The sequence below is a fragment of the Streptomyces tibetensis genome (assembly GCF_007655005.1).
GTDB lineage: Bacteria > Actinomycetota > Actinomycetes > Streptomycetales > Streptomycetaceae > Streptomyces > Streptomyces tibetensis.
Genome location: NZ_SZVW01000011.1, coordinates 229276 through 285190, shown reverse-complemented (window position 1 = coordinate 285190; position 55915 = coordinate 229276). Strand labels below are relative to the sequence as shown.

General features: G+C 70.2%; 56 protein-coding genes and 1 pseudogene (2 of these 57 running past the window's edge). 29 read left to right on the top strand and 28 right to left on the bottom strand.

Translation table 11 applies throughout. The features are described from left to right. Together FDO69_RS20575 and FDO69_RS20570 are read left to right on the top strand one after the other, a co-directional pair. On the top strand, positions 1–143 hold the end of the coding sequence (locus FDO69_RS20575; RefSeq protein WP_104781348.1) for an AzlC family ABC transporter permease. 580 nt of this gene lie to the left of the window's left edge; only the last 143 of its 723 coding nucleotides appear in the window; its start codon lies beyond the left edge, outside the window; it ends in the stop codon at positions 141–143. Next, positions 140–451 carry an AzlD domain-containing protein gene (locus tag FDO69_RS20570; protein WP_104781314.1) on the top strand — a complete coding sequence of 104 codons (312 nt, stop codon included), beginning with the start codon at positions 140–142 and terminating at the stop codon, positions 449–451. The genes FDO69_RS20575 and FDO69_RS20570 overlap by 4 nt, the downstream gene beginning before the upstream one ends. On the opposite strand, the gene FDO69_RS20565 is transcribed toward FDO69_RS20570, so the two are convergent. Continuing rightward, positions 452–1396, bottom strand: a complete 945-nt coding sequence (locus tag FDO69_RS20565; RefSeq protein ID WP_104781313.1) for a hypothetical protein — start codon at positions 1394–1396, stop codon at positions 452–454. An 80-nt stretch (positions 1397–1476) separates the two neighbouring features. Between FDO69_RS20565 and FDO69_RS20560 the strand changes: the two genes are divergently transcribed. The 4 genes from FDO69_RS20560 to recX all read left to right on the top strand — a co-directional run bounded on the left by FDO69_RS20560 (position 1477) and on the right by recX (position 5462). After that, positions 1477–1671, top strand: a complete 195-nt coding sequence (locus FDO69_RS20560) for a DUF3046 domain-containing protein (protein WP_104781312.1) — start codon at positions 1477–1479, stop codon at positions 1669–1671. 235 nt (positions 1672–1906) lie between these two features. Then, positions 1907–3172: an AI-2E family transporter gene (locus FDO69_RS20555; protein WP_104781347.1), complete on the top strand. Its 1266-nt coding sequence runs from the start codon at positions 1907–1909 to the stop codon at positions 3170–3172. A 340-nt stretch (positions 3173–3512) separates the two neighbouring features. After that, the gene (gene recA, locus FDO69_RS20550) at positions 3513–4637 is read left to right on the top strand and encodes a recombinase RecA (protein ID WP_104781311.1); all 1125 of its coding nucleotides are present in this window, start codon (positions 3513–3515) and stop codon (positions 4635–4637) included. A 3-nt stretch (positions 4638–4640) separates the two neighbouring features. Beyond that, on the top strand, positions 4641–5462 hold the full coding sequence (recX, locus tag FDO69_RS20545; protein ID WP_104781310.1) for a recombination regulator RecX: 822 nt from the start codon (positions 4641–4643) through the stop codon (positions 5460–5462). A 92-nt stretch (positions 5463–5554) separates the two neighbouring features. Here recX and FDO69_RS20540 read toward each other — a convergent pair whose 3' ends face one another. From FDO69_RS20540 to FDO69_RS20510, 8 genes are all read right to left on the bottom strand, one after another. Further along, on the bottom strand, positions 5555–5974 hold the full coding sequence (locus FDO69_RS20540) for a rhodanese-like domain-containing protein (RefSeq protein WP_104781309.1): 420 nt from the start codon (positions 5972–5974) through the stop codon (positions 5555–5557). After that, positions 5971–6507: a cupin domain-containing protein gene (locus tag FDO69_RS20535; protein WP_104781308.1), complete on the bottom strand. Its 537-nt coding sequence runs from the start codon at positions 6505–6507 to the stop codon at positions 5971–5973. The genes FDO69_RS20540 and FDO69_RS20535 overlap by 4 nt, the downstream gene beginning before the upstream one ends. A gap of 96 nt (positions 6508–6603) precedes the next feature. Continuing rightward, positions 6604–6675 carry a putative leader peptide gene (locus FDO69_RS42895; RefSeq protein ID WP_310851512.1) on the bottom strand — a complete coding sequence of 24 codons (72 nt, stop codon included), beginning with the start codon at positions 6673–6675 and terminating at the stop codon, positions 6604–6606. Between the two features lie 158 nt (positions 6676–6833). Continuing rightward, complete coding sequence (locus tag FDO69_RS20530) at positions 6834–8441, bottom strand: FAD-dependent monooxygenase (RefSeq protein WP_104781307.1); 1608 nt, start codon at positions 8439–8441, stop codon at positions 6834–6836. Positions 8442–8617: 176 nt separating this feature from the next. Beyond that, positions 8618–9511 carry an amino acid ABC transporter permease gene (locus FDO69_RS20525; RefSeq protein ID WP_104781306.1) on the bottom strand — a complete coding sequence of 298 codons (894 nt, stop codon included), beginning with the start codon at positions 9509–9511 and terminating at the stop codon, positions 8618–8620. After that, positions 9508–10173, bottom strand: a complete 666-nt coding sequence (locus FDO69_RS20520) for an amino acid ABC transporter permease (RefSeq protein ID WP_104781305.1) — start codon at positions 10171–10173, stop codon at positions 9508–9510. Before FDO69_RS20520 ends, FDO69_RS20525 begins: the two co-directional genes overlap by 4 nt. 84 nt (positions 10174–10257) lie before the next feature. Further along, positions 10258–11097: a glutamate ABC transporter substrate-binding protein gene (locus FDO69_RS20515; protein WP_104781346.1), complete on the bottom strand. Its 840-nt coding sequence runs from the start codon at positions 11095–11097 to the stop codon at positions 10258–10260. A gap of 84 nt (positions 11098–11181) precedes the next feature. Then, positions 11182–11958, bottom strand: coding sequence for an amino acid ABC transporter ATP-binding protein (locus FDO69_RS20510; RefSeq protein WP_097221293.1), 777 nt, complete (start codon positions 11956–11958; stop codon positions 11182–11184). A gap of 289 nt (positions 11959–12247) precedes the next feature. Here FDO69_RS20510 and FDO69_RS20505 point away from each other — a divergent pair, with 289 nt between their 5' ends. Both FDO69_RS20505 and FDO69_RS20500 read left to right on the top strand, forming a co-directional pair. Further along, positions 12248–12934, top strand: coding sequence for a response regulator transcription factor (locus FDO69_RS20505; protein ID WP_053671050.1), 687 nt, complete (start codon positions 12248–12250; stop codon positions 12932–12934). A 9-nt stretch (positions 12935–12943) separates the two neighbouring features. Further along, entirely contained in the window at positions 12944–14350 is a 1407-nt protein-coding gene (locus tag FDO69_RS20500; RefSeq protein WP_104781304.1) for a sensor histidine kinase, read from the top strand. Between the two features lie 73 nt (positions 14351–14423). Here FDO69_RS20500 and FDO69_RS20495 read toward each other — a convergent pair whose 3' ends face one another. Beyond that, a complete protein-coding gene (locus FDO69_RS20495; RefSeq protein WP_104781303.1) occupies positions 14424–15425 on the bottom strand; it encodes a TAXI family TRAP transporter solute-binding subunit in 1002 nt (333 codons plus the stop codon). A 144-nt stretch (positions 15426–15569) separates the two neighbouring features. On the opposite strand from FDO69_RS20495, the gene FDO69_RS20490 reads away from it, so the two are divergent. Beyond that, positions 15570–15977, top strand: a complete 408-nt coding sequence (locus FDO69_RS20490; RefSeq protein WP_104781302.1) for a pyrophosphohydrolase domain-containing protein — start codon at positions 15570–15572, stop codon at positions 15975–15977. 113 nt (positions 15978–16090) lie between these two features. Here FDO69_RS20490 and FDO69_RS20485 read toward each other — a convergent pair whose 3' ends face one another. Beyond that, positions 16091–17308 (bottom strand): cation:proton antiporter, encoded by a 1218-nt coding sequence (locus tag FDO69_RS20485; protein ID WP_104781301.1) that lies wholly within the window; start codon positions 17306–17308, stop codon positions 16091–16093. 4 nt (positions 17309–17312) lie between these two features. Continuing rightward, entirely contained in the window at positions 17313–17798 is a 486-nt protein-coding gene (locus tag FDO69_RS20480; RefSeq protein WP_104781300.1) for a cation:proton antiporter regulatory subunit, read from the bottom strand. Positions 17799–18013: 215 nt separating this feature from the next. On the opposite strand from FDO69_RS20480, the gene FDO69_RS20475 reads away from it, so the two are divergent. Both FDO69_RS20475 and FDO69_RS20470 read left to right on the top strand, forming a co-directional pair. Further along, positions 18014–18979: a sensor histidine kinase gene (locus FDO69_RS20475; RefSeq protein WP_170320913.1), complete on the top strand. Its 966-nt coding sequence runs from the start codon at positions 18014–18016 to the stop codon at positions 18977–18979. Continuing rightward, a complete protein-coding gene (locus FDO69_RS20470) occupies positions 18979–19632 on the top strand; it encodes a response regulator (protein ID WP_104781298.1) in 654 nt (217 codons plus the stop codon). Before FDO69_RS20475 ends, FDO69_RS20470 begins: the two co-directional genes overlap by 1 nt. A 192-nt stretch (positions 19633–19824) precedes the next feature. Here the strand turns inward: FDO69_RS20470 and FDO69_RS42100 are convergent. Beyond that, positions 19825–19893, bottom strand: a pseudogene (locus FDO69_RS42100) (hypothetical protein); the annotation flags it as partial. Positions 19894–19996: 103 nt separating this feature from the next. Between FDO69_RS42100 and miaB the strand changes: the two are divergent. Then, complete coding sequence (miaB, locus tag FDO69_RS20460) at positions 19997–21520, top strand: tRNA (N6-isopentenyl adenosine(37)-C2)-methylthiotransferase MiaB (RefSeq protein ID WP_104781297.1); 1524 nt, start codon at positions 19997–19999, stop codon at positions 21518–21520. A 175-nt stretch (positions 21521–21695) separates the two neighbouring features. Beyond that, the gene (locus FDO69_RS20455; protein ID WP_104781296.1) at positions 21696–22409 is read left to right on the top strand and encodes a class III extradiol dioxygenase subunit B-like domain-containing protein; all 714 of its coding nucleotides are present in this window, start codon (positions 21696–21698) and stop codon (positions 22407–22409) included. Positions 22410–22635: 226 nt separating this feature from the next. Here FDO69_RS20455 and FDO69_RS20450 read toward each other — a convergent pair whose 3' ends face one another. Further along, a complete protein-coding gene (locus FDO69_RS20450) occupies positions 22636–23019 on the bottom strand; it encodes an antitoxin (RefSeq protein WP_104781295.1) in 384 nt (127 codons plus the stop codon). 26 nt (positions 23020–23045) lie between these two features. Beyond that, complete coding sequence (locus tag FDO69_RS20445; RefSeq protein ID WP_104781294.1) at positions 23046–23339, bottom strand: hypothetical protein; 294 nt, start codon at positions 23337–23339, stop codon at positions 23046–23048. Between the two features lie 182 nt (positions 23340–23521). Between FDO69_RS20445 and miaA the strand changes: the two genes are divergently transcribed. From miaA to hflX, 6 genes are all read left to right on the top strand, one after another. Beyond that, on the top strand, positions 23522–24460 hold the full coding sequence (gene miaA / locus FDO69_RS20440) for a tRNA (adenosine(37)-N6)-dimethylallyltransferase MiaA (protein WP_104781345.1): 939 nt from the start codon (positions 23522–23524) through the stop codon (positions 24458–24460). 108 nt (positions 24461–24568) lie between these two features. Then, positions 24569–25096 (top strand): hypothetical protein, encoded by a 528-nt coding sequence (locus FDO69_RS20435; protein ID WP_104781293.1) that lies wholly within the window; start codon positions 24569–24571, stop codon positions 25094–25096. A 73-nt stretch (positions 25097–25169) separates the two neighbouring features. After that, positions 25170–26042: a diaminopimelate epimerase gene (gene dapF, locus FDO69_RS20430; RefSeq protein ID WP_104781292.1), complete on the top strand. Its 873-nt coding sequence runs from the start codon at positions 25170–25172 to the stop codon at positions 26040–26042. A 296-nt stretch (positions 26043–26338) separates the two neighbouring features. Further along, on the top strand, positions 26339–28519 hold the full coding sequence (locus FDO69_RS20425) for a RelA/SpoT family protein (RefSeq protein ID WP_104781291.1): 2181 nt from the start codon (positions 26339–26341) through the stop codon (positions 28517–28519). A gap of 258 nt (positions 28520–28777) precedes the next feature. Continuing rightward, the gene (locus tag FDO69_RS20420) at positions 28778–30289 is read left to right on the top strand and encodes a M1 family metallopeptidase (protein ID WP_104781290.1); all 1512 of its coding nucleotides are present in this window, start codon (positions 28778–28780) and stop codon (positions 30287–30289) included. A gap of 375 nt (positions 30290–30664) precedes the next feature. Beyond that, positions 30665–32158, top strand: a complete 1494-nt coding sequence (hflX, locus tag FDO69_RS20415) for a GTPase HflX (protein ID WP_104781289.1) — start codon at positions 30665–30667, stop codon at positions 32156–32158. 82 nt (positions 32159–32240) lie between these two features. Here the strand turns inward: hflX and FDO69_RS20410 are convergent, their stop codons facing one another. Continuing rightward, on the bottom strand, positions 32241–33443 hold the full coding sequence (locus tag FDO69_RS20410) for a trypsin-like serine peptidase (RefSeq protein WP_104781288.1): 1203 nt from the start codon (positions 33441–33443) through the stop codon (positions 32241–32243). 356 nt (positions 33444–33799) lie between these two features. Then, complete coding sequence (locus tag FDO69_RS20405; RefSeq protein WP_104781287.1) at positions 33800–35023, bottom strand: trypsin-like serine peptidase; 1224 nt, start codon at positions 35021–35023, stop codon at positions 33800–33802. Between the two features lie 331 nt (positions 35024–35354). Here FDO69_RS20405 and FDO69_RS20400 point away from each other — a divergent pair, with 331 nt between their 5' ends. The 4 genes from FDO69_RS20400 to FDO69_RS20385 all read left to right on the top strand — a co-directional run bounded on the left by FDO69_RS20400 (position 35355) and on the right by FDO69_RS20385 (position 42266). After that, positions 35355–36839: an aminotransferase class III-fold pyridoxal phosphate-dependent enzyme gene (locus FDO69_RS20400; protein WP_104781286.1), complete on the top strand. Its 1485-nt coding sequence runs from the start codon at positions 35355–35357 to the stop codon at positions 36837–36839. Positions 36840–37130: 291 nt separating this feature from the next. Next, positions 37131–39155, top strand: coding sequence for an IucA/IucC family protein (locus FDO69_RS20395; protein ID WP_420878521.1), 2025 nt, complete (start codon positions 37131–37133; stop codon positions 39153–39155). Positions 39156–39238: 83 nt separating this feature from the next. Beyond that, a complete protein-coding gene (locus FDO69_RS20390; RefSeq protein ID WP_234388011.1) occupies positions 39239–40072 on the top strand; it encodes a GNAT family N-acetyltransferase in 834 nt (277 codons plus the stop codon). A 217-nt stretch (positions 40073–40289) separates the two neighbouring features. Continuing rightward, positions 40290–42266 carry an ATP-dependent DNA helicase gene (locus FDO69_RS20385; RefSeq protein ID WP_104781285.1) on the top strand — a complete coding sequence of 659 codons (1977 nt, stop codon included), beginning with the start codon at positions 40290–40292 and terminating at the stop codon, positions 42264–42266. 173 nt (positions 42267–42439) lie between these two features. Here FDO69_RS20385 and lexA read toward each other — a convergent pair whose 3' ends face one another. After that, complete coding sequence (lexA, locus tag FDO69_RS20380) at positions 42440–43219, bottom strand: transcriptional repressor LexA (protein ID WP_104781284.1); 780 nt, start codon at positions 43217–43219, stop codon at positions 42440–42442. A gap of 619 nt (positions 43220–43838) precedes the next feature. Here lexA and nrdR point away from each other — a divergent pair. Further along, complete coding sequence (gene nrdR / locus FDO69_RS20375) at positions 43839–44399, top strand: transcriptional regulator NrdR (RefSeq protein WP_104781283.1); 561 nt, start codon at positions 43839–43841, stop codon at positions 44397–44399. Positions 44400–44561: 162 nt separating this feature from the next. Next, positions 44562–47453 (top strand): vitamin B12-dependent ribonucleotide reductase, encoded by a 2892-nt coding sequence (locus FDO69_RS20370; protein WP_104781282.1) that lies wholly within the window; start codon positions 44562–44564, stop codon positions 47451–47453. 83 nt (positions 47454–47536) lie between these two features. On the opposite strand, the gene FDO69_RS20365 is transcribed toward FDO69_RS20370, so the two are convergent. Next, positions 47537–48070, bottom strand: coding sequence for a TerD family protein (locus tag FDO69_RS20365; RefSeq protein WP_104781281.1), 534 nt, complete (start codon positions 48068–48070; stop codon positions 47537–47539). Positions 48071–48224: 154 nt separating this feature from the next. On the opposite strand from FDO69_RS20365, the gene FDO69_RS20360 reads away from it, so the two are divergent. The 3 genes from FDO69_RS20360 (at position 48225) to FDO69_RS41275 (ending at position 50641) form a co-directional block, all read left to right on the top strand. Then, positions 48225–48830, top strand: a complete 606-nt coding sequence (locus FDO69_RS20360) for a YdbC family protein (RefSeq protein ID WP_104781280.1) — start codon at positions 48225–48227, stop codon at positions 48828–48830. 278 nt (positions 48831–49108) lie between these two features. After that, positions 49109–49741 carry a histidine phosphatase family protein gene (locus tag FDO69_RS20355; RefSeq protein WP_104781279.1) on the top strand — a complete coding sequence of 211 codons (633 nt, stop codon included), beginning with the start codon at positions 49109–49111 and terminating at the stop codon, positions 49739–49741. A 729-nt stretch (positions 49742–50470) separates the two neighbouring features. After that, positions 50471–50641, top strand: coding sequence for a hypothetical protein (locus FDO69_RS41275; protein WP_159030632.1), 171 nt, complete (start codon positions 50471–50473; stop codon positions 50639–50641). Positions 50642–50705: 64 nt separating this feature from the next. On the opposite strand, the gene FDO69_RS20350 is transcribed toward FDO69_RS41275, so the two are convergent. Genes FDO69_RS20350 through FDO69_RS20330 form a run of 5 tightly spaced genes read right to left on the bottom strand, consistent with a single transcriptional unit; the run spans position 50706 to position 52964 of the window. Continuing rightward, positions 50706–50888, bottom strand: coding sequence for a hypothetical protein (locus FDO69_RS20350; RefSeq protein ID WP_104781278.1), 183 nt, complete (start codon positions 50886–50888; stop codon positions 50706–50708). A 2-nt stretch (positions 50889–50890) separates the two neighbouring features. Further along, on the bottom strand, positions 50891–51103 hold the full coding sequence (locus tag FDO69_RS20345; RefSeq protein ID WP_104781277.1) for a hypothetical protein: 213 nt from the start codon (positions 51101–51103) through the stop codon (positions 50891–50893). Continuing rightward, complete coding sequence (locus tag FDO69_RS20340) at positions 51100–51522, bottom strand: ATP-binding protein (RefSeq protein WP_104781276.1); 423 nt, start codon at positions 51520–51522, stop codon at positions 51100–51102. Before FDO69_RS20340 ends, FDO69_RS20345 begins: the two co-directional genes overlap by 4 nt. Before the next feature lie 40 nt (positions 51523–51562). Further along, on the bottom strand, positions 51563–52471 hold the full coding sequence (locus tag FDO69_RS20335) for a phage terminase large subunit (RefSeq protein ID WP_104781275.1): 909 nt from the start codon (positions 52469–52471) through the stop codon (positions 51563–51565). Positions 52472–52475: 4 nt separating this feature from the next. After that, a complete protein-coding gene (locus FDO69_RS20330) occupies positions 52476–52964 on the bottom strand; it encodes a hypothetical protein (protein ID WP_104781274.1) in 489 nt (162 codons plus the stop codon). Positions 52965–53502: 538 nt separating this feature from the next. Here FDO69_RS20330 and FDO69_RS20325 point away from each other — a divergent pair. Beyond that, positions 53503–53973, top strand: coding sequence for a hypothetical protein (locus FDO69_RS20325; protein ID WP_234388010.1), 471 nt, complete (start codon positions 53503–53505; stop codon positions 53971–53973). A 12-nt stretch (positions 53974–53985) separates the two neighbouring features. Here FDO69_RS20325 and FDO69_RS20320 read toward each other — a convergent pair whose 3' ends face one another. The 4 genes from FDO69_RS20320 to FDO69_RS20305 form a co-directional block, all read right to left on the bottom strand. Then, positions 53986–54195 (bottom strand): helix-turn-helix domain-containing protein, encoded by a 210-nt coding sequence (locus FDO69_RS20320; RefSeq protein ID WP_199838298.1) that lies wholly within the window; start codon positions 54193–54195, stop codon positions 53986–53988. A gap of 133 nt (positions 54196–54328) precedes the next feature. Beyond that, positions 54329–54817 (bottom strand): hypothetical protein, encoded by a 489-nt coding sequence (locus tag FDO69_RS20315; protein WP_138430132.1) that lies wholly within the window; start codon positions 54815–54817, stop codon positions 54329–54331. 11 nt (positions 54818–54828) lie between these two features. Further along, complete coding sequence (locus FDO69_RS20310; protein WP_234388009.1) at positions 54829–55440, bottom strand: hypothetical protein; 612 nt, start codon at positions 55438–55440, stop codon at positions 54829–54831. 109 nt (positions 55441–55549) lie between these two features. Continuing rightward, positions 55550–55915: the 3' portion of a hypothetical protein gene (locus FDO69_RS20305; RefSeq protein WP_138430131.1), read on the bottom strand. 30 nt of this gene lie beyond the right edge of the window; only the last 366 of its 396 coding nucleotides appear in the window; its start codon lies off the right edge, out of view — the gene reads right to left on this strand; it ends in the stop codon at positions 55550–55552.

The window sequence follows — 55915 nt, the reverse complement described above, 5'->3', positions numbered from 1 at the left end:
TCGTCGCCGCGCTCGCCGTGCTGCTGGGGCTCGGACTGCTGCCGGTGTTGCCCGCCGGAGTGCCGGTGCTGCTGGCCGCGCTGGCGGCGCCGCTCGTTCTGTGGGCGGACGGCCGACGCAAGGGGCAGGGGGCTGCGCGGTGAACGTCTGGATCGCGATCGGGGCGACCGCCCTCGGGTGCTACGCCGTCAAGCTGGCGGGCCTCCTCGTGCCCGCAGGGGCCCTGGAGCGGCCCCTCGTCAAACGCCTCGCCGCCCTGCTGCCCGTCGCGTTGCTGGCGGCCCTCACCGCCCAGCAGACCTTCGCCGACGGGCAGTCGCCGACGCTGGACGCGAGGGCCGCCGGACTCACCGCCGCCGCCGTGGCGCTGGTGCTGCGCGCCCCGTTCCTTCTCGTCGTCGCCGCGGCCGTGCTGGTGACCGCGGGGGTGCGGGCCCTGGGGGCCGGATGATCAGTCGATGACGCGGCCGTACGCGCTGAGCACCCGCAGGGCCTCGATCGTCACGAGCGGGCGGGCCTCCAGGGCGGGGGCCGGGGCCCAGTGGCGCCACCGGACAGGCCAGCCGCCGTCCTGCTGCTGCTGTGCCTCGAGGTGGTCCAAGGACCGGGCCATCTCGTCGTCCGTGAACCACGCGCGCGCGAGCGATCGCGGTGTCCGCGCGTAGTCGTGCGGGAAATGGTGCTCCCCCGGGGCGTAGCCGGGAGAGACCGGGTAGGCGTCCAGGTCGTCGGGGTCCAGGGCCGCGAGGCGGTGCTTGCGGACCAGGCAGCCGAGACGGTCGGCGGCCGCCTGCGCGCGTGGGCGGTCCGGGGCGGAGTCCAGGAAGACCACGGCGGCCTCGATCTCGTACGGGTGCGACGCCTCCAGGGACTCGACCGCCCGCCAGCAGAAGTCCGTGGCCCGGAAGAGCCAGGCGTGCCACACCTCGTTGCGGTGCAGCAGGCCCACCACCGGCCCGGTCGCCAGCAGGTCGCTGGGCGGGTCGTCCACCACCGTCACGAAGGGGGCCGTGGGGTAGCCGCGCTGGCTGGGGTGGATCGCCGGGAGGGCGCCGTCCGCGGTCGAGACGGACGTCAGGTAGCGGCACATGCGTTCCACCCGCTGGCCGGCGCAACGTCCGACCGCGTCCAGTACACGCAGCGCGTGCGCGGTGTGCAGCGGCTGGCTGACCGGGCCGCGCAGATCGGGCTCCAGCGCGTGTCCGTACCCGCCGTCCTCGTTGCGGTAGGCGTCCAGGGCGGTTTCCACCGGATCTGCGGCGGCGCCCCGGAAGTGGTGGGCGAAGCGGCGCTGCTCGAGCACGCGCGCGGTGAGCCAGACGAAACGCTCCGCGCGCGTGACGGGGCTGTGCGGCGGGGGCGTCGGGGGAAGTTCGGTAGCTCCTGTTTCGGCCATGGGTCAGACCGTAGGGCGCGAAGCGGCGCCGACAGGCGGTCCCGGCTCAGGCCCACCCCCAGGGGCGGGATACTGGAGTCATGCGGTTGACGGTCTTCTGGCAGCGAATGGCGGAGCACTTCGGTCCCGGTTACGCCGAAACCTTCGCGCGCGACCACGTGATGTCCGAGCTCGGCGGGCGCACGGTGCACGAGGCGCTGGCCGCCGGCTGGGGCGCCAAGGAGGTCTGGCAGGTGGTCTGCTCGGTGATGGACGTGCCCCGGGAGAGGCGCTGACCGTTGCCGGTGAGCCCCGCAGACCGTCGGACGAGGTCGGCCGCACCATTGCCGGTGAGCCCCGCAGACCGTCGGAGGACGAGGCCGGCCGGCCTCGGAAGCCACCGGCCGGGCCGCGCGGCCCGGCCCGGGGGAGCAGCCGCCGACCCGGTCGGCCCGTCCCGGACGAGACTGACCGGTCACGAAGATCGCAGCCGGGCAGACGGCTGTCGGCGGCGTGGGCGAGACTTGGACCGTGGCACCCACTGACGAGACCGGGCAGGCAGCCCAGCAGTCCTCAGCTTCCGGTACGACACCGCCTGCCCGGCCCCCGGCCGACGGGGCCGGGGCGAACGGCCGTATGCCGCGCTGGCTGCCCCGCGCCATGGTGCTCGCGCTCACCCTCGTCGCGGCCTTCCAGCTGGGCAGCTGGGCCTTCCACCAGCTCACCGGTCTGCTGGTCAACATCCTCATCGCGTTCTTCCTGGCGCTCGCCATAGAGCCCGCGGTCAGCTGGATGGCCTCGCGCGGCCTGCGCAGAGGGCTCGCCGCGTTCATCGTCTTCATCGCCGTGATGATCGTGTCGGCAGGCTTCGTCACCCTGCTCGGTTCCGTCCTCGCGGACCAGATCATCAAGCTGATCGAGGGCTTCCCCGAGTACCTCGACTCCGTCATCCACTGGATCAACACGCACTTCAAGACCGACCTGAAGCGCGTCGACATCCAGGAGGGCCTGCTCCGCTCCGACTGGCTGCGCAACTACGTCCAGAACAGCGCCACCGGCGTCCTGGACGTGTCGGCCCAGGTCATCGGGGGCCTCTTCCAGCTGCTCACGATCGCCCTGTTCTCGTTCTACTTCGCCGCGGACGGCCCGCGCCTGCGCCGCGCGATCTGCTCGGTCCTGCCGCCCGCCCGCCAGGCTGAGGTGCTGCGCGCGTGGGAGATCGCCGTGAACAAGACCGGCGGTTACATCTACTCCCGCGGCCTGATGGCGCTGGTCTCCGGCGTGGCGCACTTCGTCCTGCTCCAGGCCCTGGGCGTGCCCTACGCACCCGTGCTCGCCGTGTGGGTGGGGCTGGTGTCGCAGTTCATCCCCACCATCGGCACCTACCTGGCGGGTGCCCTGCCCATGCTGATCGCGTTCACGGTGGATCCCTGGTACGCGCTGTGGGTGCTGATCTTCGTCGTGATCTACCAGCAGTTCGAGAACTACGTGCTGCAGCCCAAGCTGACCTCCAAGACCGTCGACATCCACCCCGCCGTCGCCTTCGGTTCGGTCATCGCCGGCACCGCCCTCCTCGGTGCGGTCGGCGCGCTGATCGCCATCCCCGCCATCGCCACGCTCCAGGCCTTCCTCGGGGCGTACGTGAAGCGCTATGACGTCACGGACGACCCCCGGGTGCACGGTCACCGGCGACGGGGTGAGGGACCAGGGCTGCTCGCGCGGGCGAAGGGACTGTGGGAGCGGCGCCGCGAGGCGGAGCGGCCGGAGGGCCGGGGGCCCGGGCAGAACTCCTCCTGACCTTGCCGCCCGGCGATCCGACCAGGTCGCCGGCGATCGGCGGCAGCCAGCCCGAGACATGGGGGCGGCCTTCGGGGGAAGGCCGACAGCACGTGCTGGGACATGGAACGAATGGTGCCGGCTCGGTCGGGAGGTGCCGCGTGGTGCGCTTGACACCAAAATCGAACATCCATTCTCATGGAGGGACCGGCGAGGCTCAACGAAGGGCATTTCGACGTACTTTGGGTAGAGAAGTGCCCGAGTTATCCACAGGCCGGACGTGCGTCGGGGCGCGTTGTCAGTGGCAGGCGTTAGCGTCTTTGACGTGAAGCGATCGACTCAAGCAAATCGGGTGGAACCCATGGCAGGAACCGACCGCGAGAAGGCCCTGGATGCCGCGCTCGCACAGATTGAACGGCAATTCGGCAAGGGCGCGGTCATGCGCATGGGCGACCGGGTGAACGAGCCCATCGAGGTCATCCCGACCGGGTCCACCGCCCTCGACGTGGCCCTCGGCGTGGGCGGCCTGCCGCGCGGCCGCGTCGTCGAGGTCTACGGACCGGAGTCCTCCGGTAAGACCACCCTGACCCTGCACGCGGTGGCGAACGCGCAGAAGGCCGGCGGCCAGGTCGCCTTCGTCGACGCGGAGCACGCCCTCGACCCCGAGTACGCGAAGAAGCTCGGCGTCGACATCGACAACCTCATCCTCTCCCAGCCGGACAACGGCGAGCAGGCCCTGGAGATCGTGGACATGCTGGTCCGCTCCGGTGCCCTCGACCTCATCGTCATCGACTCCGTCGCCGCGCTCGTCCCGCGCGCGGAGATCGAGGGCGAGATGGGCGACAGCCACGTCGGTCTGCAGGCCCGCCTGATGAGCCAGGCCCTGCGGAAGATCACCAGCGCGCTCAACCAGTCCAAGACCACCGCCATCTTCATCAACCAGCTCCGCGAGAAGATCGGCGTGATGTTCGGCTCCCCCGAGACCACGACCGGTGGCCGGGCGCTGAAGTTCTACGCCTCGGTGCGCATCGACATCCGCCGCATCGAGACCCTGAAGGACGGCACGGAGGCGGTCGGCAACCGCACCCGCTGCAAGGTCGTCAAGAACAAGGTCGCGCCGCCCTTCAAGCAGGCCGAGTTCGACATCCTCTACGGCCAGGGCATCAGCCGCGAGGGCGGTCTGATCGACATGGGCGTGGAGCACGGCTTCGTCCGCAAGGCCGGTGCCTGGTACACGTACGAGGGTGACCAGCTCGGCCAGGGCAAGGAGAACGCGCGCAACTTCCTCAAGGACAATCCCGACCTGGCCAACGAGATCGAGAAGAAGATCAAGGAGAAGCTGGGCGTCGGCGTGCGCCCCGAGGAGCCGGCCGCCGAGCCGGGTACGGACGCCGCGGCCTCCGCACCGGCTGACGCGGCACCGGCTGTCCCGGCCCCGGCACCGGCCAAGACCGCCAAGTCCAAGGCCGCCGCAGCCAAGAGCTGACCTGTGACACGGCGAACCGACTGGGCGGAGTACGAGTACGCCGCCTCCGGTGCCCCACGGGGGAGGGGCACCGGAGGCGACACGGGCTCTGCCGTGGACGAGGCGGACGGCTTCGGGGACGCCACCCCACCCGAGGACGACCGGCTGTACGGAGACGGGGGCGACACCGGGCCGCACGGGGGCGGCTCACCCGGAGGCGGCTCGCGTGACGGCGGGCCGCGCGGCAGGCGCGGTCGTCGTCGGCGTGGCTTCGGTGAGGCGGCGGCCGATACCGAGGACGGAGGTGCCCTCTCCTCGTCGAGGGCCGAGCAGGAGGCACCTCCGGGGGACCCGGTCGAGCGGGCACGGGCGATCTGCCTGCGCCTGCTCACCGGGACCCCACGGACCCGTAAGCAACTCGCCGACGCCCTGCGCAAGCGGCAGATCCCGGACGACGCCGCCGAAGAGGTCCTCTCACGGTTCGAAGAGGTCGGCCTCATCAACGACAGTGCCTTCGCGGACGCCTGGGTGGAGTCTCGCCACCACGGCAGAGGGCTCGCCCGGCGTGCGCTCGCCCGGGAGCTGCGAACCAAGGGCGTCGACTCCACGCTGATCGACGAGGCGGTCTCCCAGCTCGACTCCGAGCAGGAGGAGGAGACCGCACGCGAGCTCGTCGCACGCAAGCTCCGCTCCACCCGCGGGCTCGACCGTGACAAACGCCTCCGCCGCCTCGCGGGCATGCTCGCCCGCAAGGGCTACCCCGAGGGCATGGCCCTGCGGGTGGTCCGGCAGGCGCTGGAGGAAGAGGGAGAGGACACGGAGTTTTTCGGGGACGAGGGATTCTGAGGGGTATCGCCGGCAGGACGAGGTCGGGGCCCGAAGCAGTCGCATGGCCCCGCCGAGCAACTGCCGCCGCTATCCCCTAGCAGCCCTCGCTCTCACTCCACCGGCAACCCCGCCGCCCGCCATGCCTGGAAGCCTCCGACCAGGTCCGTGGCCCGGTGCAGGCCCAATTGGTGCAAGGACTCGGCCGCCAGGCTCGACGCGTAGCCCTCGTTGCAGATCACGACGATGCGCAGGGCGTGGCTCGTGGCCTCGGGGAGACGGTGGCTGCCCTGGGGATCGAGGCGCCATTCCAGTTCGTTGCGCTCGACGACAAGGGCGCCGGGAATGAGGCCGTCCCGATCGCGCAGGGCGGCGTAGCGGATGTCGACCAGGAGCGCGTCGCCGGCCTCGGCAGCCTCGTACGCATCCTGCGCTTCGATCCGCTCGTAGCCCGCCCGGACGCGGTCCAGCAACTCGTCGATGCCGACCGGCGGTTGGGTGTCTCGGCTCGACGGCCCGGGTGCGGCGCTCACTGCCAGTCCTCCGGTCGCTCGACCTGCTCGAGTCGCAGGACGGGGCCGCTGCGGCTGTAGCGGCGGATCTGCGGCAGAGGCGGGTAGTAGGCGTGGACGGAGATCGCGTGCCGGTCGGGGGACTCATTGAGCACCTCGTGGACGTGGTGTCGGCCGAAGGCGCGGCCCTGGCCGGCCCGCAGCCGGCGTTCCCGGTCCACGTCGTCGGTGAGCTCCAGGGTCTTCCAGCCGTCGGTGGGCAGCCGAGCCGCGAGCGAGTTCTCCTTGAGCTCGCCCGAAGCGGTCAGAAAGGCACCGACCGATTCGGCGTGGTCGTGCCAGCCGGTGCCCGTGCCGGGCGGCCAGCCGATCAGCCACGCTTCGCTGCCGCCGGGCCCGTCCAGCCGCACCCATGTGCGGCCCTCCGGGTCGAGCGGCAGGGAGTCGATCAGCTCGGTGTCGGCGGCCGTGCGCCGGACGAAGTCGTAGAGGTCGGCCTGGGTGGGGGCCGGACCGGTGGAGACAGAGGGGGTGGCAGAAGGGGATACAGACACGGGTGCCGTCCTGAAGGTCCTGATGAGGGTTCGCGGGCGAGGCGCGGCAGCCGACGGACAGAGCGCGGCGCGCGCACAAAGAAGAGGAATGCGAATTCAGCAGGACGGGCGACACACGCAGCCCGCATAGCGGAGGAGGTCCATATGGACCCTCCGCCACAGGCGCACACAGGTGTCGGTCACGCACCGGAGTACACCACGGCCGCCCGGACGGGTCAACTCACTGTCACCATGCGGACGCACTGTGACAGTGAGCACATCACCGCGGGGCCGAAACCCGGGGCGAAACCCGGGGTAAGACCCGGGACCGACTCCCCGGGTCGACCTCAGCGTGAACCGGCCGAAGCGCCGGCCTCGGCCTGCGCCTTCACCGGTCCGCCCACCGTGGCCTCCGCCGCGGCGTACAGATCGGCCGGGCGCACCCCGCCCAGCGCGGTGACGAGGTGCCCGTCGGGACGCACCAGCAGCACCGTGTGCGCGGCCGCACCCGGGTAGCCTTCGGCGACGAGCAGCTCGGCGTGGTGCGGCAGTGCCGTGACCGCCGCCGCGAGCTGCGGCATGATGCCCGCGCTGACCCAGTGCTTGCGCTCCCAGACACCTGTGCCCGGTGCGATCAGCACCACGAGCAGCGCACCGCGGCCGAGCCGGTCCCGCAGTCGCACGAAGGTGCCGTCCTCCGCGGTGACCCGTACGTCGGTGACCGGTGCACCGAGTGGTGTGTCGACCGGGACCTCCCCTTCGAGGGGGCCGGGGGCGAGCGGCGAGTCGGCGTGCGCCCCCGGCGCGCCGAGCTGGCCGTACCCCAGGTGACCCTCGGTGAGCAGGGCGTCGTGGCCCCGGGACGAACCCGGGACGACGGCCCGCAGCCCGCCACCGCCGCGCAGCAGCGGCAGTGCCTGGTCGGCGGCGCGGAGCCGGGCGGCGACGACCGCCCGGCGTTCCGTCTGGTAGCTGTCGAGGAGTGCCTCGTGCGGCCCGTGGTGCCAGGCCAGGGCAAGCTTCCAGGCGAGATTGTCGGCGTCCCGCAGGCCCTCGTCCAGTCCGTGCGTGCCCAGCGCGCCGAGCAGGTGGGCCGCGTCCCCGGCGAGGAACACACGGTCGGCGCGCCAGCGGCGGGCCAGCCGGTGGTGGACGGTGTGGACCCCGGTGTCCAGCAGCTCGTAGGGCGGGGTCGTGCCGCCCGCCCAGCCGGCCAGCGTTTCCCGGATGCGGGTGAGCAGCAGTTCGGGGGTGACCAGGTCCTTGCCGGGCGGCAGGAGCCAGTCCAGGCGCCAGACGCCGTCCGGCAGCGGACGTGCCGTGACCTCGCCGGCCGAGGGCCCGGACATGCGCCATGGCGGCAGGCGGTGCAGCAACGCCTCGTCGTAGAAGGGCAGTTCCGTACGGAGCGCGGCGACGGCGTGACGTTCCACCGCCGTACGGCCCGGGAAGCGGATGTCCTGGATCTTGCGCACGGTCGAGCGGGGGCCGTCGCAGCCGACCAGGTAACTGCCGCGCCACCAGGTGCCCTTGGGGCCGCGGGTGTGGGCCGTAACGCCCGAGGGCTCTTGTTCGAGGCCGTCGAGGCGGCTCTCCACCGCGATCTTGACCAGCCGTTCGTCCGCGAGGGCGGCGCGCAGGGCGCCGGTCAGCACGTGCTGGGCGATGTGCAGAGGGGAGGGCTCGGTGTCGTCGAAAACCACTTCGCGCATCACCTGCTTGCGCCGCACCGACCGCCATCCGGCCCAGTGCGCACCGGCCCGGGCGAGGGGCATGCCGGTCAGCCGTTCCACGAGGGCGGCGGTGTCCTCGCGCAGGACGACGGTGCGCGCCGCGCGGGGTTCGTCCTTGCCGGGGCCCTCGTCGAGGACGACGCACGGCACCTCCTGACGCGCCAGCGCCAGGGCGAGCGTGAGCCCCACGGGCCCAGCTCCGACGATGATCACCGGGTCCACGGCGTGGCGCCCCCTGCCCGCGGTGGTGTCCTGAGAGACGTAGGTGAACAGGAAGTCGGAGCAGGGTGCACGATCACAGAACGTATGCAACCCATTGCCGGTGCTTGCGTCAAGTGACCAGGGGCAGTGGCGATCATGCCACTGCCCCTGAGTGTGTCACGTGAGGTGACCGGGTGTCAGACGGTGCCTCCGGCGCCGGTCCCCGCCGTGCCGGCGATCTCCGCGTCGTTCGCGCCCACGACCGCGCCCGTCGACTTCTTGGCCCGCCGCAGTCGGCGCTCCAGCCAGCTGGCGAACGAGGTGAGGGCGAAGTTGAGCGCGATGAAGATGACCGCCACGACCGTGAAGCTGGCGATGATGTTCGCGCCGTAGTAGCCGCTCATCGTGTTCGCCGAGGAGAGCAGTTCGGAGTAGGTGAGGACGGCGCCGCCGAGTGCGGTGTCCTTCACGATGACGACGAGCTGGCTGACGATGGCCGGAAGCATCGCGGTGACGGCCTGCGGCAGCAGGACCAGGCGCATCAACTGGCCCTTGCGCAGGCCGATCGCCATCGCCGCCTCGGACTGCCCCTTGGGCAGGGACAGGATGCCCGCCCGGACGATCTCCGCCAGGACGGAGGCGTTGTACAGCACCAGGCCGGTGACGACCGCGTAGAGCGGACGGTCGTCGGAGGTGACGTTGGTGTACTCGGCGAAGAGAGCGAGGCCGAAGATCATCAGGACCAGCACCGGGATGGACCGGAAGAACTCGACCACGACCGCGGCCGGCACCCTGACCCACACGTGGTCCGACAGACGGGCGATGCCGAGGACCGCGCCCAACGGCATCGCGATGATCACCGCCAGAGCGGCGGCCTTCAAGGTGTTCTGCAGACCCGGCCAGATGTACGTGGACCAGGCCTCGGTGTGGACGAACGGCTGCCACAGGGCCCATTCCAGCTGGCCCTTGTCCTTGAGGGTTCCGATCACCCACCACAGCAGAGCGGCGACGGCGACCAGGAAGACCACCGTGAGGAGGACGTTGCGACGCTTGGCGCGAGGGCCCTGCGCGTCGTACAGAACGGAGCTCATCGCTTCACCGCCACCTTCTTGCCCACCCAGCCGAGGAACAGGCCGGTCGGCAGCGTCAGGATCACGAAACCGAACGCGATGATCGCCGAGATCAGCAACAGCTGTGCCTCGTTCTCGATCATCTCCTTCATCAGTACCGCCGCTTCGGCGACACCGATGGCGGCGGCCACCGTGGTGTTCTTGATGAGGGCGATCAGCACGTTCGCGAGCGGGACGACGGACGAACGGAACGCCTGCGGCAGCACGACAAGCCCCAGCACCTGGCGGAAGTTGAGACCGATCGCGCGGGCCGCCTCCGCCTGCCCGACCGGCACCGTGTTGATGCCGGAGCGCAGTGCCTCGCACACGAAGGACGAGGTGTAGAGAATCAGGCCCAGCACGGAGAGCCGGAAGTTGATCGTCTCGACGTCGTCCGCGCCGAGGGAGACCCCCAACGTCTGGTTCAGGCCCAGCGACGTGAACAGGATGATGACGGTCAGCGGGATGTTGCGCACGATGTTCACGTACGCGGTCCCGAAGCCGCGCATCAGCGGCACCGGGCCGACGCGCATGGCGGCCAGCAAGGTGCCCCAGATCAGGGAGCCGACGGCGGAGAGCACAGCGAGCTGCACTGTCGTCCAGAAGGCTCCCAGCAGGTCGTAATCCTTGAGAAAGTCGAACACGATCTCCCGTGCTTCCGCGTGTAGGGATGCCCACGCCGGTGCGCCGCCCCTTCCGGTGGACGGCGCACCCTGTCAGGCGCTGCTTCAGCTCTTGATCTCGCCGATCTTCGGCGCCGGCTCGTTCTTGTAGTTGGCCGGGCCGAGGTTCTTGTCCACGGCCTTCTGCCAGGCGCCGTCGGCGACCATGGCCTCGAGGGCCTTGTTGATCTTGTCCTTGAGGTCGCTGCCCTTCTTGACGCCGATGCCGTAGTTCTCGTTCGTCAGCTTGAAGCCGCCGAGCTTGAACTTGCCCTTGAACTGCGACTGGGCGGCGTAACCGGCGAGGATCGAGTCGTCGGTGGTCAGCGCGTCGACGGCACCGTTCTGCAGGCCGGGCAGGCAGGCGGAGTACGTCGGGTACGGCTGCAGCTGCGCCTTGGGGGCCAGCTTGTCCTTGACGTTCTGCGCCGAGGTGGAGCCCGTGACCGAGCACAGCTTGGCGTTGTTCAGGTCCTTCGGCGACTTGATCTTGTTGTCGTCCGCACGAACCAGAACATCCTGGTGGGCCAGCAGGTACGGGCCGGCGAAGTCGACCGACTGCTGACGCTCCGGGGTGATCGAGTACGTCGCCGCGATGAAGTCGACGTCACCACGCTTCAGCATGGTCTCGCGGTCGGCGCTCTTCGCTTCCTTCCACTCGATCTGGTCGGCCTTGTAGCCGAGCTTCTTCGCGACGTACGTGGCGACGTCCACGTCGAAGCCGGCGTAGCCCTGCGGCGTCTTCTGGCCGAGGCCGGGCTGGTCGAACTTGATGCCGACGGTGATCGTCTTGCCGCCGTCGGAGCCGGAGCCGCCGCCGGTGCTGTTGTCGCCGCCGCACGCGGTGGCGGTGAGGGCGAGGGCGAAGACGGTGGCCGAGGCGGCGGTGACCTTGCGGAGCTTCATGATGAACATCCTTTGGCTGGTGAAGAGATGCGGGCCCTCAAGGGGCGGGCGGCACGCGCTGCGCGTCGGACGCGGCCCGCGCCGTCAGTGGTGCAGGATCTTGGAAAGGAAGTCCTTGGCACGGTCGCTGCGCGGGTTGCTGAAGAACTGGTCGGGCGCAGCCTCCTCGACGATTCGGCCGTCCGCCATGAACACCACGCGGTTTGCAGCCGATCGTGCGAAACCCATCTCATGGGTGACGACGATCATGGTCATGCCGTCGCGGGCGAGCTGCTGCATGACCTCCAGCACCTCGTTGATCATCTCGGGGTCGAGCGCGGAGGTCGGCTCGTCGAAGAGCATCACCTTCGGCTCCATGGCCAGGGCCCGCGCGATGGCGACGCGCTGCTGCTGACCGCCGGAGAGCTGCGCCGGGTACTTCTCGGCCTGCGCGCCCACGCCGACCCGGTCCAGCAGGGCCCGGGCCCGCTCCTCGGCCGCCTTCTTGTCCTTCTTGCGGACCTTGATCTGGCCGAGCATCACGTTCTCGAGCACGGTCTTGTGCGCGAAGAGGTTGAAGGACTGGAAGACCATCCCGACGTCGGCGCGCAGCTTGGCCAGCTCCTTGCCCTCGGCGGGCAGCGGCTTGCCGTCGATCGTGATCGTCCCGGAGTCGGTCGTCTCCAGGCGGTTGATGGTGCGGCACAGGGTGGACTTGCCGGACCCGGAGGGTCCGATGACCACGACGACTTCACCGCGGGCGATCGTCAGGTCGATGTCCTGGAGTACGTGCAACGCGCCGAAGTGCTTGTTGACGCTCTTCAGGACGACCAGTTCTCCGGTCGCGGCCACATCTTCCTTGGCCACCGATACTTCGGTCATCGCTCTCAGGCTCCGTCCTCCTCGGTTTCGGAGGACAGTAGTAACCCTCTACGACCTGCGTCATTACATCTGAGGGGAATCTGAGCATCACGATCCGATAGCAATCGGACACGTGTCGTAGCACTTGTGAGCAGCGCTGATATCGGCCGGGTAACGGAAGGGCTCCGCAACCGGAACTCTCTTGACGCCGTCCTCATCCATCAGCGTGACTGCACAAGATGCACGCGCGCGTGTGCACGCGTTGTGTACACATACAGATCGTACGGCCAGTGAACTGAAGGGGGACCGGATGAGACTGCTGCTCGTCGAGGACGACAACCACGTCGCCGCCGCCCTGTCGGCGGTTCTGGCGCGGCACGGGTTCGACGTCACGCACGCGCGCAGCGGTGAGGAGGCCCTCCAGGCACTCGTCCCCGAGGGCGACTGCTTCGGCGTCGTCCTCCTCGACCTCGGCCTGCCCGACCAGGACGGATACGAGGTCTGCGGCAAGATCCGCAAGCGCACCAGCACCCCGGTGATCATGGTCACCGCGCGCTCCGACGTGCGCTCCCGCATCCACGGCCTCAACCTCGGCGCCGACGACTACGTCGTGAAGCCCTACGACACCGGGGAGCTGCTCGCCCGTATCCACGCGGTCAGCCGGCGCACCTCCCACGAGGACACCTCCAGCGGCATCGAGACCGAGCTGCGGCTCGGCCCGGTGCACATCGAGCTGCCCACGCGCAGGGTCAGTGTGGACGGGTCGGTGATCAGCCTGACCCGCAAGGAGTTCGACCTGCTGGCCCTGCTCGCGCAGCGGCCCGGAGTGGTCTTCCGCCGGGAACAGATCATCAGCGAGGTGTGGCAGACCAGTTGGGAGGGCACCGGACGCACCCTGGAAGTGCACGTCGCGTCCCTGCGCGCCAAGCTCCGGATGCCGGCCCTCATCGAGACCGTCCGCGGAGTCGGTTACCGGCTCGTCGCGCCCGCCGGGTAGCGGGGCCGGGTGCGCACTCGTCTGCTCCCGCTGCTCATCGTCCTGATGGCGGCCGTTCTCCTCGCGCTCGGCGTCCCGCTCGCCGTCAGTCTCGCCGGCGCCCAGCAGCAGAAGGTCGTCGTCGACCGGATCGACGACACCGCGCGCTTCGCCGCCCTGGCCCAGTTCGTCACCGACTCGCCCGACGGCTCCACCGGCGCCTTCGAGAACGAGCGCCTGGCCACCCTCAGCAGCGAGCTGCGCAGCTACTACGAGGTCTACGGCATTCGGGCCGGTGTCTTCTACCGCACCGGCAGGGCCATGGCCCACGCCCCCGCCGAGTGGTCACTGCCCCAGGAGGGCGAGGTACGGGACGCCTTCGACGAGGCGAAGCTCAGCCGCCGCAGCCACGACCCGAAGCAGGTGTGGCCCTGGCAGCGCCGCAACCTCGTGGTCGCCTCGCCGGTCATCCGGGACGGTGACGTCGTCGCGGTCGTCGTCACCGACTCGCCCACGGGCCAGCTGCGCTCACGCACGCTGCACGGCTGGCTGGTCATCGGCGCGGGCGAGTTCGCCGCGATGCTGCTGGCCGTCGGTGCCGCCCTGCGGCTGACCGGCTGGGTGCTCAAGCCCGTGCGCGTCCTGGACGCCACCACCCACGACATCGCCACCGGCCGGCTCAAGTCCCGGGTCGCCGCCGCCGGCGGGCCGCCGGAACTCCGGCGGCTCGCCCGGTCGTTCAACGAGATGGCGGACAACGTCGAGGACGTGCTGGAGCAGCAGCGCGCCTTCGTCGCCGACGCCTCCCACCAACTGCGCAACCCCCTCGCCGCGCTGCTGCTGCGCATCGAGCTGCTCTCGTTCGAACTGCCCGAGGGCAATCAGGAGATCGCCTCGGTCCAGGCCGAGGGCAAGCGCCTCGCGCAGGTCCTGGACGACCTGCTCGACCTGGCGCTGGCCGAGCACACCGAGGCGGATCTGCGGATCACCGACATCGGTGAGCTCGCCGCCGAACGCCTCGCGGCCTGGACTCCGACCGCCGAGGCCAAGGGCGTGCGCCTGGTGGGGGACTGTCCGCCGACGACCGCATGGGCCGACCCGGTCGCGCTGTCCAGTGCGCTGGACGCGGTCATCGACAACGCGGTGAAGTTCACGCCCGAGGAGCAGACCGTCGAGGTGACCGTCGCCTCCAACGGCGACACCTCCACCGTCGTCGTGACCGACCAGGGTCCGGGCCTCACCGAGGAGGAGCTGGCCCGCGTCGGCGACCGCTTCTGGCGCAGCGGCCGGCACCAGAACATCAAGGGCTCGGGCCTCGGGCTGTCCATCTCGCGGGCGCTGCTCGCGGCGGGCGGGGGTTCCATCGCGTACGACCGTCATGAGCCGCACGGACTGAAGGTGACGGTGGCGGTGCCGAGGTCGGCGCCCACGGTCTGACGGGGAGGCGGCTGTGGCGCGGCCGCGGTCTGACGGGGAGGCGGCTGTGGCGCGGCCGCGGTCCGCCCGGGCGCTACGGCTTGACCGACTGGTAGTAGCGCTGGGCGCCCACGTGCAGTTTCAGAGGGTCCGTGTAGATCGCCGTGCGGACGTCGACCAGCTGGGCGGAGTGGACGGTCGCGCCGATGAGATCCCGGCTGTCGAGCACCGTACGGGTCAGCCACTCGGTGAGCCGCGGATCCATGTCGCTGCGCGTGATCAGCAGGTTGGACACCGCGAGCGTCGGTATCGCCTTGCCGCGCTGAATGGTGGGGTAGGCCGATTCCGGCATCTTCGTGGCCCGGTAGTAGCGCGTGGCACCGCCCTGGTCGTGCAGTCTGGCCACGAGCGTGGCGTCGATCGGCACGAATCGGAAGGCCGACGCCGACTTCTTGGCCGGCCGGCTGAGCCCGTCCGTGGGCAGACCGCCCGACCAGAAGAACGCGTCCAGGCCGTGGCCCAGCCGCTTGGGTCCGGTGTCGATGCCGTCCGACGACGGCTTGATGTCCTTTTCCGGGTCGATGCCGGCCGCCTTGAGCACGCCATTGGCGATCAGCCGCACCCCGGAGTCGGGCAGTCCTATGGCCACCCGCTTGCCCCGCAGGTCCGCGACCGAGTGGATGTCCGAGTCCGGCGGCACGACGAGCTGGACGTAGTCGTCGTACAGGCGGGCGACGCCGCGCAGCCGGTCGGCGCCCGGGCCTTTGCCGAGCTTGTACGTGGCGACCGCGTCGGCCGCGGCGATCGCGAAGTCCGCGTCGCCCGTCGCCACGTCCGCGACGTTCTCCTGCGAACCGGCACTGGGCTGCAGCCGCACCTTCAGGTCGGGCATGTCCTTGTCGATCTCGTCGCTCAGGAGCTTGCCGTACTCGTGGTAGACCCCGGCGCGTGTGCCCGTGCTGAACGTGATGGTCCCGCTCGGCGGCTCCTCGGCCCAGGGGCGCAGCCACCACAGCAGCAGGCCGAGGACCACGAGGGAGGCGGCGCCGCCCTGCAGGGCCCGACGCCTGCCGATACGGGGGAGCGTTCTGGACATGCGGGCGATCCTGCCAGCCGGGTGGCCCCCTGACCAGGGCAGGGGTCACAGACGTGGGGTGGTCACAGCGATGGTTCCTGCGAGCGCGCCGGGTCCAAGGCGGGGGCGGGGGAGTGTCAGTGGCCGCCACTACAGTCGGCCCCCATGAGCTCCTCGCCCGCTGACCTGGTCCGTGAATTCCACCGCGCCTTCGGCCTGGACGCCCGCAGTACGCCGACGGAGGTCTCCCCGGAACTGGCGGCCCACCGGGGCGAACTCCTCGCGGAGGAGGCGGCGGAGGTCGCCGAGGTATCGGTACGGGGACCGCTCGACCGGCTCGCCCACGAGCTGGCGGACGTGGTCTACGTCGCGTACGGCACCGCCCTCGTGCACGGCATCGACCTCGACGCGGTCCTCGCCGAGATCCACCGCTCCAACATGACGAAGATCGGCCCCGACGGCTCGGTCTCCCGCCGCGAGGACGGCAAGGTCCTCAAGGGCGAGCACTACGAGGCGCCGGACGTGCCGGGGGTGCTGCGCAGGCAGGGGTGGGTGCCGGGAGGGGGAGCCTGACCGGGGGCAGGGGCCGCTGCCCCCGAGGGGCGATCGGGCGCCCGGCCCCGGCCCCGAGGCCACGCCCCTGCGCACCCGGGAGGCCACGCCCCTGCGCACCCGGCGCGCCCTCCTCAGTCGGCGACCGGTGCCTCGGCCTCGGCCGCCCGGGGCGCGGGCTCCGGGCGGTGGGGCAGGCGGCGGCGGGACCACCACGTCGCCACCGGCTCGGTGTAGCGCGCGGTGAGCGGGCCGAGGACGACCAGGATCAGCACATAGGCCGTGGCCAGAGGGCCGAGGGACGGTTCGATCCCGGCCGCGACCGCGAGACCCGCGATGACGATCGAGAACTCTCCGCGTGCCACCAGCGCGCCACCCGCCCGCCAGCGCCCCTTGACGGAGATCCCGGCCCGCCGGGCCGCCCAGTAACCGGTGGCGATCTTCGTCAGCGCGGTGACGACGGCCAGCCCGAGTGCGGGCAGCAGGACGGGCGGGATGCTCGACGGGTCGGTGTGCAGCCCGAAGAAGACGAAGAAGACCGCCGCGAACAGGTCACGCAGGGGGCTCAGCAGGGTGTGCGCGCCCTCCGCGACCTCCCCCGACAGCGCGATGCCCACCAGGAAGGCCCCGACCGCCGCCGACACTTGGAGCTGCTGCGCGACACCCGCGACCAGGATGGTCAGACCCAGCACGACCAGCAGCAGCTTCTCCGGGTCGTCGCTGGAGACGAACCGTGAGATGAGCCTGCCGTAGCGCACGGCCAGGAACAGCACGAGCCCGGCTGCGCCCAGCGCGATCGCCAGGGTCACGCTGCCGGCCATCAGCCCGACGCCGGCCACCAGCGCCGTGACGATGGGCAGGTACACCGCCATCGCCAGATCCTCCAGGACCAGCACGCTGAGGATCACCGGCGTCTCCCGGTTGCCGACCCGGCCCAGATCGCCCAGCACCTTCGCGATCACTCCGGACGACGAGATCCAGGTGACACCGGCCAGCACGACCGCGGCCACCGGGCCCCAGCCGAGCAGCAGCGCCACGGCCGCCCCGGGCAGCGCGTTCAGGGCGCAGTCGACCAGACCGGACGGGTAGTGCGTCTTGAGGTTGGAGACCAGATCGCTCGCCGTGTACTCCAGGCCCAGCATCAGCAGCAGCAGGATGACGCCGATCTCCGCGCCCGTGGCGATGAACTCCTCGCTCGCGCCGAGCGGCAGCAGACCCCCCTCACCGAAGGCGAGGCCGGCCAGGAGGTAGAGGGGTATCGGCGAGAGCTGGAACCGGGCGGCGAACCGGCCGAGCAGGCCGAGGCCGAGAATGATGGAACCGAACTCGATGAGCAGAACAGCGGAGTGCAAAAGTTCACTCCCGCCCGAGTATGGTCGCCGCCGCGTCGACGCCCTCTCGGGTGCCGACGACGATCAGCGTGTCACCGCCCGACAGCCGGAAGTCCGGCGCGGGCGACGGGATGGCCTCGGCCCGGCGCAGCACGGCCACCACCGACGCGCCCGTCTCCGTCCGCATCCGCATGTCGCCGAGCACCCGCCCGTTCCAGCGCGAGGTCGCGGACACCTCGATCCGTTCGGCCACCAGTCCGAGGTCCGTGGTGTACAGCAGGCTCGGGCTGTGGTGGGACGGCTTCAGCGCGTCGATCAGCGAGCCCGCCTCCGAGCTGGTCAGCTTCAACGACTGTGCGCACGAGTCGGGATCGTCGGACCGGTACACGTTCACCGTGCGCGTGCCGTCTCGGTGCGCCACCACCGACAGATGGCGGTGTTCCCGGGTCTCCAGGTCGTACTGGACCCCGATACCCGGCAGCGGCGTCGCCCTCAGGCGCGGAGCTGACACGTTGCTTCCCCTTGTTCGTCTTGTTCGTCTTGGTTGTCTTGCTTTGTCGACCTGATGAACGGAGCCGATCATCGGACGAGTCAACTCCGCATGCTCCCATCCGGCCGTACGGTGACGACATGGGTGTCGTGACGGATATACGCAGCGGCCGGTCGCCGGAGAGGGTGGAGGGGGCGGTGCACCGCGCGGCGTCGGGAAGGAGCGGATCCAGAGGCGTGTCGTTGTTCTGGCGGATCTTCTCGCTCAACGCCGTCGGCCTGGTCGTGGCCACGGCGCTGCTGCTCGGCCCGGTCACAGTCTCCACCCCCGTTCTCGCCGGCGAGGCCCTCGTCCTGCTCGGCGGTCTGGTGCTGCTGCTCGCCGGCAACGCGCTCGTGCTGCGCTACGGCCTGGTGCCCCTGCAACGTCTCGACCGGGCCATGGCCACCGCCGACCTGCTGCGTCCGGGCTCCCGGCCCGTGGTCGCGGGGCCGGCGGAGACGGCCGGGCTGATCACCACGTACAACACGATGCTCGACCGGCTGGAGGCCGAGCGGGCGGTGGGCGCCGCCCGGGCGCTGTCCGCACAGGAGAGCGAACGGCACCGGATCGCCCGAGAGCTCCACGACGAGGTCGGGCAGACCCTCACCGCCGTACTCCTCCAGCTCAAACGCGTCGCCGACCGGGCGCCCGAGGACCTTCGCGAGGAGGTGGGCCAGGCGCAGGAGGCGACCCGGGCCGGCCTGGACGAGATCCGCCGGATCGCCCGCCGCCTGCGCCCGGGCGTGCTGGAGGAACTCGGGCTGGCCAGCGCCCTGCGGTCGCTGGCCGGCGAGTTCACGGCCCACGGGCTGACGGTGCGACACCACGTCACCGGTGAGCTCCCCGCCCTGACCCCGGAGGCGGAACTCGTCGTCTACCGGGTCGCCCAGGAGGGCCTGACCAACACCGCCCGGCACGCCGCCGCCGACCGCGCCGAACTCTGCCTCCAGCCGGTCCCCGACGGCGTCGAACTCCTCGTACGCGACAACGGCACAGGCCTCGGCGACGCCCCCGAGGGCGCCGGCCTCACGGGCATGCGCGAGCGCGCCCTGCTGATCGGTGCCGCCCTGACCCTGCAACCGGCGCCGGGCGGGGGCACCGACGTACGGCTGCGCGTACCGGTGACACGGCGCGTACCCGTGACCGAAGGACCCCGCTGATGACCACACCGATCCGTGTGCTGCTCGCCGACGACCACACCCTCGTACGCCGGGGTGTGCGCCTCATCCTGGACGGCGAGCCCGACCTCACGGTCGTGGCCGAGGCCGGGGACGGCGCCGAGGCCGTCGCCAAGGCCCGGGAGACCCCGGTGGACCTCGCGGTCCTGGACATCGCCATGCCCCGCACGACCGGCCTCCAGGCGGCCCGTGAACTCTCGCGCCGGATGCCCGGCCTGCACATCCTGATCCTGACGATGTACGACAACGAGGAGTACTTCTTCGAGGCACTCAGGGCCGGAGCCAGCGGCTACGTGCTCAAGTCCGTCGCCGACCGCGACCTGGTCGAGGCCTGCCGGGCCGCCGTGCGCGACGAGCCGTTCATCTACCCGGGTGCCGAACGCGCCCTCGTCCGCTCCTACCTGGAGCGGCTGCACCGGGGTGACGGCCTGCCGGAGCGGGCCATCACCGAACGCGAGGAGGAGATCCTCAAGCTGGTCGCAGAGGGCCACACCTCGAAGGAGATCGGGGAACTCCTCTTCATCAGCGCCAAGACCGTGGAGCGCCACCGCGCCAACCTCCTGCAGAAGCTCGGCATGCGCGACCGCCTGGAGCTGACCCGGTACGCGATCAGGGCCGGACTCATCGAGCCCTGAGCCCGGTGCGGGGCTCCTGCCGGGCGGCCGTGCCCCTTCCGGTGACCGCCGGCCCTTGCCGTTCCCCGACGGCCCCCGGCAGGTCAGCGACAGGTCAACGGCCTTGGGTGAGCGGGTGGCTGATCCCTGGGCCGAGATGAGCGCGGCCGACTCCGCGAGGTCGGTGGCGAACCGCTCCACGGCCTCGTAGGGGAAGCGGTGGCTGGGACCGCTGAGGGAGAGCGAGGCGACGACCGAGCCCGAACGGCCGGTGACCGGCACCGCGACGGCGGTCAGGCCCTCGTCCCACTCGCACCTCGGGGGCGACGATCTCCGGGAAGCACCTCGGGGGCGACGATCTCCGGGAAGCACCTACCCTTGAACCATGACCAGCAGCAGCGACCGGAGCCCGGCAGTGGACGTTCGATCATCTAAGACCTATGAGATCCGGACCTACGGATGCCAGATGAACGTCCACGACTCCGAGCGATTGTCCGGACTGCTCGAGGACGCGGGCTACGTCCGCGCGCCCCAGGGCGCCGACGAGGCGGACGTCGTCGTCTTCAACACCTGCGCCGTGCGGGAGAACGCCGACAACAAGCTGTACGGCAACCTCGGCCACCTCGCACCGAAGAAGGCGGCCCGCCCCGGCATGCAGATCGCCGTCGGCGGCTGCCTCGCGCAGAAGGACCGCGACACCATCGTGAAGCGGGCGCCCTGGGTGGACGTCGTCTTCGGGACGCACAACATCGGCAAGCTGCCCGTCCTGCTGGAGCGCGCCCGCGTGCAGGAGGAGGCGCAGGTCGAGATCGCCGAGTCGCTGGAGGCGTTCCCCTCGACACTCCCCACCCGCCGCGAGAGCGCCTACGCGGCCTGGGTCTCCATCTCCGTCGGCTGCAACAACACCTGCACCTTCTGCATCGTCCCGGCCCTGCGCGGCAAGGAGAAGGACCGCCGCCCCGGCGACATCCTCGCCGAGATCGAGGCCCTGGTCGCCGAAGGCGTCTGCGAGATCACGCTGCTCGGACAGAACGTCAACGCCTACGGCTCCGACATCGGCGACCGCGAGGCCTTCAGCAAGCTGCTGCGCGCCTGCGGGAAGATCGACGGGCTGGAGCGCGTCCGCTTCACCTCCCCGCACCCCCGTGACTTCACCGACGACGTCATCGCCGCCATGGCCGAGACGGCCAACGTGATGCCGCAGCTGCACATGCCGCTCCAGTCGGGCTCCGACCCGGTCCTGAAGGCGATGCGCCGCTCCTACCGCCAGGAGCGCTTCCTGGGGATCATCGAGAAGGTCCGCGCCGCCATCCCGCACGCCGCGATCAGCACGGACATCATCGTGGGCTTCCCCGGCGAGACCGAGGAGGACTTCGAGCAGACGCTGCACGTGGTCCGCGAGGCCCGCTTCGCCCAGGCCTTCACGTTCCAGTACTCCAAGCGCCCCGGAACCCCGGCCGCCGAGATGGACGGCCAGATCCCCAAGAAGGTCGTCCAGGAGCGCTACGAGCGGCTCGTCGCCCTCCAGGAGGAGATCTCCTGGGAGGAGAACAAGAAGCAGGTCGGCCGCACGCTGGAGCTGATGGTCGCCGAGGGCGAGGGCCGCAAGGACGACACCACCCACCGCCTGTCCGGCCGCGCGCCTGACAGCCGCCTCGTCCACTTCACCAAGCCGGACCAGGAGGTCCGCCCCGGCGACGTCGTCACGGTCGAGATCACCTACGCCGCCCCGCACCACCTCCTCGCCGAGGGGCCCGTGCTGGACGTGCGCCGCACGCGCGCGGGTGACGCCTGGGAGAAGCGGAACGCGGCCGAGAAGGCCAAGCCCGTCGGCGTGATGCTGGGCCTGCCGAAGATCGGCGCCCCCGAGCCCCTGCCGGCCGTGGCGAGCGGCTGCGGCTGCGACTAGCCGGATCGCCGACGCACTCGCCTTGCCGGCCGTGGTGAGCGGGTGCGGTCGTGATTGAGCCGGATCGCCGACGTACTCGCCTTGCCGGCCGTGGTGAGCGGGTGCGGCTGCGACTGAGACGGGCCGCTGCCGCCCTGTGCGGTGACAGCGGCTCCTGAGGGTTACCCTGCCGATCATGCTTGTCGCCGCCGCCGTCTGCCCCTGCCCGCCCCTCCTGGTGCCCGAGGTCGCCGTGGGCGCCGCCCCGGGACTGGATGCCGCGCGGGCCGCCTGCACGGACGCGCTGGGCGTGCTCGCCGCCGCCCGGCCGGGACGGCTCGTGGTCGTCGGACCGGTCGGCGGTGCCGGGACCGAGGACTATCCGGCGGGAACGGCGGGGTCCTTCCGGGGCTTCGGCGTCGACCTCGACGTGCGGCTGGGAGCGGCCGAGGGCGCGGGCACGGACGCGCGGCTGCCGCACTCGCTGGGTGTGGCCGCCTGGCTGCTGGAGCGGACCGGGTGGTCCGACGCTCCGGTCGAGGGATTCGGGGTGGGCGAGTCCTGCCCCACCGAGCGGTGCGTGCAGTCCGGGAGGGAGCTCGCCGCCCTGGACGAGCGGGTGGCCCTGCTGGTGATGGGGGACGCCAGCGCGTGCCGGACGCTCAAGGCCCCGGGCTACCTGGACGAACGGGCGGCGCCCTTCGACGCGCAGGTCGCACGGGCGCTCGGCGCGGCGGACCTGGCCGCACTCACCAAGCTGGACACCGGGCTGGCCCACGAGCTGAAGGTCTCCGGCCGGGCTCCCTGGCAGGTCCTGGCGGGCGCTGCCGAGGGCGCGGACCTCTGCGGCTCACTGCTGTACGAGGACGCGCCGTACGGCGTGGGGTACGTCGTCGCCGCCTGGTCGTAGACCTGGCCGCAGGGTGCGGGAAGGGGCGTAGCGCGGGCTTCGGGAACGATCGTGGCGGGCGGCGCGGGAATCCAGCGGGCCGCAGGGAGCGGGAAAACGTTCACGGCCGGGCGCCAGGGCGTGGGAACGGCGGACGGCCGGGAGCCCTCGTGCTCCGCGGCCGTTCGCCGATGTGCCTTTCAGGGTGCCGATGCGCGGTTCGGTCCCTCGGGGCGCCGGGGCGAGCTCAGGACGTGGGCGGCGGCGCCTCCGGAGGCGGAGGGACGCCCGCATCCGTCGGGGAAGCCGCGTCCGTCGGGGGAGCCGCGTCCCGTGGTGGTGCCGTCCGGCCCGTGCCGGGCGGCTTCGTCGTGCCGGCCGCGCCGGGCGGCGTCGTGCCGCCCGTCTCCGGTGCGCCGTCGCCATGGTGCGTGAGTCGGCCCATGGCGCCCTTGGCCCGGCCCGTGCCCGACTGGATCCTGTCGCTGTACTTGCCCTTGGTCGTCTTGTCGACGGCCTGCGCGGCCTTTTCGAGACCTTGATGGATCTTGCCCTCATGCCGCTGTGCGAGGTCGGAGACCTTGCCCTTGGCCGGGCCCAGCTTGGCTTTCACGTTGTCCATGAGACCCATGGCTCACCTTCCCTCGCGCGGGGCGGTCACTTACGGGCGCCCTCGTCGGCCTCGTTGTCGGCCGCCTGCTCGGTGGACTGCTGCTTGGGGATGTCGACGCCCTCGGACTCGGTGACCTCGGGGGTGGCCTCGGCAGCCGGCTCCGCCGCTACCGGGGTTTCGTCGTTGCCCTTCGCCTCGGCGGTCCGGGCGGCCTCGGCCGTCTGCGCCCCGGCCGTCTCCGCCTCGGTCCCGGCCTTCGCCGTGTCGTTGTGAGCCTCGGCTGCAGGCGTCTCCGCCGTGGCCTTCGACCGCCGGAGAAGTCGTGCAAAAACGCCCATATCCACTCCATACATTACTCGTGCGGGCGAAATCCCGCGTTGCCCGGTGCGTCAATTTGCGCGGCCCGGGCCACCGCCTCTGCGATCCGGCGGCAGGAACCTCGCAACGGGCAACGACCTCGCGTCTGTCGCGTCACGTAACTCGTTCGAGACCAGGGGTGGAGGTTTGGGAGACTGTGGCGGTGAGCAGCGCACCCCCCGCCCCCCGTGTCATCGCCGTCGTCGGACCGACTGCGGCCGGAAAGTCCGATCTGGGCGTCTTCCTGGCCCAGCGCCTCGGCGGCGAGGTCGTCAACGCCGACTCCATGCAGCTCTACCGAGGGATGGACATCGGTACCGCCAAGCTGACGCCCGAAGAGCGCGACGGCGTCCCCCATCACCTGCTGGACATCTGGGACGTGACCGTCACCGCGTCCGTCGCCGAGTACCAGCGCCTGGCCCGCGAGCGGATCGAGGCGCTGCTCGCCGAGGGGCGCTGGCCGATCCTGGTCGGCGGTTCCGGACTGTACGTGCGCGGGGCCGTCGACAACCTGGAGTTCCCCGGCACCGACCCCGAGGTCCGGGCCCGCCTGGAGGAGGAACTCGCGCTGCGCGGCTCCGGTGCGCTGCACGCCCGCCTGGCCGCCGCCGACCCCGAGGCGGCCCGCGCGATCCTGCCGAGCAACGGCCGCCGGGTCGTCCGCGCCCTCGAGGTGATCGAGATCACCGGCAGGCCCTTCACGGCCAATCTCCCCGGCCATGACTCGGTGTACGACACCCTTCAGATCGGCGTCGACGTGGCCCGCCCCGAGCTCGACGAGCGCATCGCGCGCCGGGTCGACCGGATGTGGGACGCCGGCCTCGTGGACGAGGTGCGCGCGCTGGAGACGCAGGGATTGCGCGAAGGGCGTACGGCCTCGCGCGCGCTCGGCTACCAGCAGGTGCTCGCGGCGCTCGCCGGGGAGTGCACGCTCGACGACGCGCGGGCCGAGACCGTGCGTGCCACCAAGCGCTTCGCGCGCCGCCAGGACTCATGGTTCAGGCGCGACCCGCGGGTGCACTGGTTGAGTGGGGCGGCGGCCGATCTCACGGAACTTCCGCAGCTCGCGCTGTCCTTGGTCGAACGACCGGTCACAGCCTGATCACGTCATGGCATCGGGACGCCCAGGCCGTCATCCGGTCCTTCGGCGGCGTGCCATCATCGAGCTTCGATCGACCGAACTGAGTCCTAGTTGGGAGGGCGCGTGGCGATGGAGGCCGGCCCTCGCGACACCGCACGCAGCACCGATCACATCACCGCCGAGCGGGATGAGACGGAGCGCGGGGACGCGTCGGAGCAGAACGCACCGGAGCAGGAGACGGAGCACCTCAGCTCCGACGGGCCCGACGAGACGCAGGGCGTGACGGACGACGGTCCCGAGCCCGGCGAGATGTTCGCCGACGAGGTCGAGGTCGAGCTGCGTCCGCAGCGCCGGCTCCGGATCTGGCAGCTGGCGCCCATCGTGAGCCTCGCGGCACTCGGTTCCCTGATGTTCGCCTTCCCGCTCGCCTTCGACTTCGGCGACAGCGGGGCCGTCATCGCCATGCTGGGCCTGCTGATCTGCTCGTGCGCGGCCGGGTGGGGCATGATGGCCGCCCGCCGAGTGGGCCACACCTGGCCGGGCCTGCCTGCCCGCGGCTCCGGCCGCAGACCCGACTGGCGGGTCGTTCTCGCCTACGCCCTGGTCGTGGCCGTCGTGGTGGTCCTCGCCGTGTGGCGTGTGGCGCGGCTGCGCTGACCCGGGTACGGGCTGCGGAACGCCGTCGCGGGGACGCCGAGGCGTTGTCGTGGGCACCCCTTACGATCGAGGCATGAGCACGCGGATCGCCTTCCTCAAGGGCCACGGCACCGAGAACGACTTCGTGATCGTCCCGGACCCCGAGAACGCCATCGACCTGCCTCCGGCCGCCGTCGCAGCCCTGTGCGACCGGCGCGCGGGCATCGGCGGTGACGGCCTGCTGCACGTGGTGCGGTCCGCCGCGCACCCGGAGGCGGCGGGCATGGCGGCCGAGGCGGAGTGGTTCATGGACTACCGCAACGGCGACGGTTCGGTCGCGGAGATGTGCGGCAACGGCGTGCGGGTCTTCGCGCGCTACCTCCAGCGCGCCGGCCACGTGACCGAGGGAGACCTCGCGGTCGCCACGCGCGGGGGCGTGAAGACCGTGCACATCGCCAAGGACGGTGACGTGACCGTCGGCATGGGCCGCGCGGTGCTCTCCGAAGGCGACGTCACGGTGAGCGTCGGCGAGCGCAGCTGGCCCGCGCGCAACGTCAACATGGGCAACCCGCACGCGGTCGCCTTCGTGGAGGACCTGGCGCACGCGGGTGACCTGCTCTCCCCGCCGCCCTTCAGCCCGGCGACCGCCTACCCGGACGGTGTGAACGTCGAGTTCGTGATCGACCGCGGCCCCGCGCACGTGGCGCTGCGGGTGCACGAGCGCGGCTCCGGCGAGACCCGCTCGTGCGGCACGGGCGCGTGCGCCGTCGCCGTGGCCGCCGCCCGCCGTGACGGTGCCGACCCGAAGGTCACCGGCGCCCCCGCGACCTACACCGTGGACGTCCCGGGCGGCACCCTGGTGATCACCGAGCGGCCCGACGGCGAGATCGAGATGACCGGCCCGGCCGTGATCGTGGCCGAGGGCGAGATCGACGCGGACTGGCTGGAGACCGCGGCGTCCGCGTGAGCCGGGGCGTGCAGTCCTGAAACGCCCGGGCGTCTTCAGCCGGACGACCCGAAATCACCGTTGACATTCGGCCACTTGGCGAGAATCGCGTCACGGAGCTCGCTCGGTACAGGGGTACAAACCTCACATTCGTCCCTCGAATGGGTGATCAGTTTCACGCTCGGCGAGAGGCGGTCAGTCGGGCGTGGTGGGCTCGGTAGCATCAAGCACCGGCCCGGACGGGGGACCGAAGCCGCCCCCTGAGCCATGTCCGCTCTGGGGCGCCCGTCCGCCGGTTGACGCAGCCGGAGGTGCCCATGAGTGCGGAGGCCACGAATTCCGTGACCCCAGGCCCGATGCCGGGCGCGGTGTCAGGAGCAGTGACACCGACAGCCACCCGCAGAAAGGCCCGCCCCCGGATCGACCTGCGCCGCTTGGGCCGCGCGGCCCTGCTCGGGCCCGCCGCCAGAGGCCGGCTGCCCGACGCCATCAGCCATGTGGTCGAGGCCCACCGTGCCCACCACCCCGAAGCGGACCTCGAGCCCCTGCGGCACGCCTACGTCCTGGCCGAGTCCTCGCACCGCGGCCAGATGCGCAAGAGCGGCGAGCCCTACATCACCCACCCCCTCGCCGTGACCCTGATCCTCGCCGAACTCGGTGCCGAGACCACGACGTTGACCGCGTCGCTGCTGCACGACACCGTCGAGGACACGGACGTGACGCTCGACCAGGTCCGCGACCAGTTCGGCGAGGAGGTCCGCTACCTCGTCGACGGGGTCACCAAACTGGAGAAGGTCGACTACGGCGCCGCCGCCGAGCCCGAGACCTTCCGCAAGATGCTCGTGGCGACCGGCAACGACGTCCGCGTCATGTCGATCAAACTCGCCGACCGGCTGCACAACATGCGCACCCTCGGCGTCATGCGCCCCGAGAAACAGGAGCGCATCGCCAAGGTGACACGTGACGTGCTCATCCCGCTGGCCGAACGGCTCGGCGTGCAGGCGCTCAAGACCGAACTGGAAGACCTGGTCTTCGCGATCCTGCATCCCGAGGAGTACGCCGGCACCCGCGAGTTGATCGTCCGCAACGCGGCCCGCGCGGACGACCCGCTCGCCGAGGTCGCCGACGAGGTTCGGGGTGTGCTGCGCGAGGCGGACATCTCCGCCGAAGTCCTCATCCGCCCGCGCCACTTCGTTTCGGTTCACCGCGTCTCCCGCAAACGCGGCCGGCTCCGCGGCTCCGACTTCGGCCGCGTCCTGGTTCTGGTGAACGAGGACGCCGACTGCTACGCCGTCCTCGGCGAACTGCACACCTGTATGAAGCCGGTGGTCTCGGAGTTCAAGGACTTCATCGCCGTACCGAAGTTCAACCTCTACCAGTCGTTGCACACGGCCGTGGCACGCGAGGACGGCCAGGTCGTCGAGGTCCTCATCCGCACGCACCAGATGCACAAGGTCGCCGAGGCGGGTGTCGTCGCCCTCGGCAACCCGTACGCACCGGCCCCCGAGGACCCGGCCGACGGTGAGCGCGTCGACCCCACCCGCCCCGGCTGGCTCTCCCGGCTCCTCGACTGGCAGGAGGCGGCACCCGACCCCGACCACTTCTGGTCGACCCTGCGCGAGGACCTCGCCCAGGACCGCGAGATCACCGTCTTCCGCCCCGACGGCGGCACCCTCGGCCTGCCCGAGGGCGCGACCTGCGTGGACGCCGCGTACGCGCAGTACGGGGAGGACGCGCACGCCTGTCTCGGGGCCCGGGTGAACGGCCGCCTGGCGACGCTGAGCACCGTGCTGAAGGACGGCGACACCGTTCAGCTCCTCATGGGCCAGGACCCGGCGTCGGAGCCCTCCCGGGAGTGGCTGGAGCACGCGCACACCCCCGCGGCCCGGATCGCCATCCAGCGGTGGCTGACCGCCCATCCGGCGCAGGCGGAGTCCCAGCAGAGCGAGGCGCGGATCGTGGAGAACCGGACAGGCGTCCGGCCCGCCGACGTACCCGAGCCCGGCGCGGCGCCCGAACAGACCGCCGACCGCTCCGCCACCGGCAACGTCCTCGCCGACCTGCCCGGTGCGACCGCCCGGCTCGCCCGCTGCTGTACGCCCGTACCGCCCGACGAGATCACCGGCTTCGCCGTACGCGGGGGAGCGGTCACTGTGCACCGCGTGGAGTGCGCCGCGGTGGCGCGCATGAAGGACGGGGGGCGTGCGGAGGTCGGTGTGAGCTGGGGAGAGGCCGCCGAGTGCCGGGTCACGCTGGTCGCCGAATCGTTCGTCCGTCCGCATCTGCTGGCCGATCTCACCGAGGCCATGGCCTCCGAGGGTGCGGAGATCGTCTCGGCGACCGTCGAACCGCCCACCCAGCAGCAGGTGCGGCACACCTACACCGTGCAGCTCCCCGACGCCGGCCATCTGCCCGGCCTGATGCGTGCGATGCGCGACGTGGCCGGGGTGTACGACGTCAGCAGGGCGCAGCCGCAGCCGCAGCCGCAGGATGACTGAGGACGCCCGCGCCGGTGAACGGCCTTCCGGCAGGGGCGAGGGAACGCCGGCCGGCCGCCATCGACTGATCCGGGCCCGAGTCCGGGGACGCAGGGGATCGCGGCGGCCGCCTGGGTGGTGACCCGCCTGTGGACGGCCTTCGCCTACGGCCGCACCGAACCGCCCGGGCGGCACCCGGCGCAGGCGCCGGTCCCCGGTTCGGGTGGGGCGGAAGCGCGCCGTCCGCGACGTTCAGCCGTGCGCTGATAGCCATGGGGCATGCTCCTGACCCCCCACAGCCAGGCCGCCGCCCCCATCCGGCGGCGCCGGACCGCCGCCGCCCTGCTCGCGTCGGCCGTCTCCGTCTGCCTCGTCGCCGCGAGCGCCCCCGCCGTCCCGCTCGGCGTCGGCGACCGACTCTTCCCGTACCTCGGCAATCCCGGCTACGACGTGGCGTCGTACGACCTCTCCTTCACCTACCCGGGCAGCAACAGCCAGCCGCTGCGGGCCGTCACCACCATCGACGCCTGGACGACCGCCGACCTGGACCGCGTCAACCTGGATTTCGCCCACGGCACGGTCCAGTCGGTCGAGGTCGACGGCGACCCGGCGGAGTTCCACACCGCCGGCGAGGACCTGGTGATCACGCCCGAGAACCCGGTGTCGGACGGCAAGTGGATGCGGATCACCGTGCGGCACACCAGTGATCCCGTGCCCGCCAAGGGCCGCGAGGGCGGCTGGGTGCGCACCGCGGACGGCCTCGCCATGGCCAACCAGGCCGACGCCGCGCACCTGGTGTTCCCGTGCAACGACCACCCCTCCGACAAGGCGATGTTCACCATCCGGGTGACGGCACCCGACGGGCACACGGCCGTCGCCAACGGCCTGCCCGCCGGAACGGAGACGTCACGCGGGACGACGACGTGGACCTACCGCACCCAGCACCCCATGGCCACCGAGCTCGCCCAGGTCTCCATCGGCCGCTCCACGGTGCTGCACCGCACCGGCCCGCACGGGCTCCCCGTACGGGACGTCGTCCCGACCGAGCACCGCAAGGCGCTCGAGCCCTGGCTGGAGAAGACCCCTGGCCAGATCACCTGGATGGAGAACAAGGTCGGTCGCTACCCCTTCGAGACGTACGGCCTGCTCATGGCCGACGCCTCCATCGGCTTCGAACTGGAGACCCAGACGCTCTCGCTCTTCGAGGGGGATCTGTTCACCGACCGGGCCCACCCCTCGTGGTACCTCGAGTCGATCATGGTCCATGAGCTGGCCCACCAGTGGTTCGGCAACAGCGTCAGCCCCCGCACCTGGTCCGATCTGTGGCTCAACGAGGGGCACGCCACCTGGTACGAGGCGCTGTACGCCGAGGAGCGGGGCGGCAAGCCGATGCGGGACCGGATGAAGGCCGCCTACGGCGCCTCCGACCGCTGGCGCGCCGCCGGCGGACCACCCGCCGCGCCCAAGGCACCCGACCCCGGCCGTAAGACCGACATCTTCCGCCCCAACGTCTACGACGGGGCGGCGCTGGTCCTGTACGCCCTGCGCCAGGAGATCGGCCGCCCGGCCTTCGACCGCCTGGAACGCGCCTTGGTCGAGCGGCACCGGGACGGCACGGCCGCGACGGAGGACTTCGTCCGCCTCGCCGCAGAGATCTCCGGACGCGACCTGGGCGGCTTCTTCCAGGGCTGGCTCTACGGCGAGAAGACCCCGCCGATGCCGGGCTACCCGGACTGGAAGCCGGACGCCGCTGCGAAATCGCCGGACGCCGCGGGGCCGCAGACGCCCTGAGGCAGCCCGCCCGAGGTCGCAGACTCCCTTGAGCAGGGCTCCGCGAAGCCGCAGAGGCCCCTGCGAAACCGCAGATCTCCTGGGCGGCCCCTTGCGAAACCGCAGATCTCCTGGGCGGCCCCTTGCGAAGCCGCAGATCTCCTGAGGCAGCCCCCTGCAAAGCCGGGGGGCAGCCCCCTGCAAAGCCGCAGACCTCCTGAGGCGGGCCCCCTCGAAGCAGGCCGGGCCGGTGAAGGTGCCGCCCGATAACACGGTGACGAGACGCCCCGTGCCGTGCGACCATCTTCAGGTCGACGAGGCACGGAGCGCCGGGAATCTCCTGGACCGCCCGTGCGTTGCAGACAGTGAACGGTTTCCCACCTACGTAAGGATCCAATGACCTCCTCTTCTTCCTTTTCCCAGGACTCCAAGCGCTTCGCGCACAGCCACCCCGAGGGTCTTCGGGCCGATGCCCTGATGGAAGAGGACGTCGCCTGGAGCCACGAGATCGACGGAGAGCGGGACGGCGACCAGTTCGACCGCTCCGAGCGCGCGGCCCTGCGCCGTGTGGCGGGCCTCTCCACCGAGCTCGAGGACGTCACCGAGGTCGAGTACCGCCAGCTCCGGCTGGAGCGGGTCGTCCTCGTCGGCGTCTGGACCTCGGGAACCGTGCAGGACGCGGAGAACTCCCTCGCGGAGCTCGCCGCCCTTGCCGAGACGGCCGGCGCGCTGGTGCTCGACGGAGTCACCCAGCGCCGCGACAAGCCCGACGCGGCCACGTACATCGGCTCCGGCAAGGCCGAGGAGCTGCGCGACATCGTCGTCGACACGGGTGCGGACACCGTCATCTGCGACGGTGAGCTCAGCCCCGGCCAGCTGATCCACCTCGAGGACGTCGTCAAGGTCAAGGTCATCGACCGCACGGCCCTGATCCTGGACATCTTCGCCCAGCACGCCAAGTCCCGAGAGGGCAAGGCGCAGGTCGCTCTCGCGCAGATGCAGTACATGCTGCCGCGACTGCGCGGCTGGGGTCAGTCGCTGTCCCGGCAGATGGGCGGCGGCAAGGGCGGCGGCCTCGCCACCCGTGGTCCCGGTGAGACCAAGATCGAGACGGACCGGCGCCGGATCCGCGAGAAGATGGCGAAGATGCGCCGGGAGATCGCGGAGATGAAGACCGGCCGCGATATCAAGCGCCAGGAGCGCAAGCGTCACAAGGTGCCGTCCGTGGCCATCGCGGGCTACACCAACGCCGGCAAGTCCTCGCTGCTCAACCGCCTCACGGGCGCGGGCGTGCTGGTCGAGAACGCCCTGTTCGCGACCCTCGACCCGACCGTGCGCCGGGCCGAGACCCCGAGCGGACGGCTGTACACGCTGGCCGACACGGTCGGTTTCGTGCGCCACCTGCCCCACCACCTGGTCGAGGCGTTCCGCTCCACGATGGAGGAGGTCGGCGAGTCCGACCTGATCCTGCACGTGGTCGACGGTTCGCACCCGTTCCCGGAGGAGCAGCTGGCCGCCGTGCGCGAGGTGGTCCGGGACGTCGGCGCCACCGACGTGCCCGAGATCGTCGTGATCAACAAGGCGGATGCGGCCGACCCGCTGACGCTCCAGCGGCTGCTGCGCGTCGAGAAGCGGTCCATCGCGGTCTCGGCCCGCACCGGCCAGGGCATCGAGGAGCTGCTCGCGCTCATCGACAACGAGCTGCCCCGCCCGTCGGTCGAGGTCGAGGCGCTCGTGCCGTACACGCACGGCAAGCTGGTCGCCCGTGCACACGACGAGGGCGAGGTGATCTCCGAGGAGCACACCCCGGAGGGCACCCTGCTCAAGGTGCGGGTGCACGAGGAACTGGCGGCGGAGCTCACGCCGTACGCTCCGGCACCGGCGCTCTGAGCCCGACCTGAGCGCGCGTCTCGCCTGAACGCGAGAGGGCCCGCTCCCTGTCGCAGGGGAGCGGGCCTTCAGCATGTACAGATCACTGACCGCCGTACGTCTTGCTCATGTTCTGGTAGAGCGCTTCGGCGTCGCGGCCCAGCTGCGGACCCGCCAGCCAGGTGTTGTCGGCCGGGCCGATCGAGGTGTTCGACACCAGCACCGACTTGCCGTTCAGAACCCGGAACCAGCCGCCGCCGGAGGAACCGCCGGTCATGTCGCAGCCGATCCGGTACATCGTCGGCAGGGACGGGCTGAGCGAGAACCGGCCGGGGCTGTCGATGCACCGGAACATCTTCTCGCCGTTGTAGGGCGGCGCGGCCGGGTAGCCCCAGGCGCCCATCTTGGCGGCCTCGGCCGCGGACGGGGCGGAGAAGTCCACGTCCAGTGCGGCGCCGACCGTCTCCTCCAGAGACTTGGCGCCCTGCTCCGGCTTCACGTGCAGCACGGCGTAGTCGTACGCGGCTCCGTCACCGCCACTCTCCGAACCGCCCTGGATCCACTGGTTGGAGGTCGAGGCCCAGTTCGCCCACCAGTTGCCGTACGGGGCGATCTCCGTCGGGTTCGCATCGGTCAGCTCCGCCTCGGACTTGCCGAGGTCGTTGTAGGCCGGGACGAACACGATGTTGCGGTACCAGCCGCCGTTGCCGCCGGCGTGCACGCAGTGGCCCGCCGTCCACACCAGGTTGGACTTGCCCGGGTGGTTGACGTCCTTGACGACCGTGCCCGAGCAGACGGCCGGGCCGTCCGGGGAGTCGAAGAAGACCTTGCCGACCGGCGCCGCGTTGCGGTGGTACGGCGTCTTCTCGGACTGCGCCCGGACCGGTGCCGGATCCGGATCGCTGACGCCCTGGCCGGCCGACGCGTCCTTCGTCGTGACCCTCTTGTCGGCCTCGTCGGCGGACTGCATCCGCTCCGGCTTCCACAGGCCCTTGATCACCGGGTTGACGAAGTCCTTGGCGTCACTGAGCCACTTGTCCTTGTCCCAGTCCTTCCAGCCGCCGCTCTTCCAGCGGTCGACGTCGATCCCGTGCTCCTTGAGCTTGCCCGCGAGATCGGCCGGGATTTTGGCCTCGCCGCCGCCGTTCGCGGAGGCCTGGGAGCTGGTGGCGTCGGGCTTGTCACTCGCCGAATCTCCGGAACCGCCACAGGCGGTCGCGGTGAGCGCCAAGGCGGCGACGAGCCCGGCGGCGGCGAGGACGGTACGCCGTCCGCGCCTCGGTGCGGGCGTGGATGTGGAACGCATGGTGCGATGACCCCCGTTGGTGCGTACTGAGTGGTTCTGGTCCTGCTCAGCGCAGGCGCCCCGTGTGCACGGCATGGGCGCGGCAACCGGTCGCTGCGCGCGACACCCCACTATGCCCGGGGAGTTGAGGGTGTACCGGGGTGAGCCGGTGAAGGTTTCCGAGAGCCCCCGGGGTTGATGTCATGTGCCCGGGGGCTCAGCTGCGCCGGGCGTGCTCCGGGCACTCGGCGCAGCCCGGAGCGTTCGGATGCCCGGAGCGTTCGGGTGCGTGGCGCCGCCCGGAGCGTTGGGGCGCGGGTACGCCGTCGCTGTCGTCGTCGCCGCCGTAGCTGTCGACGGCGGGGTTCAGGGAGCCGTCACCGACCGGCGAACTTCTTGCTGACCGAGTCGTACACGCCCTTTGCCACGTCACCCAGGCGCGGTCCGGCCAGCCAGCCCGACGTCACCGGGCCGATCGAGGTGTTGGACACCAGCGCCGGCTTGCCGTCCCAACCGGTCGCGACCCAGCCGCCGCCGGACGAGCCTCCGGTCATGGTGCACCCGATGCGGTACATCGTCGGATCCGACGCGTTGATCGACAACCGCCCGGGCCGGCTTTCGCACTGATACAGCTTCTGCCCGTCGTAGGGCTTCGCGGCCGGGTAGCCGATCGCTACGACGCGCTTCACCCGGGGCACCGCGGGCGCCTTGAACTCGACCGGCAGCGCCGAACCGACCATCTCCTCCAACGACTTGCCGCCGCTGCTCTTCTCCGGCGTGACATGGATGACCGCGAAGTCGTACGGTGCGCCCTCACCGCCCGTCGAACCGCCCTGTTCGATCCACTGGTCCGAGGTCTGCGCCCAGTCGCCCCACCAGACACCGTAGGGAGCGACGTCCTCGCGGGTGGCGTTCTCCAGCTCCGCCACCGGCCTGCCGTCGTCGTTGTACGACGGCACGAACGCGATGTTGCGGTACCAGCCGCCCTTCTTGCCCGCGTGCACGCAGTGGCCCGCCGTCCACACCAGGTTGGACTTGCCCGGGTGCGCCGGGTCCTTCACCACGGTCGCCGAGCAGACGGCCGATCCCTCGGGGGAGTCGAAGAACACCTTGCCGGCCGTGGGGGCGTTGGCGTGGTACGACGGCGGCACAGCCCGCGCCGGGACGGGACCGGGGGTCGCGTCGGTCACGCCTTGGTCCTCGGCGATCTCACCCTCGTCGACGCCCTGGTCGGGCTCCTCGGCCTCCCGCATGCGGTCCGGGTTCCAGAGCCCCTCGATGATCGGGTTGACGTACTCGTTGGCCTCGCGCAGCCAGTCGTCCCGGTCCCAGTTCTTCCAGGCGCCGTTCTTCCACTTGTCGATGTCTATCCCGTGCTCGCGGAGCCGGTCCCTGACATCGGCCGGGATCTTGAGCTTGCCGTCATCGGAGGCGGTGGCGGACGCGGAGGCCTGACCGTCAGCCGTCGCATCGCCCGACTCGCAGGCGGTGGCGGTCAGGGCGAGCGCCGAGGCCAGGGCCACGGCTGCCAGGACGGGGGAGTTCCTGCGGCCGGCCCTCCCCCCTCGGACGGTATGGGACGACGGCCGTGTGGATCGCATGATCTGACTCCCCCTGGTGCGGAACGAACGTGGACGAACCGGCGCTTGGGCCCCGATTCCCGCTGCATCGCGGGAAGTTCGGGGCGACCTCGCGGTGTCCGGGAACGGCATCACACACTATGCGGTGGCTGTGGGGGCGACCCGACGGATCCGCAACAGTTCCGTCACGGAAAGGATCTTGAGGCAACCCGTAACCCGGTGAGAGGTCCGGGGTTGGTAGCGGTGGGGGGCCTGCTGTCTGTGCGCGGTCCTCTGTGCCCGTGCGCAGTGGGAGGTCGGGAAAGTCGTGGCGGAATCCACCCGTGGGGGTTGTGCACCTGAGGAGGCCGCTGTGGGGGGCAGGCAGGCGACATCCCTCCTCGGTGGAGCGCTGGAAGACACCGCCCCTGCGCCCCGCTCCGCGCACGAGGGAATCCTGCGCCGCCATGCCGCCCGCGAATCCGCCGCCCGGACCTATGCCCGTGCCCTGCCGATCGTTCCGGTGCGGGCCCGGGGACTCACCATCGAGGGCGCGGACGGCCGCCGCTACCTGGACTGCCTCTCCGGCGCCGGCACCCTGGCCCTCGGCCACAACCACCCGGTCGTCCTGGAGTCCCTCCGCAAGGTGCTCGACTCGGGCGCACCTCTGAACGCTCTCGATCTGGCGACACCCGTCAAGGACGCCTTCCTCACCGAACTGTTCCGCACTCTGCCACGGGGCCTCGCGGATCGGGCGCATGTGCGGTTCTGCGGGCCGGCGGGCAGCGAAGCCGTCGAGACCGCCTACGCGCTTGTCCGCGCCGCGACCGGCCGGAGCGGTCTCGTGGCGTTCACCGGCGCCGGTGGCGGAAGTACCGCCAGAGCTCTCGGTGTCACCTCCGCTGAGGCCCATGACGCACGGATCGCCCGGCTGCCTCACCCGCAGGACCACCGCTGCCGCTTCGGCGCCGGGGGCGAGCGCGGGGCCGACCTCGCGGCCCGCTGGGCCGAGTCCCTCCTCGACGGCCCCGCGTCCGGGGCGCCACTGCCCGCCGGGCTGATCGTCGAACCCGTTCAGAGTGAGGGCGGGGTGATCCCCGTCCCCGACAGCTGGCTGCGGCGCGTGCGACAGCTCACCGCCGACCGGTCCGTCCCGCTGATCGCCGACGAGATCCGGACCGGCGTGGGCCGGACCGGTGCCTTCTGGGCGGTCGAGCACAGTGGCGTGACCCCCGACGTGATGGTCCTCTCCGACGCCATCGGCGGCAGCCTGCCGCTGGCGGTCGTGGTCTACCGCGACGACCTCGACGCCGCAGAACCCGGCACCCCCACCGAATCCTTCCCCGGTAACCAGCTCGCCATGGCCGCCGGCACGGCGACCCTCGCCCACGTCCGCGAGAACGCCCTCGCCGAGCGCGCGGCGACCCTCGGGGCGCGCATGCTGAACCAACTCCAGCAGCTCGTCTCCGATTTCGCCTGTATCGGTGATGTGCGGGGGAGAGGGCTCATGATCGGCGTAGAGCTGGTGGACCCGGAGGGGGAAGCGGAACCCAGCTCTTCCGGTGCGACTTGGGCTGTGGAGTGCGGCATGGAGGAGTGCGGCATGGAGGCGTCGGTGAGGCCGGACAACGGGCCCCCGCCCCTCCCTGCCGCTCCCGAACTGGCTGCTGCGGTCCAGCGGGAGTGCCTGCGGCGCGGCCTCATCGTCGGACTCGGCGGCCTGCGCGGAAGCGTCGTCCACCTGCTGCCGCCTTTGACCATCACCGATGAACAAGCGGCCGCCGTACTGGACCGCTTGGCCGACGCGGTCCGGGCGGCGGCTCGGTGTTGTGGTGCCGGCACGGCAGCCGCACCGTGAACGCGGTGAACCCGCACGGGGGGCGTGAGAGCCCGCGCGGCATGCCTGCGCACCACGAATGCGCCACCGATCGCCGGGCGCCCACGCCCCAAGGGCCATGACTCCCGCAGGCGATGACCCGTGCAGGCCGCGAGCCGTGAGTCCCGCAGGCCCGCGAGCCGTGAGTCCCGCGGGCCACGGGCCTCACGCTCCGTCGGCCGTGACTCCCGCACGCCCTTCCGCCCGCCGCTCGACATCGCACCCCCGCATGCCGCGCCGAGTGAAGCTCTTCGGCCCGCCGCACCCACCCGCATGATTCCGGAACCACCCGATGAGGTACTCGCAGTGAACTCCACCTCCCACCCCCACGATCACGCCCCCACCTCGGGACGAAGCTCCGCCGACGCCTGGCCGTCGGCGGTGTCGCCGAGCCCGCGCGTCCCTCACCAGCGGCCGGCGGCGAAACCCGCCCAGGAGCCGAGCGCAAGCCATGACGGTGACCCCCTGGAGCATCCCGACCCGCACACCGTCGCCCAGGCCGCCGCCGTGGAGAACCTGCTCCGCTGCTGGACGCGCGAGACCAACGCGCCCGCCCCGGCCGACGGCGTCCTGCACGTCCCCCTTCCCGCCAGCGGCACGAGCCTCCTCGCACCGGTGCGTTACTGGTCCCCGACGGGCTGGCACCGCTTCGGCCCTCCCCGTCTCGCCGGTGCTCCCGAAACCGCCCCACCCGCCGACGCCGTCACGATCGCCGCCTTGCTCACCAGGGAGACGTCCACACACTCCCCCGGAATCAGCCGGGCCCACGCCCCCTCCCTCCCCACGCCCGCCCCCAACTCCGCCCCTTCCGGATCCCTCGACGGCGTCGAGCTCGTCGCGGGTGTTGCCGACTCCCTCCGACGCGCCGCCGGCTTCATCACCGACCGCCGGGAACGCCCGGCCGACGGCCCCGACCTCTTCCTGTCCGCGGAACAGGCACTCGTCCTCGGACACCCCCTGCACCCCACACCGAAGAGCCGCGAAGGACTCACGGAGGCCGAAGCAGCGCTGTACTCACCCGAGTTGCGCGGCTCCTTCCCCTTGCACTGGATGGCTGTCGCTGCCTCCGTCCTGGCCACCGACTCCTCCTGGACCGAACGCGGCCGCCCGGTCGCCGCACCCCTGCTCACCGCCCTGCTCGCCGGGACCGGAGCGCCGTTGCCGGAGGGATACGCCCTCCTGCCTCTGCACCCCTGGCAGGCAGACGAGGTCCGGCGCCGTCCGCAAACCGCAGCCCTGCTCGACACCGGGCTGCTCCGTGACCTCGGCACCCACGGCCCGGACTGGCACCCCACCTCCTCCGTACGAACCGTCTACCGAACCCATGCCCCCGCGATGCTCAAGCTCTCGCTGGGCCTGCGCATCACCAACTCCCGCCGTGAGAACCTCCGCAAGGAACTGCACCGCGGCGTCGAGGTCCACCGCCTGCTCCGCAGCGGCCTCGGGCAGCAGTGGCACGCCGTGCACCCGGGCTTCGACATCGTCCGGGACCCGGCCTGGCTCGCCGTCGACAGCCCGGACGGCGACCCGGTGCCCGGACTGGACGTGGTGATCCGCCACAATCCGTTCAGCCCCTCCGACGACGTCTCCTGCGTCGCCGGCCTCCTCTCGCCGTGCCCGTGCCCCCCGACCCCGCCTGAGGGGGCTTCGGGGCGTCCTGACCAACACGGCCCGACCCTGCCGTCCCGTCTGGCCGAAGTGATCACGCGTCTCGCCCGCCGCACCGGTCGACCCCGCGCAGCCGTCGCCGTCGAGTGGTTCCTGCGTTACCTGGCCCACGTGGTGCGTCCCGTCCTCTGGCTGGACGGCGAAGCCGGCGTCGCGCTGGAAGCGCACCAGCAGAACACCCTGCTCCTGCTGGACGCCGACGGCTGGCCCACGGGCGGCCGCTACCGGGACAACCAGGGCTACTACTTCCGCGCATCGCGGCGCCAGGACCTCGACGACCGGTTGCCCGGTATCGGAGAGCGGAGCGACACGTTCGTCTGCGACCAGGTGACCGATGAGCGGCTCGTGTACTACCTGGTGATCAACAACGTGCTCGGTCTGATCGGCGCGTTCGGCTCCCAAGGGCTCGCCGACGAGCGGCTGCTGCTCGCTGCACTCCGGCGATTCCTCGGACACCTCGCCTCCGGCCCGACCCGGCTGCGCACCACGCTGCCCGCCCTGCTGCTCGACTCACCCGTCCTGCGCTGCAAGGCCAACCTGCTGACCCGGCTGCACGGCCTCGACGAACTCGTCGGCCCGGTCGACACCCAGTCCGTCTACGTCACCATCGCCAACCCCCTGCACTCCTGACCGCTCTGATCCACACTGACCACCGCTGACCCACCTCCTTCATCCCTGAGGACATGCCACCCCCTTCCAGAGAGGAGCCTCCGGTGCCTCCCGCCGACCCGATCGCCGAGACGGGTATCGCTGCCCACGACATGGCCGCTGGCCCCGACGTGGGGGCTGCCCCTGTCGCGGCCGCCGTCCCGGTCATGGCCGCCGTGGCCGCAGGCGCCGGGCCCGGAGCCGACACCGGTTCCGGGCCGGAGGCCGACCCCGATGCCGGGCAGGGGGCCGACTCGGATGCCAGGCCGGGTGCCGCCCGTGACCTCGCCGGTGTCGCGTCCGACACCGCCGCTGAGCACGACGGCGTCGACGGCCTCGACCGCATCGCCGCATGGAGCCCGGCAGACACGCCCGCAGGACGGCTCCACCTCGTCCCCGCGCGCATCGAACGCGACCTGGCGCTCATCAGCCGCTGGATGAACGAGCCGGCCGCCGCGGAGTTCTGGGAGCTGGCCGGACCGCAGGAGGTGACGCGGGACCACCTGCGCGCCCAGCTGGCAGGCGACGGGCGCAGCGTGCCGTGCCTCGGACTACTGGAGGGAGCACCGATGAGCTACTGGGAGATCTACCGGGCGGATCTGGACCCGCTGGCCCGGCATTACCCCGCCCGGCCTCATGACACGGGGGTCCACCTCCTGCTCGGTGGAGTCGCCGACCGTGGGCGCGGCCTGGGCGGTCTGCTGCTACGGGCTGTGGCCGACCTCGTTCTCGCGCAGCGGCCCTCCTGCGCACGTGTCATCGCGGAACCCGACATTCGCAACACCCCCTCCATCGCCGCTTTCCTGACCGCCGGCTTCCGCTTCTCCGCCGAGGTCGACCTGACCGCCAAGCGAGCCGCTCTCATGATCCGAGACCGGCACCTCCAGTACCTGTTGTAGCGCTGTGTCACCGCGCCATCACTCATTGAACACGGCCCGTGCCGGGACAGTTCCCGCCCGCCGCGCCGATTTCTCGAGCAGCCGTGCCACGACTCACCGTCCCGGCCGGCCGACCCCCGTCACCGCCCATCCCCGAGGAGCCCACGGTCTTGATCCCGTCCCCCGCACCCGCCTTGATCGCCCGATTGTCAGTGCAGGGTCGTAGGGTGGTCGCGCTATGACGAAGCCCTCACTCCCCGAACTCCTGCATGCCGCCGTCAGTGCCGTCGGTGGCACGGAGCGCCCCGGTCAGGTGGCCATGGCCGAAGCCGTCGAGGAAGCGATCGACGACGGCTCCCACCTGCTGGTCCAGGCCGGCACCGGCACCGGAAAGTCGCTCGGCTACCTGGTGCCCGCGCTCGCGCACGGGGAGCGGGTGGTCGTCGCGACCGCCACCCTCGCCCTGCAGCGCCAGCTGGTGGAGCGCGACCTGCCGAGAACGGTCGAGTCGCTGCACCCCCTGCTCCGCCGTCGCCCGGAGTTCGCGATGCTCAAGGGCCGGTCGAACTATGTGTGTCTGCACCGCATGCACGAGGGTGTCCCGCAGGACGAGGAGGAGGGCCTCTTCGACCAGTTCGAGGCCGCCGCGCCCACCAGCAAGCTGGGCCAGGACTTGCTGAGGGTGCGTGACTGGGCCGACGAGACCGAAACCGGCGACCGTGACGACCTCACGCCCGGCATCTCGGACCGCGCCTGGTCCCAGGTGTCCGTGTCGTCCAGGGAGTGCCTGGGCGCCTCGAAATGCGCGTACGGCGCCGAGTGCTTCGCCGAGATGGCCCGTGAGCGGGCGAAGCTCGCCGAGGTCGTCGTCACCAATCACGCGCTGCTCGCGATCGACGCCATCGAGGGCGCCCCGGTCCTCCCGCAGCACGAGGTGCTGATCGTCGACGAAGCGCACGAACTCGTCTCCCGGGTCACCGGAGTCGCCACCGGCGAACTCACCCCCGGCCAGGTCAACCGCGCGGTGCGCCGTGCCGCGAAACTCGTCAACGAGAAGGCCGCCGATCAGCTCCAGACCGCCGCCGAGGGTTTCGAACGGCTGATGGAGCTGGCGCTGCCGGGCCGTCTGGAAGAGGTCCCCGAGGACCTCGGGTACGCCCTCATGGCGCTGCGTGACGCTTGCCGCACGGTCATCTCCGCGATCGGCGCGACCCGCGACAAGTCCGTCCAGGACGAGGACGCCGTCCGTAAGCAGGCCCTGGCCTCCGTGGAGAACGTGCACGACGTGGCGGAGCGCATCACGAACGGCTCCGAGTGGGACGTGGTGTGGTACGAGCGGCACGACCGCTTCGGTGCCTCCCTGCGCGTCGCCCCCATGTCCGTCTCCGGGCTGCTGCGCGAGAAGCTCTTCGCGGACCGCTCCGTGGTCCTGACGTCCGCGACGCTGAAGCTGGGCGGCGACTTCAACGGCGTCGGCGCCTCCCTGGGCCTCGCCCCCGAGGGCACCGAGGGTGAAGACGTCCCGAAGTGGAAGGGCATCGACGTCGGCTCGCCCTTCGACTACCGCAAGCAGGGCATCCTGTACGTCGCCAAACACCTGGCGCGTCCCGCGCGCGACGGTGACCGCGCGGACATGCTCGACGAACTCACGGAGCTGATCCAGGCGGCGGGCGGCCGCACCCTCGGCCTGTTCTCCTCCATGAGAGGCGCCCAGCTGGCCGCCGAGGAACTGCGCTCCCGGATCCCCGAGTTCCCGATCCTGCTCCAGGGCGAGGAGACGCTCGGCGAACTCATCAAGAACTTCGCGGCCGACCCCAAGACCTGCCTCTTCGGCACTCTGTCACTCTGGCAGGGCGTTGACGTCCCGGGGCCCAGCTGCCAGCTGGTCGTCATGGACAAGATTCCGTTCCCGCGCCCGGACGATCCTCTGATGAGCGCCCGCCAGAAGGCCGTGGAGGACGCCGGAGGCAACGGCTTCATGGCGGTCGCCGCCACCCACGCCGCGCTCCTCATGGCCCAGGGCGCCGGCCGGCTCGTACGGGCAACGGGGGATCGGGGCGTGGTCGCGGTCCTCGACCAGCGTCTGGCGACGGCCCGGTACGGAAGCTACCTCAAGGCCTCGCTGCCCGACTTCTGGTTCACGACGGACCGGAACCAGGTGCGGAAGTCGCTCGCGGCGATCGACGCTGCGGCCCAGCAGGCGGAAAAAGAATGAGTCCCGGGTCGGCCGACGGCTCAGCCGCCGGCCGACCCTCGCGTGCACGAGCCACTGGGCCCTGAGGGCCGGCAACTGCCCCGGACAGCGCAGGGCCCCGGAACCGGCGCAGGGGTCCCGGGGCCCGGTCAAGGGGGCAGGCCCGCTGGGCCCGCCCGACGCGGTGCGCGTTGTCAGACGCGGCGCAGCACGGCCACCACCTTGCCGAGGATGGTCGCATCGTCGCCGGGGATCGGCTCGTAGGACGCATTGTGCGGCAGAAGCCAGACATGGCCGTCCTCGCGCTTGAAGCGCTTGACGGTGGCTTCGCCGTCGAGCATCGCGGCCACGATGTCACCGTTCTCGGCGACCGGCTGACGGCGCACCGTGACCCAGTCGCCGTCGCAGATCGCAGCCTCGATCATCGAGTCGCCGACGACCTTGAGGACGAACAGCTCACCGTCGCCGACCAGCTGGCGGGGGAGAGGGAAGACGTCCTCGACGGACTCCTCGGCGAGGATCGGGCCACCTGCGGCGATCCGGCCGACCAGCGGCACGTAGGACGCGGCGGGCTTGCCCGCGGTGTCCGTGGGCTGTACCGAGGCGGCCTGGTCGGAGCCGCGCACCTCGTAGGCGCGCGGGCGGTGCGGGTCGCGGCGCAGGAAGCCCTTGCGCTCCAGTGCCATCAGCTGGTGTGCGACGGAGGAGGTGCTGGAAAGGCCGACGGCCTGACCGATTTCCCGCATCGACGGCGGGTAGCCCCGTCGCTGCACGGAGTCCCTGATGACCTCGATCACCCGGCGCTGGCGATCGGTGAGTCCCGAGCTGTCCGCCCGGATGCCGGGAGGTCGGCCCGGCAGGGAGCGCTTGTGCCCCTCAGGGTTCGTGGCTTCGTTCATCGCATGCGCCGGCTCCAGTCGGCCCTGGGAGCGGTCCTGGGCAGCGATGGCGGCACTGTCTGCGGTGGTGGTCACGTCGGCCCCTCTCGATGGTCTCCCTGCTGGACAACGGTAGTTGCTTTCGAAAGGTTGCGCCAAACACACGTTCGAGTGAAAAAACGCGAATCGTCGGACGCGATCGTGTGTCCGGGTGTATTAGCGGCCGGGCCACCGGGCGGGCAAAAGGGCTCATTGCTGTACTCTTCACCGCCGGGGTGATCGCCTCGTGGACTGTGTCCCAGTCTGCCATCCGGCATTCCCCGGCCCGGGGACCAACCCTCATCTGCGCGGGAGTCCCACGCCCCCTCCTTGCGGCGCCCACGGTATCTCCGCATGTGCCGCGGCGATACGGCCGTGCGGGAACGGCTGCGGCCGCGCCCCGGGCGAAGCCGTCGGCGCCGCCGCCTCGGGGGTGGACGGGCCCCATGAGGCAGTGGCCTCGCACGTCACCTGCGCCTACGCGCGCGACACGCGAGATGCCCGTGGATGTATGAGCCAATCCCCACATCTAGTGGTTGGATTGCATCAGCAGCCCAGAAGTTGTGGTCCCCCGGGTCTCGAGGCTCTTGGTCATCGCCTATGCTTGGGGCTGCTTCGTGGGGCGCAAGATGCCCGACGAGGCTATTGAGTCTGCTGTGAGGAGGGTTGGGAGTTCATGCACTGCCCCTTCTGCAGGCACCCCGACAGCCGTGTCGTGGACAGTCGTACGACCGACGACGGCACATCGATCCGCAGGCGCCGCCAGTGCCCCGACTGCTCCCGTCGTTTCACGACCGTGGAGACGTGCTCGCTCATGGTGGTGAAGCGGTCCGGAGTCACTGAGCCTTTCAGCCGTACGAAGATCATCAACGGCGTGCGCAAGGCGTGCCAGGGGCGACCTGTCACCGAGGACGCGCTCGCCCAGCTCGGCCAGCGGGTCGAGGAGGCGGTGCGAGCCACCGGAAGCGCCGAGCTGACCACCCATGACGTGGGGCTGGCCATACTCGGCCCGTTGCAGGAACTGGACCTCGTCGCCTACCTGCGGTTCGCCTCCGTCTACCGGGCGTTCGACTCGCTCGACGACTTCGAGGCGGCCATCGAGGAACTCAGGGCGCAGACGGGACGCACCGATACGGACGACCCGGACCGCAAGGACGCGGCTGCGGAGAGCCGGGAAGACGACCGCGGGCCCGGAGGGACGAAGCAGGTCCCCGAGCCCGCAGGCGCCGCCGACTGACCGGCGAGCCGGACCCGGAAGGCAGCTCCGGGCCCGGCCGGGCGGCGGCGTGAGAAGACCTGTTGCGGGCGTGTGAGTGGGAGCCCGCAACACCAGACAGAACATCGTGCACCGGGAACAACGGGGCACTTCAGGGCGTTTTCGCCCGTACAGGGAGGCGGCATGACAGAGACGGCGAGCGGTCCGGCACGGAGTTCCCGCGCCAAGAGCGCCAAGGCGAGCAAGGGCCTGCGTGTCGAGCGCATCCACACCACTCCTGGGGTCCACCCCTATGACGAGGTGGCCTGGGAGAGCCGTGACGTCGTCATGACCAACTGGCGCGACGGCTCGGTCAACTTCGAGCAGCGCGGCGTGGAGTTCCCCGACTTCTGGTCGGTGAACGCGGTCAACATCGTCACCAGCAAGTACTTCCGCGGTGCTGTCGGCACCCCGCAGCGCGAGGTCAGCCTCAAGCAGCTGATCGACCGCATCGTGAAGACGTACCGGCAGGCCGGTGAGGACCACAAGTACTTCGCCTCGCCCGCCGACGCCGAGATCTTCGAGCACGAGCTGGCGTACGCCCTCCTGCACCAGATCTTCAGCTTCAACAGCCCTGTCTGGTTCAACGTCGGCACCAAGCAGCCCCAGCAGGTCTCCGCCTGCTTCATCCTGTCCGTCGACGACTCCATGGAGTCGATCCTCGACTGGTACAAGGAAGAGGGCATGATCTTCAAGGGCGGCTCCGGCGCCGGCCTGAACCTCTCCCGGATCCGCTCCTCCAAGGAGCTGCTGTCCTCCGGCGGCAACGCCTCCGGTCCGGTCTCCTTCATGCGGGGCGCCGACGCCTCCGCAGGAACGATCAAGTCCGGTGGCGCCACCCGCCGCGCCGCCAAGATGGTCGTCCTCGATGTGGACCACCCGGACATCGAGGACTTCATCGAGACCAAGGTCAAGGAAGAAGAGAAGATCCGCGTTCTGCGTGACGCGGGTTACGACATGGACCTGGGCGGCGACGACATCACGTCCGTCCAGTACCAGAACGCCAACAACTCGGTCCGTGTCAACGACGAGTTCATGAAGGCGGTCGACCAGGGCGGCCAGTTCGGGCTGCGCGGTCGGATGAGCGGCGAGGTCATCGAAGAGGTCGACGCCAAGGCGCTCTTCCGCAAGATCGCCGAGGCGGCCTGGGCTTGCGCCGACCCCGGCATCCAGTACGACGACACCATCAACACCTGGCACACCTGCCCCGAGTCCGGCCGGATCACCGCGTCGAACCCGTGCAGCGAGTACATGCACCTGGACAACACGTCCTGCAACCTGGCCTCGCTGAACCTGATGAAGTTCCTGAAGGACGACGGCAAGGGCAACCAGTCCTTCGAGGCCGAGCGCTTCCAGAAGGTCGTCGAGCTGGTCATCACCGCGATGGACATCTCGATCTGCTTCGCGGACTTCCCGACGCAGAAGATCGGCGAGAACACGCGCGCGTTCCGCCAGCTCGGCATCGGTTACGCCAACCTCGGCGCCCTGCTGATGGCCACCGGCCACGCCTACGACTCCGAAGGCGGCCGCGCCCTCGCCGGCGCCATCACCTCCCTGATGACGGGTACGGCGTACCGGCGCTCCGCCGAACTCGCCTCGGTCGTCGGCCCGTACGACGGGTACGCCCGCAACGCCGACGCCCACAAGCGCGTCATGAAGCAGCACTCGGACGCCAACGACAAGGCCGTCCGCATGGACGACCTGGACACCCCGGTGTGGGCCGCCGCCAGCGAGGCCTGGGGTGAGGTCCTGCGTCTCGGCGAGAAGAACGGTTTCCGTAACTCTCAGGCGTCCGTACTCGCCCCGACCGGCACCATCGGCCTGGCGATGTCCTGCGACACCACCGGTGTCGAGCCCGACCTCGCGCTGGTCAAGTTCAAGAAGCTGGTCGGCGGCGGCTCGATGCAGATCGTCAACGGCACCGTCCCGCAGGCCCTGCGCCGCCTGGGCTACCTCGAAGAGCAGATCGAGGCGATCGTCGCCCACATCGCCGACAACGGCAACGTGATCGACGCCCCCGGTCTCAAGCCCGAGCACTACGAGGTGTTCGACTGCGCCATGGGCGAGCGGGCCATCTCCCCGATGGGCCACGTCCGCATGATGGCCGCGATCCAGCCGTGGATCTCCGGCGCCATCTCCAAGACGGTCAACATGCCGGAGTCGGCGACCGTCGAGGAGGTCGAGGAGATCTACTTCGAGGCCTGGAAGCTCGGCGTCAAGGCGCTCGCGATCTACCGCGACAACTGCAAGGTCGGCCAGCCCCTCTCCGCCAAGACCAAGGAGAAGGAGAAGGCGGAGGTCACCGAGAAGGCCGAGGAGACGATCCGTACCGCGGTCGAGAAGGTCGTCGAGTACCGCCCGGTCCGCAAGCGTCTGCCGAAGGGACGTCCCGGCATCACCACGTCCTTCACCGTCGGCGGCGCCGAGGGCTACATGACCGCCAACTCCTACCCGGACGACGGTCTCGGCGAGGTCTTCCTCAAGATGTCCAAGCAGGGTTCGACCCTCGCGGGCATGATGGACGCCTTCTCCATCGCGGTCTCCGTCGGCCTCCAGTACGGCGTGCCGCTGGAGACGTACGTCTCGAAGTTCACCAACATGCGCTTCGAGCCGGCCGGTATGACGGACGACCCGGACGTGCGGATGGCGCAGTCGATCGTCGACTACATCTTCCGCCGCCTGGCGCTGGACTTCCTGCCCTTCGAGACGCGCTCCGCGCTCGGCATCCACTCCGCCGAGGAGCGTCAGCGTCACCTCGAGACCGGTTCGTACGAGCCGAGCGAGGACGAGGTCGACGTCGAGGGCCTGGCCCAGTCGGCGCCGCGTGCCCAGGAGCTGAAGGCCGTTTCCGCTCCGAAGGCCGAGGAGACGGTCAAGCCTGCCCCGCAGCAGGCCCACACCAGCGCCGAACTGGTGGAGATGCAGCTGGGTATCCAGGCCGACGCCCCGCTGTGCTTCTCCTGCGGTACGAAGATGCAGCGTGCCGGTTCCTGCTACATCTGCGAGGGCTGCGGCTCGACCAGTGGCTGCAGCTGACGACGAGCACCTGAGCCGATGACGGAGGGGCACCGCCTGCGGGCGGTGCCCCTCCCGTCGTGAGTGCCTCGTCGGTGCCGACGTCAGGGACGGTGTGCCGAGCCCATCGTCCCGGTGAAGTCCACAGGATCGCCCTCGAAACCACGGAGGCCGGCGCGGAAGCCCCACGGCCCCGAGCCGTCCCGGGCGAACTCCGCGACCGTCGCCGCGGTCGCACCCAGGACCCCGCCGAAGTCGTCCTCCGCCAGGACGGTGTAGCCCTCGCGGATACGAAGTCCGGGGTTGCGCACACTGACGAAAGTGCGCTCCGCCGGGCGCTGCTGGATGACGACACCGACGACCACGCGCGCGTACCGGACGTCGAGCCTGTCCAGTTCCAGCGTCATGACTTCGTCGTAGCCGAAGCCCTGGCCATCCTTGCTGTCCCGATTGAGGGTGATGGTGCCGTCCGGGGAGCGGCTGTCGAAGTGCACCACGTATGCGGGATCGCCGTGCGGAGCGTCCGCCAGGTAGGTCGCAGCGACCAGGTCCAGGTCGGTGGACGGCTGTCCCGCCGGACTGGGATCCCACCGCACCGCGATCTCGACCTTGCGAAGCCCCTTGTTGAGCCCGTCCACCAGAGTCCCCTTCCCCGTACCGACCCGTCCGCCGGCCCAACTGCCGGGCGCGCATGACTGTTTGTCCATCCTGCCACGCGCGCGGGTACGCACGAGGAGGAGCGGTCCAGCCGAGAGTGACCGACGCCACGCTCAGTGGCCTTACCATGGCGCGGTGCTGGTCAAGTGGATTCGCTGCACCGTGGTTGACCGCCGCGGTTTCGAGCGGGGGCAGCGGAAGTGGGCGGGGCTTCTGGGGGAGCCGGGGTTTCGCGGGCAGGGGGGTGGCTGGAGCCGGAGGCGGCCGGACGTGGCGCACGTTTTCGCGTTCTGGGAGAGCCGCGCCTTCTACGACTCCTTCATGGCACGGTCCCACCACCGGCTCTCATCGACCCAGGCGGGCACGTTCAAGGACGCCCAGGTCAGACTCTTCGACTACCGCTTCGACGTGAAGACCGGCTTCGAACCGCGGTTCACGGACGCCGACCTGCTCCGGGTGGCGCTCTGCCGTATCCACGAGGCACGGGCCGAGCATTTCGTGCTGATGCAGGAGAAGGTCTGGAACCCGGCGATGGCCGGCTCGCCCGGCATGGTGCGCGGGCTGTTCGGCGAGGCACCCGGTAACGAGTTCATGGTGCTTTCGATGTGGCGCTCGGCCGCCGAGCACGGCAAGTACCGCACGGAACGCGTGGAGCGGCTCGCCCTTCGAGCCCAGATCGAGGCGGACGTGGCGGCGCTCACCGGGGACGTCGTGGACATGGAGTCGAGCTGGACGGTCTGATTCCGGGCGGTGCGCGATCACGGGAGATGTGTGACCCGGGTGGTGCTTGCGCGCGGTGTGCTTGCTGGCGGCGTCGGCGGGTGAACCGGATGGCGTGACTCCGGGGCATGACTCCGGTGGTGTGGCTTACGGTGGGGTGACTTCGGGACGCGGACGCAGTCGTTCCGGTCGGACAAGCGTGCGACCGGAGTGATCTGCGGTGCAGGAATCGTGTGACCTACGCTGTATGGGGGCGGTGTGAGTGCTCCACGGGCCCTCACCCGATCTAGGGTCTTGGCATGGCACGACCACGGCGCATCGTCCTTGTCCGGCACGGCGAGTCAACGGGCAATGTTGATGACTCCGTCTACGAGCGTGAACCCGACCACGCCCTGGCACTGACCGGGCGCGGCCGACGGCAGGCGGAGGCGACGGGCGAGCAGCTGCGCGAGCTCTTCGGCGACGAGCGCGTCAGCGTCTACGTCTCCCCGTACCGCCGTACGCACGAGACGTTGCGCGCGTTCCACCTGGACACCGGTCTCATACGGGTGCGCGAGGAACCCAGGCTGCGCGAGCAGGACTGGGGCAACTGGCAGGACCGGGACGAGGTCCGCCTCCAGAAGGCCTACCGCGACGCGTACGGCCACTTCTTCTACCGCTTCGCCCAGGGCGAGTCCGGCGCCGACGTCTACGACCGGGTCGGTGGCTTCCTGGAGAGCCTCTTCCGCAGCTTCGAGGACCCGGACCACCCGCCGAACGTCCTCATCGTCACGCACGGCCTGGCCATGCGGCTGTTCTGCATGCGGTGGTTCCACTGGACCGTCGCGGAGTTCGAGTCGCTGGCGAACCCGGGGAACGGCGAGGTGCGGATGCTCGTTCTGGGGGACGACGGCAAGTACACGCTCGACCGGCCCTTCGATCGCTGGAAGTAGGGCTCCCTTTAGATTTTCGGTAGTTCTGGCCGTCTGACCTGCGCAAACGAGAAAGTCTCGGCTTGGGCGGCCCTCGTCATGGTGGGAGCATCGCGAGCAGGACCCCACGAAGGAGCCCCGACCGCACGGAACGGCCGGGGTCCTTCTGTGCCCTCACGAGGACGGATGCCTCCACGGCATGACCCGTGGCGGGATCTTGAGACCGGGCATGCTGGCGGCCCTGACGTAATGAGGGTTTGCGAACCATGCTATTCGGAGGCGCTGGGCTTCATCTGAGTATGCTCGGATATCCCTCGGAATCCTGAAGCTGGATGGAGCCCTCGATGCTCCTCCTCTAGCGTGCCGCGCATGTCTTCAGCGAATCCACCGGGCACTCCACCGTTCCCTCCTCGGCCTCCGGAGCCCCCGAAGGGACCGGGCGTTTGGCGGGCGTTGTCCGTCCGGAAGAGGGTCGCCGTACTCGCTCTGTGTGTCGTCGCCGCTGGCACTGCTGTAGGAGGCGTCATCGCAGCTCGGTCGGGTGGAGAGGATGCCTCGGCCTCCACCTCTGAGGATGGCAGGGCCGACGTCGTAGACTCGGAGGACGATCCTCTCCAGGGGTGCGCGGACAGTTGGAATGACGGCAACACGAATAAGGCCAGCGTCGCCTCGATTGCCACCGCTGCACAGGCCGAAAACCCGACGGCTTACGTGCATGTTGGGTTCAGTTCGGTATTCCCGGACAGGTGCATGATCACGGTCGGCAATCCGTCCACGATGTACGCCCAGCAATACCTTCAGGAGAGCGGAACTGCTTGGCCTGTCGCCCCCGCTTGGACGGGATCGGTCAACGACCTCGACGAATCGAACCTTCCGTGGAACGCGAGGATGGCGCAGGACGGGACGATCATCATTCTGTGACGAAGCCCCGGCCGTCCGTAGACGGCCGGGGCTCCTCTCAACCTCACAGGGTCCGGGGGAGCCTCTACGGCATGACCCCATGAGGGAGTGCGGAGGTGGGTGCATGCTGGCCCACGAGGACGTCCAGCGCATGGAGGAAGGCGGTGTGGGTCCCAGCGTCCTGAGCCGCCGTGATCACCTCGTCCAGGAACTCGTACGCCTGCTCGTCCGTGAGGTTGCTCAGCCAGGGGAACGCGCTGCTGTGCATGGTTACGCCTCTCGTTCCTTCTTGACGCGCTCCAGACGGGGCTCGGTCACGGTCAGCTTCTCGGCGCTCGGGGCCTTCCACCTCAGGGCGAACGAGTCGACCGCGCGCAGGATGTACGTGCCGTCCCTCTTCACGTCGCTGACGATGCCCTCCTTGCCCGCGTCGGCGTCGTACACCTGGTCGCCCACCCACGCCTTGGGCTTCTCCTCGGTCATTCGGCCGGCTCGCTCATCACCTCGGCCCAGACCTGCTTCCCCCACCGGTAGAGGTCGGTTCCCCAGCGCTCGGCGAGGGCATCGACCAGGAGGAGTCCCCGGCCGCTGGTGAGGAGGTCGTCACCGGGCTTGACGAACTCGGGCATCACCCGGGCCTTGTCGACTACGCCGATCCGTACGAACCGCTCGCTCGGCCGGGTGATGATCACCCTGATCACGCGACTGTTGGTGTGCTTGACCGCGTTGGCCACCAGCTCCGAGACGAGCAGTATCGCGGTGTCCGTCAGCTCCTCCAGGTACCAAGCGGCCAGAGCCGTCCGTACGAGCTTGCGAGCGGACTCGGCGCTCTCCTCCAGACCCGGGAGCGTCTCGGAGTATCCGGGGTGTCCCGTGTGGTGCGGCTTCGCTGACACGATCATCTGGACCTCAAATTGTCGGAGTACGACGGCCTTGGTTCAGTCAACGACCGCTCGTCTGCTCCGAGGAGGAAAAGTCCGCCGGGTGTGCATCACGCCCGACCGGAAATTTCCCGGCCTTTGTCATCACTGATGGGGCATCAGTGGCTACCGTGGGTACGTGGAGGGGAACGCGAGCCTCATCAGCGCCATGCAGGAAGCGAGCTTCAAGCAGGCCGAGTTGGCCGAGGCCGTCAACGAGGTCCTCGTCGAACATCGAGAACACGGCGCCCTCGGCCACGCACCACTCGCCGAGGATCAGGCGCTTGTACAGCAGGCCCGAGTACTCGGCCTTGCGCTGCTGGACGTAAGTGGGCGTCAGCGTGGGGTTGTCGTCGATGACGAACGTCAGCCGGGCCAGGTCCAGGTCGCTGGCCAGGTCCCGGACGTCCCCGGTGCGGGTCAGGTGGACCTGGGCCTTGTCCAGGTACTGCTTCTTCAGCCAGTGGTTCGAGCTGTCCGGGTTGCTCGTCCCGATCAGGCGCGGGTCCGCGTCCGACATGCGGGAGGTGAGCATCGAGAAGAAGCTCTCCGGCATGGTCGACAGCTCGTCGCAGTACGCACCCACGAGGGAGAGCCCGCGGATCTTGTCCTTGCTGCTCTCGTCGTTGCCGCTCGCGACGATGACGCGGCGACCGAGGAGCGTCAGGACGCCCTTGCCCTCGTTGTACGCGCAGAGCTGGGGGCCGAGCATCTCCACCAGGACGTCGATGACGTTCTGGCGCAGTGTCCTCGTGGTCTTCCCGGCCATCAGGAGGTTGCCGGGCGGCCCGTTGCGGACGAAGTCCAGCCAGTCGATCAGGGACGTGATGGTCTTCGCAGAGCGGACCGAGCCCTCGTAGATCGAGATCTGGTGCTGACGGCTGATCCGGACGGCCAGGCGCTGCTTCTTGGTCAGCGGCTGGAGGTCCATGCCGCTACTCGTCCGGCTCGGTGGGGTCGCCCATCACGCCCTGGAGGAACCGGTCGATGGCCGAGAGGTGCTTGCCGTCGTGCTCGGCGTCGAACTGGGCGAGCTTCAGGGCACGATCCAGGGCTTGGGTCGCTGCTGCCGTCAGATCCTTCGTCTCCCGGGCCGGGGGCTCCTGGAGCCACTCGGCCACGCTCTCGCCGGTGTGGCTGAAGCCGTGCACGAGGTACCGGCTCTGCGCTCGGTCGAGCTGGCGGTTGAAGAAGTCCATCAGGCGCTGCTGAGCCTGCTGACGCTGGTCCTTCAGATCGACCTGACGGGCCTCGGTGGCGGCCCTGGTGGCCTCTCTGTCGAAGGAGAGGCCCAGTCGCTGTGCGTGGTTCGTGATGGTCCCGACGGACCAGTCCATCTCCTGGGCGATCTCGTTCCTGCTGACGCCGTCAGCGTGGAGCTGACGGAGCCGCTCCTCGTCCTCGGCGGAGAAGGTTCGGGACACGGCCGGCTCACCCCCTCGCACGCGTGTGGTGACGGGTGACCGGTCAGGGGCTGACGGCCGTCAGGAGGTCTTCGCTCCAGAGATTGTTGATGTTCAGGCTCGGGTAGGCCCTGTTCGTAGGGCTTCCAGGAGGGGGCGTAGCGCCGGAAGCTCACCACTGCTCGTCAGACGAAAGGACTGACCGGTTCCTTCCGAGAGTCGGAGGAACCCAGTCGGGCGGGCGTGACCAAGGAACCCAGGCATGTACAGACGTGCCGGGATCTTGGCACGCCTGTTGGCCCAAGGTCCCGGGGAAAGGGACCCGCAGCAGTGGACACCTTGAACACGGCTTTAGGCGCAGCCGCCGCAGCCCTCGCGCTCGGAGCCGAGGTCTTCCGCTTCCTTCGTGACCGCCGGGACCAGAGGAGGTCCCAGGCGCAGGAGGAGGCTGAGGACGAGAGCTGACTCAGCTGACCGCCTGGCGCTCTGGGTGGGGCGTCAGGCGGTCATGTGCTGACGGACGTCATGACGCTCTGGGCGGCCAGATCACAGTTGAGGCATGCGTGTAGAACCCGTGTATCTCATGGATATCCTGTGCCGCCCGACTCTTCGTGCACTAGGGGATGCCGGTCGGGCTCTGAGGGGGATTGCCGTGAAACGGGTTCGGTACCGGTGGCGAGACGAATACGAGAGCGACCCGGAGTACCAACGCATCCTGGCGAGACTTGAGCTGCCGTGGTGGAAGAGGCCGGTGGTCCAGGTGGCCGTTGTCGCTTCTGCCGCAGCGTTCGTTGTGGGTGCTCTGATCGGGAATGCCCATGAAGACACGGATACGCCGTCGTCGTCGCCCTCAGCGCAGACGCAGCAGGACAACCAGCCCGCCGGACTGACCTACCAGCAGAAGCAGCAGATTCTCTTCAAGTTCTGCACGTCGTCCCAGATGCGCGGGGCGCCTGGAGACAGTTCGGCCTTCCCGACCTGCATGGCGAGCTACGAGGTGACGGACCAGGGGATGGTCATGCCGAAGTAGCCGGATCCGGGGTCAGGCGGCAGGTACGAGTACGCGCTTGGCCTTGGCCCTGGTGGCCTTCTCGGCCCTCGCGACGTCGATGTGTCGAAGGAGCTTCTGGCCTCGGTGATCGAGACCTTCGACTTTCAAGTGACCTCGGCGGATCCACGAGTAGACCGTCTGCGGGCTGACGCCCGTCAGGTCGGATGCCTCTCGGATCGTCAGCCAGAGTTCGTCCTCCATTGAAGCCCTCCAGCACATGCGAAAGGCCCCGGTCCGCCAAGAGCGTCGGGGCCTGCACGAGGACGTACCTCGCCTGCTGCGTTCGATTATGCGGTCGTTCGTTAGGGAAAGCAAGTACCGCATCTGACGGGCGTCATGACGGGTCTGGATAGTTCTCCCAGATCCTCGCGGGAAAGGGCTGGCGACGCAGGACGGCACCCATCACGGTGCGGATGTCGCCACAGATCGTCCGGAACCTCGGGGGCCATCCGTCAGGGTCTCCGACCCAGTCCGGTCGGACGTAGATTTCCGCATGGTGCCGGGCCAGCAGATGGCGTATCTGCTCGTCATGGAACCTGAGCGCCTGCTCTTCCAGGGAACGGTTCAGCCGCTGAAGCTCTGCGTGCCATTCACGGCCCGCCGGGCTTCGTTCGTCCCCCACGCCCTTCTCGAAGTGCTCCTCGATGGCGTAGCTCAGCCGGATGCACTCATTGGCCGCTGTCTCGGCGAGGCCCAGCAGATGCGTCCGCTCCGCCTCGTGGGCGGTTTTCCGCTGCTGCCAAATCACGGCTCCCGTGGAGACCACCGCACCCACGAGAGCACCGCCGAGACCGAACAGCCCCGCCACCATCTCCGGTCCCACGAATCGGCCTCCTAACTCGCTGACGGCGAGGACGTGTCGTCTTCCTCTCGCGGGTCGACGTTGGCGGGATCGGGGTCATGCAACCGTTCCAAGCGGCGCCGCTGGTTCAGCTCGTGCTGGGCAGCCCTGCGCTGCTTCTCCTCTGTGCGCTCGGAGAGGGGCGGAAGGGGATCGGAACGGATGTAGGCCGACAAGAGGTCGGTCAGCTCGTCCGTCAGCTCTGCGAGCCAGCTCACCGCGAAGAAGTGCCGGATACCGGCGGCCCTGAACCGTCTCATGACGATGAGGAGGGACTTCACGCGGTCACGAAGCGCCCGGTCCGGGATGCGGGCCACGGCCCTCTCGACGTTCTGCATGTGGTTGAAGACGGTGTCCAGGTACGCCGCGCTCTCGTCCGTACGCATCGCGGCGACGTCGCCACTGACCGATCCCAGGAACTCCCCGAGCGAGATCAGCTCGTTCAGGGCCTTGTCCGCCGCCACCTGGCCGATCTCCATGAGGCGGGCCTCCCGGGCCTGCTTCCGCTGGTGGGACAGCGTGAGCCACACGCCGCCGAAGGACGCGGCACCGCCGACTATGGCGCCACCGAAGCCGATTAGGCCCGAGAGGACTTCTGGTTGCATGCCGATCATCATGCCGACGGGACCGGCCCGGTGGGGCTGATCCCGTCAAGTCCTCGGCGGCGGGCTGTCTGGCGGACTTGCCCCGTCTTGCAGTGACTCGTAATGCGCCCTATCCGAACGGGTTGCCACCCTGTGCTTGGACTCCGGCGGTAACTGCCGCCAGGTAAGCGGCGTACGTCTCGCGCTGGTTCCACGTGAAGAGGACGGTACGGGAGTTGTTCGCGATGGCCTTCTGCGCCTCGGCGGTCGCGATCCGGAGCTGCCCGCGATCCTGCTCGGTGGCGAGCTGGACGTACCCGTTCACGAGGCGCGTGGGCTCCTTGGACTGCACCTTGATGACGTCGCCGAGGGGGATCACGGAGTCCTTGGCGCCGGTCACCTTCCCCATGAACTTGCGCTTGATCTCGGCGCGATCCGCGTAGAGCGTCACGGTCGCGACGTAACCCTTGAAGACCTGTGCTTCAGGCTGGGGTGC

Excerpts from the sequence above, each read along its gene's own strand:
- FDO69_RS41275 (WP_159030632.1), top strand. The coding sequence starts at position 50,471 with ATGATCACGGTCGGCAATCCGTCCACGATGTACGCCCAGCAATACCTT.
- FDO69_RS20560 (WP_104781312.1), top strand. The coding sequence starts at position 1,477 with ATGCGGTTGACGGTCTTCTGGCAGCGAATGGCGGAGCACTTCGGTCCC.
- FDO69_RS20510 (WP_097221293.1), bottom strand. The coding sequence starts at position 11,958 with ATGACCGAAGTATCGGTGGCCAAGGAAGATGTGGCCGCGACCGGAGAA.
- FDO69_RS20565 (WP_104781313.1), bottom strand. The coding sequence starts at position 1,396 with ATGGCCGAAACAGGAGCTACCGAACTTCCCCCGACGCCCCCGCCGCAC.
- FDO69_RS20470 (WP_104781298.1), top strand. The coding sequence starts at position 18,979 with ATGACCACACCGATCCGTGTGCTGCTCGCCGACGACCACACCCTCGTA.
- FDO69_RS20445 (WP_104781294.1), bottom strand. The coding sequence starts at position 23,339 with ATGGGCGTTTTTGCACGACTTCTCCGGCGGTCGAAGGCCACGGCGGAG.
- FDO69_RS20490 (WP_104781302.1), top strand. The coding sequence starts at position 15,570 with ATGAGCTCCTCGCCCGCTGACCTGGTCCGTGAATTCCACCGCGCCTTC.
- FDO69_RS20455 (WP_104781296.1), top strand. The coding sequence starts at position 21,696 with ATGCTTGTCGCCGCCGCCGTCTGCCCCTGCCCGCCCCTCCTGGTGCCC.
- dapF (WP_104781292.1), top strand. The coding sequence starts at position 25,170 with ATGAGCACGCGGATCGCCTTCCTCAAGGGCCACGGCACCGAGAACGAC.
- FDO69_RS20325 (WP_234388010.1), top strand. The coding sequence starts at position 53,503 with ATGCGTGTAGAACCCGTGTATCTCATGGATATCCTGTGCCGCCCGACT.
- FDO69_RS20420 (WP_104781290.1), top strand. The coding sequence starts at position 28,778 with ATGCTCCTGACCCCCCACAGCCAGGCCGCCGCCCCCATCCGGCGGCGC.
- nrdR (WP_104781283.1), top strand. The coding sequence starts at position 43,839 with ATGCACTGCCCCTTCTGCAGGCACCCCGACAGCCGTGTCGTGGACAGT.
- miaB (WP_104781297.1), top strand. The coding sequence starts at position 19,997 with ATGACCAGCAGCAGCGACCGGAGCCCGGCAGTGGACGTTCGATCATCT.
- FDO69_RS20450 (WP_104781295.1), bottom strand. The coding sequence starts at position 23,019 with ATGGGTCTCATGGACAACGTGAAAGCCAAGCTGGGCCCGGCCAAGGGC.
- FDO69_RS20435 (WP_104781293.1), top strand. The coding sequence starts at position 24,569 with ATGGAGGCCGGCCCTCGCGACACCGCACGCAGCACCGATCACATCACC.
- FDO69_RS20495 (WP_104781303.1), bottom strand. The coding sequence starts at position 15,425 with ATGTCCAGAACGCTCCCCCGTATCGGCAGGCGTCGGGCCCTGCAGGGC.
- FDO69_RS20350 (WP_104781278.1), bottom strand. The coding sequence starts at position 50,888 with ATGCACAGCAGCGCGTTCCCCTGGCTGAGCAACCTCACGGACGAGCAG.
- FDO69_RS20335 (WP_104781275.1), bottom strand. The coding sequence starts at position 52,471 with ATGGACCTCCAGCCGCTGACCAAGAAGCAGCGCCTGGCCGTCCGGATC.
- FDO69_RS20345 (WP_104781277.1), bottom strand. The coding sequence starts at position 51,103 with ATGACCGAGGAGAAGCCCAAGGCGTGGGTGGGCGACCAGGTGTACGAC.
- FDO69_RS20410 (WP_104781288.1), bottom strand. The coding sequence starts at position 33,443 with ATGCGTTCCACATCCACGCCCGCACCGAGGCGCGGACGGCGTACCGTC.
- FDO69_RS20385 (WP_104781285.1), top strand. The coding sequence starts at position 40,290 with ATGACGAAGCCCTCACTCCCCGAACTCCTGCATGCCGCCGTCAGTGCC.
- FDO69_RS20395 (WP_420878521.1), top strand. The coding sequence starts at position 37,131 with ATGATTCCGGAACCACCCGATGAGGTACTCGCAGTGAACTCCACCTCC.
- recA (WP_104781311.1), top strand. The coding sequence starts at position 3,513 with ATGGCAGGAACCGACCGCGAGAAGGCCCTGGATGCCGCGCTCGCACAG.
- FDO69_RS20355 (WP_104781279.1), top strand. The coding sequence starts at position 49,109 with ATGGCACGACCACGGCGCATCGTCCTTGTCCGGCACGGCGAGTCAACG.
- FDO69_RS20425 (WP_104781291.1), top strand. The coding sequence starts at position 26,339 with ATGAGTGCGGAGGCCACGAATTCCGTGACCCCAGGCCCGATGCCGGGC.
- hflX (WP_104781289.1), top strand. The coding sequence starts at position 30,665 with ATGACCTCCTCTTCTTCCTTTTCCCAGGACTCCAAGCGCTTCGCGCAC.
- FDO69_RS20320 (WP_199838298.1), bottom strand. The coding sequence starts at position 54,195 with ATGGAGGACGAACTCTGGCTGACGATCCGAGAGGCATCCGACCTGACG.
- FDO69_RS20370 (WP_104781282.1), top strand. The coding sequence starts at position 44,562 with ATGACAGAGACGGCGAGCGGTCCGGCACGGAGTTCCCGCGCCAAGAGC.
- FDO69_RS20525 (WP_104781306.1), bottom strand. The coding sequence starts at position 9,511 with ATGAGCTCCGTTCTGTACGACGCGCAGGGCCCTCGCGCCAAGCGTCGC.
- FDO69_RS20405 (WP_104781287.1), bottom strand. The coding sequence starts at position 35,023 with ATGCGATCCACACGGCCGTCGTCCCATACCGTCCGAGGGGGGAGGGCC.
- FDO69_RS20515 (WP_104781346.1), bottom strand. The coding sequence starts at position 11,097 with ATGAAGCTCCGCAAGGTCACCGCCGCCTCGGCCACCGTCTTCGCCCTC.
- FDO69_RS20505 (WP_053671050.1), top strand. The coding sequence starts at position 12,248 with ATGAGACTGCTGCTCGTCGAGGACGACAACCACGTCGCCGCCGCCCTG.
- FDO69_RS20340 (WP_104781276.1), bottom strand. The coding sequence starts at position 51,522 with ATGATCGTGTCAGCGAAGCCGCACCACACGGGACACCCCGGATACTCC.
- FDO69_RS20310 (WP_234388009.1), bottom strand. The coding sequence starts at position 55,440 with ATGCAACCAGAAGTCCTCTCGGGCCTAATCGGCTTCGGTGGCGCCATA.